Annotated in this window: 63 protein-coding genes and 1 pseudogene (1 of these 64 cut by a window edge); 23 read left to right on the plus strand and 41 right to left on the minus strand. The window is 51.8% G+C overall.

The window, feature by feature from the left end:
• Window positions 1-529: 529 nt before the first annotated feature.
• The 7 genes from RAL91_RS18780 to RAL91_RS18810 form a co-directional block, all read right to left on the minus strand.
• Window positions 530-1,246: a hypothetical protein gene (locus RAL91_RS18780; protein ID WP_306257781.1), complete on the minus strand. Its 717-nt coding sequence runs from the start codon at window positions 1,244-1,246 to the stop codon at window positions 530-532.
• 93 nt (window positions 1,247-1,339) lie between these two features.
• A complete protein-coding gene (locus RAL91_RS18785) occupies window positions 1,340-3,229 on the minus strand; it encodes a hypothetical protein (protein ID WP_306257782.1) in 1,890 nt (629 codons plus the stop codon).
• 357 nt (window positions 3,230-3,586) lie between these two features.
• Window positions 3,587-4,069 (minus strand): hypothetical protein, encoded by a 483-nt coding sequence (locus RAL91_RS18790; RefSeq protein WP_306257783.1) that lies wholly within the window; start codon window positions 4,067-4,069, stop codon window positions 3,587-3,589.
• A gap of 78 nt (window positions 4,070-4,147) precedes the next feature.
• A complete protein-coding gene (locus RAL91_RS18795) occupies window positions 4,148-4,648 on the minus strand; it encodes a hypothetical protein (RefSeq protein ID WP_306257784.1) in 501 nt (166 codons plus the stop codon).
• Window positions 4,649-5,682: 1,034 nt separating this feature from the next.
• A complete protein-coding gene (locus RAL91_RS18800; RefSeq protein ID WP_306257785.1) occupies window positions 5,683-7,011 on the minus strand; it encodes a hypothetical protein in 1,329 nt (442 codons plus the stop codon).
• Entirely contained in the window at window positions 6,986-7,519 is a 534-nt protein-coding gene (locus tag RAL91_RS18805; RefSeq protein WP_306257786.1) for a hypothetical protein, read from the minus strand. Before RAL91_RS18805 ends, RAL91_RS18800 begins: the two co-directional genes overlap by 26 nt.
• Window positions 7,520-7,746: 227 nt before the next feature.
• Entirely contained in the window at window positions 7,747-8,361 is a 615-nt protein-coding gene (locus RAL91_RS18810) for a hypothetical protein (protein WP_306257787.1), read from the minus strand.
• A 602-nt stretch (window positions 8,362-8,963) separates the two neighbouring features.
• Between RAL91_RS18810 and RAL91_RS18815 the strand changes: the two genes are divergently transcribed.
• Entirely contained in the window at window positions 8,964-9,239 is a 276-nt protein-coding gene (locus RAL91_RS18815; protein ID WP_306257788.1) for a hypothetical protein, read from the plus strand.
• A 241-nt stretch (window positions 9,240-9,480) separates the two neighbouring features.
• Here RAL91_RS18815 and RAL91_RS18820 read toward each other — a convergent pair whose 3' ends face one another.
• Genes RAL91_RS18820 through RAL91_RS18835 form a run of 4 tightly spaced genes read right to left on the minus strand, consistent with a single transcriptional unit; the run spans window position 9,481 to window position 12,694 of the window.
• The gene (locus RAL91_RS18820; RefSeq protein ID WP_306263005.1) at window positions 9,481-9,834 is read right to left on the minus strand and encodes a DUF1304 domain-containing protein; all 354 of its coding nucleotides are present in this window, start codon (window positions 9,832-9,834) and stop codon (window positions 9,481-9,483) included.
• A gap of 51 nt (window positions 9,835-9,885) precedes the next feature.
• The gene (locus tag RAL91_RS18825; protein ID WP_306257789.1) at window positions 9,886-10,422 is read right to left on the minus strand and encodes a class I SAM-dependent methyltransferase; all 537 of its coding nucleotides are present in this window, start codon (window positions 10,420-10,422) and stop codon (window positions 9,886-9,888) included.
• Window positions 10,423-10,439: 17 nt separating this feature from the next.
• A complete protein-coding gene (locus RAL91_RS18830) occupies window positions 10,440-11,501 on the minus strand; it encodes an FAD-binding oxidoreductase (protein WP_306257790.1) in 1,062 nt (353 codons plus the stop codon).
• Window positions 11,501-12,694, minus strand: a complete 1,194-nt coding sequence (locus RAL91_RS18835; RefSeq protein ID WP_306257791.1) for an MFS transporter — start codon at window positions 12,692-12,694, stop codon at window positions 11,501-11,503. Before RAL91_RS18835 ends, RAL91_RS18830 begins: the two co-directional genes overlap by 1 nt.
• Before the next feature lie 492 nt (window positions 12,695-13,186).
• Between RAL91_RS18835 and RAL91_RS18840 the strand changes: the two genes are divergently transcribed.
• The gene (locus tag RAL91_RS18840) at window positions 13,187-14,200 is read left to right on the plus strand and encodes an MliC family protein (protein ID WP_306257792.1); all 1,014 of its coding nucleotides are present in this window, start codon (window positions 13,187-13,189) and stop codon (window positions 14,198-14,200) included.
• A 165-nt stretch (window positions 14,201-14,365) separates the two neighbouring features.
• Here RAL91_RS18840 and RAL91_RS18845 read toward each other — a convergent pair whose 3' ends face one another.
• The 5 genes from RAL91_RS18845 to RAL91_RS18865 all read right to left on the minus strand — a co-directional run bounded on the left by RAL91_RS18845 (window position 14,366) and on the right by RAL91_RS18865 (window position 20,866).
• Complete coding sequence (locus RAL91_RS18845; protein ID WP_306257793.1) at window positions 14,366-15,463, minus strand: DUF1513 domain-containing protein; 1,098 nt, start codon at window positions 15,461-15,463, stop codon at window positions 14,366-14,368.
• Window positions 15,463-16,509 (minus strand): imelysin family protein, encoded by a 1,047-nt coding sequence (locus RAL91_RS18850; RefSeq protein WP_306257794.1) that lies wholly within the window; start codon window positions 16,507-16,509, stop codon window positions 15,463-15,465. The genes RAL91_RS18845 and RAL91_RS18850 overlap by 1 nt, the downstream gene beginning before the upstream one ends.
• A gap of 64 nt (window positions 16,510-16,573) precedes the next feature.
• Window positions 16,574-18,124 (minus strand): di-heme oxidoredictase family protein, encoded by a 1,551-nt coding sequence (locus RAL91_RS18855; RefSeq protein ID WP_306257795.1) that lies wholly within the window; start codon window positions 18,122-18,124, stop codon window positions 16,574-16,576.
• Between the two features lie 32 nt (window positions 18,125-18,156).
• The gene (locus RAL91_RS18860) at window positions 18,157-19,446 is read right to left on the minus strand and encodes an imelysin family protein (protein WP_306257796.1); all 1,290 of its coding nucleotides are present in this window, start codon (window positions 19,444-19,446) and stop codon (window positions 18,157-18,159) included.
• Between the two features lie 391 nt (window positions 19,447-19,837).
• A complete protein-coding gene (locus RAL91_RS18865; RefSeq protein ID WP_306257797.1) occupies window positions 19,838-20,866 on the minus strand; it encodes a hypothetical protein in 1,029 nt (342 codons plus the stop codon).
• A 713-nt stretch (window positions 20,867-21,579) separates the two neighbouring features.
• Between RAL91_RS18865 and yghU the strand changes: the two genes are divergently transcribed.
• Window positions 21,580-22,455, plus strand: a complete 876-nt coding sequence (gene yghU / locus RAL91_RS18870) for a glutathione-dependent disulfide-bond oxidoreductase (protein WP_306257798.1) — start codon at window positions 21,580-21,582, stop codon at window positions 22,453-22,455.
• A gap of 108 nt (window positions 22,456-22,563) precedes the next feature.
• On the opposite strand, the gene RAL91_RS18875 is transcribed toward yghU, so the two are convergent.
• The 4 genes from RAL91_RS18875 to RAL91_RS18890 form a co-directional block, all read right to left on the minus strand.
• A complete protein-coding gene (locus tag RAL91_RS18875) occupies window positions 22,564-24,192 on the minus strand; it encodes a BCCT family transporter (protein WP_306257799.1) in 1,629 nt (542 codons plus the stop codon).
• A gap of 178 nt (window positions 24,193-24,370) precedes the next feature.
• On the minus strand, window positions 24,371-25,543 hold the full coding sequence (locus RAL91_RS18880) for an MFS transporter (RefSeq protein WP_306257800.1): 1,173 nt from the start codon (window positions 25,541-25,543) through the stop codon (window positions 24,371-24,373).
• On the minus strand, window positions 25,536-26,270 hold the full coding sequence (locus RAL91_RS18885; protein ID WP_306257801.1) for a DeoR/GlpR family DNA-binding transcription regulator: 735 nt from the start codon (window positions 26,268-26,270) through the stop codon (window positions 25,536-25,538). Before RAL91_RS18885 ends, RAL91_RS18880 begins: the two co-directional genes overlap by 8 nt.
• Window positions 26,271-26,450: 180 nt before the next feature.
• Window positions 26,451-26,750 (minus strand): helix-turn-helix transcriptional regulator, encoded by a 300-nt coding sequence (locus RAL91_RS18890; protein ID WP_306257802.1) that lies wholly within the window; start codon window positions 26,748-26,750, stop codon window positions 26,451-26,453.
• Window positions 26,751-26,827: 77 nt separating this feature from the next.
• Between RAL91_RS18890 and RAL91_RS18895 the strand changes: the two genes are divergently transcribed.
• The 7 genes from RAL91_RS18895 (at window position 26,828) to RAL91_RS18925 (ending at window position 31,470) form a co-directional block, all read left to right on the plus strand.
• Window positions 26,828-27,049, plus strand: coding sequence for a DUF2892 domain-containing protein (locus tag RAL91_RS18895; protein ID WP_306257803.1), 222 nt, complete (start codon window positions 26,828-26,830; stop codon window positions 27,047-27,049).
• Between the two features lie 19 nt (window positions 27,050-27,068).
• A complete protein-coding gene (locus tag RAL91_RS18900) occupies window positions 27,069-27,491 on the plus strand; it encodes a YeeE/YedE family protein (RefSeq protein ID WP_306257804.1) in 423 nt (140 codons plus the stop codon).
• A gap of 1 nt (window position 27,492) precedes the next feature.
• Window positions 27,493-27,933: a DUF6691 family protein gene (locus RAL91_RS18905; protein ID WP_306257805.1), complete on the plus strand. Its 441-nt coding sequence runs from the start codon at window positions 27,493-27,495 to the stop codon at window positions 27,931-27,933.
• Between the two features lie 97 nt (window positions 27,934-28,030).
• Window positions 28,031-28,915 carry an MBL fold metallo-hydrolase gene (locus RAL91_RS18910; RefSeq protein WP_306257806.1) on the plus strand — a complete coding sequence of 295 codons (885 nt, stop codon included), beginning with the start codon at window positions 28,031-28,033 and terminating at the stop codon, window positions 28,913-28,915.
• Between the two features lie 91 nt (window positions 28,916-29,006).
• Complete coding sequence (locus RAL91_RS18915) at window positions 29,007-29,357, plus strand: TIGR01244 family sulfur transferase (protein ID WP_306257807.1); 351 nt, start codon at window positions 29,007-29,009, stop codon at window positions 29,355-29,357.
• A 20-nt stretch (window positions 29,358-29,377) separates the two neighbouring features.
• Window positions 29,378-31,141, plus strand: a complete 1,764-nt coding sequence (locus tag RAL91_RS18920) for a SulP family inorganic anion transporter (protein WP_306257808.1) — start codon at window positions 29,378-29,380, stop codon at window positions 31,139-31,141.
• Window positions 31,142-31,215: 74 nt separating this feature from the next.
• Window positions 31,216-31,470, plus strand: coding sequence for a GlsB/YeaQ/YmgE family stress response membrane protein (locus RAL91_RS18925; protein WP_306257809.1), 255 nt, complete (start codon window positions 31,216-31,218; stop codon window positions 31,468-31,470).
• 90 nt (window positions 31,471-31,560) lie between these two features.
• On the opposite strand, the gene RAL91_RS18930 is transcribed toward RAL91_RS18925, so the two are convergent.
• Window positions 31,561-32,706: an alpha-hydroxy acid oxidase gene (locus RAL91_RS18930; protein WP_306257810.1), complete on the minus strand. Its 1,146-nt coding sequence runs from the start codon at window positions 32,704-32,706 to the stop codon at window positions 31,561-31,563.
• A gap of 279 nt (window positions 32,707-32,985) precedes the next feature.
• Between RAL91_RS18930 and RAL91_RS18935 the strand changes: the two genes are divergently transcribed.
• Window positions 32,986-34,122 carry an aminotransferase class V-fold PLP-dependent enzyme gene (locus tag RAL91_RS18935; protein WP_306257811.1) on the plus strand — a complete coding sequence of 379 codons (1,137 nt, stop codon included), beginning with the start codon at window positions 32,986-32,988 and terminating at the stop codon, window positions 34,120-34,122.
• A 23-nt stretch (window positions 34,123-34,145) separates the two neighbouring features.
• Here the strand turns inward: RAL91_RS18935 and RAL91_RS18940 are convergent, their stop codons facing one another.
• From RAL91_RS18940 to RAL91_RS18955, 4 genes are all read right to left on the minus strand, one after another.
• Window positions 34,146-35,402 (minus strand): RNA polymerase sigma factor, encoded by a 1,257-nt coding sequence (locus tag RAL91_RS18940; protein ID WP_306257812.1) that lies wholly within the window; start codon window positions 35,400-35,402, stop codon window positions 34,146-34,148.
• Window positions 35,403-35,582: 180 nt separating this feature from the next.
• Window positions 35,583-35,936 carry a YciI family protein gene (locus RAL91_RS18945; RefSeq protein ID WP_306257813.1) on the minus strand — a complete coding sequence of 118 codons (354 nt, stop codon included), beginning with the start codon at window positions 35,934-35,936 and terminating at the stop codon, window positions 35,583-35,585.
• A 156-nt stretch (window positions 35,937-36,092) separates the two neighbouring features.
• Window positions 36,093-36,767: a GntR family transcriptional regulator gene (locus tag RAL91_RS18950; RefSeq protein ID WP_306257814.1), complete on the minus strand. Its 675-nt coding sequence runs from the start codon at window positions 36,765-36,767 to the stop codon at window positions 36,093-36,095.
• 4 nt (window positions 36,768-36,771) lie between these two features.
• Window positions 36,772-37,725, minus strand: a complete 954-nt coding sequence (locus RAL91_RS18955; protein WP_306257815.1) for an aminotransferase class IV — start codon at window positions 37,723-37,725, stop codon at window positions 36,772-36,774.
• A 222-nt stretch (window positions 37,726-37,947) separates the two neighbouring features.
• Between RAL91_RS18955 and RAL91_RS18960 the strand changes: the two genes are divergently transcribed.
• Complete coding sequence (locus RAL91_RS18960) at window positions 37,948-38,196, plus strand: DUF6455 family protein (protein ID WP_306257816.1); 249 nt, start codon at window positions 37,948-37,950, stop codon at window positions 38,194-38,196.
• Window positions 38,197-38,226: 30 nt separating this feature from the next.
• Here the strand turns inward: RAL91_RS18960 and RAL91_RS18965 are convergent, their stop codons facing one another.
• Both RAL91_RS18965 and RAL91_RS18970 read right to left on the minus strand, forming a co-directional pair.
• Window positions 38,227-38,964, minus strand: coding sequence for a GNAT family N-acetyltransferase (locus tag RAL91_RS18965; RefSeq protein WP_306257817.1), 738 nt, complete (start codon window positions 38,962-38,964; stop codon window positions 38,227-38,229).
• Between the two features lie 5 nt (window positions 38,965-38,969).
• Window positions 38,970-39,707 (minus strand): sulfite exporter TauE/SafE family protein, encoded by a 738-nt coding sequence (locus RAL91_RS18970; RefSeq protein WP_306257818.1) that lies wholly within the window; start codon window positions 39,705-39,707, stop codon window positions 38,970-38,972.
• 270 nt (window positions 39,708-39,977) lie between these two features.
• Here RAL91_RS18970 and RAL91_RS18975 point away from each other — a divergent pair, with 270 nt between their 5' ends.
• From RAL91_RS18975 to RAL91_RS18995, 5 genes are read left to right on the plus strand one after another with little or no spacing between them, the layout of a single operon-like run.
• A complete protein-coding gene (locus RAL91_RS18975) occupies window positions 39,978-40,940 on the plus strand; it encodes a tripartite tricarboxylate transporter substrate binding protein (RefSeq protein ID WP_306257819.1) in 963 nt (320 codons plus the stop codon).
• On the plus strand, window positions 40,940-41,380 hold the full coding sequence (locus tag RAL91_RS18980; RefSeq protein ID WP_306257820.1) for a tripartite tricarboxylate transporter TctB family protein: 441 nt from the start codon (window positions 40,940-40,942) through the stop codon (window positions 41,378-41,380). The genes RAL91_RS18975 and RAL91_RS18980 overlap by 1 nt, the downstream gene beginning before the upstream one ends.
• A gap of 6 nt (window positions 41,381-41,386) precedes the next feature.
• Window positions 41,387-42,892, plus strand: coding sequence for a tripartite tricarboxylate transporter permease (locus RAL91_RS18985; RefSeq protein ID WP_306257821.1), 1,506 nt, complete (start codon window positions 41,387-41,389; stop codon window positions 42,890-42,892).
• 4 nt (window positions 42,893-42,896) lie between these two features.
• Complete coding sequence (locus RAL91_RS18990; RefSeq protein ID WP_306257822.1) at window positions 42,897-44,264, plus strand: acyclic terpene utilization AtuA family protein; 1,368 nt, start codon at window positions 42,897-42,899, stop codon at window positions 44,262-44,264.
• The gene (locus tag RAL91_RS18995; protein ID WP_306257823.1) at window positions 44,257-44,556 is read left to right on the plus strand and encodes a DUF4387 family protein; all 300 of its coding nucleotides are present in this window, start codon (window positions 44,257-44,259) and stop codon (window positions 44,554-44,556) included. Before RAL91_RS18990 ends, RAL91_RS18995 begins: the two co-directional genes overlap by 8 nt.
• A 17-nt stretch (window positions 44,557-44,573) precedes the next feature.
• On the opposite strand, the gene RAL91_RS19000 is transcribed toward RAL91_RS18995, so the two are convergent.
• Entirely contained in the window at window positions 44,574-44,948 is a 375-nt protein-coding gene (locus tag RAL91_RS19000; RefSeq protein ID WP_306257824.1) for a hypothetical protein, read from the minus strand.
• 127 nt (window positions 44,949-45,075) lie between these two features.
• Window positions 45,076-45,525 carry a YHS domain-containing (seleno)protein gene (locus RAL91_RS19005; protein ID WP_306257825.1) on the minus strand — a complete coding sequence of 150 codons (450 nt, stop codon included), beginning with the start codon at window positions 45,523-45,525 and terminating at the stop codon, window positions 45,076-45,078.
• 167 nt (window positions 45,526-45,692) lie between these two features.
• Here RAL91_RS19005 and RAL91_RS19010 point away from each other — a divergent pair, with 167 nt between their 5' ends.
• From RAL91_RS19010 to RAL91_RS19020, 3 genes are all read left to right on the plus strand, one after another.
• Entirely contained in the window at window positions 45,693-46,262 is a 570-nt protein-coding gene (locus RAL91_RS19010) for a bifunctional transcriptional activator/DNA repair enzyme AdaA (protein WP_306263007.1), read from the plus strand.
• Window positions 46,259-46,768 carry a methylated-DNA--[protein]-cysteine S-methyltransferase gene (locus RAL91_RS19015; RefSeq protein WP_306257826.1) on the plus strand — a complete coding sequence of 170 codons (510 nt, stop codon included), beginning with the start codon at window positions 46,259-46,261 and terminating at the stop codon, window positions 46,766-46,768. The genes RAL91_RS19010 and RAL91_RS19015 overlap by 4 nt, the downstream gene beginning before the upstream one ends.
• Window positions 46,769-46,903: 135 nt before the next feature.
• Complete coding sequence (locus RAL91_RS19020; RefSeq protein ID WP_306257827.1) at window positions 46,904-47,329, plus strand: hypothetical protein; 426 nt, start codon at window positions 46,904-46,906, stop codon at window positions 47,327-47,329.
• A gap of 19 nt (window positions 47,330-47,348) precedes the next feature.
• Here RAL91_RS19020 and RAL91_RS19025 read toward each other — a convergent pair whose 3' ends face one another.
• The 11 genes and pseudogenes from RAL91_RS19025 to RAL91_RS19070 all read right to left on the minus strand — a co-directional run bounded on the left by RAL91_RS19025 (window position 47,349) and on the right by RAL91_RS19070 (window position 53,061).
• A complete protein-coding gene (locus RAL91_RS19025) occupies window positions 47,349-48,266 on the minus strand; it encodes a diacylglycerol kinase family protein (RefSeq protein ID WP_306257828.1) in 918 nt (305 codons plus the stop codon).
• A 182-nt stretch (window positions 48,267-48,448) separates the two neighbouring features.
• A complete protein-coding gene (gene arsH, locus RAL91_RS19030; RefSeq protein WP_306257829.1) occupies window positions 48,449-49,165 on the minus strand; it encodes an arsenical resistance protein ArsH in 717 nt (238 codons plus the stop codon).
• The gene (gene arsC, locus RAL91_RS19035; protein WP_306257830.1) at window positions 49,162-49,566 is read right to left on the minus strand and encodes an arsenate reductase (glutaredoxin); all 405 of its coding nucleotides are present in this window, start codon (window positions 49,564-49,566) and stop codon (window positions 49,162-49,164) included. Before arsC ends, arsH begins: the two co-directional genes overlap by 4 nt.
• Window positions 49,563-50,249 carry an MIP/aquaporin family protein gene (locus RAL91_RS19040; RefSeq protein ID WP_306257831.1) on the minus strand — a complete coding sequence of 229 codons (687 nt, stop codon included), beginning with the start codon at window positions 50,247-50,249 and terminating at the stop codon, window positions 49,563-49,565. Before RAL91_RS19040 ends, arsC begins: the two co-directional genes overlap by 4 nt.
• Window positions 50,246-50,743 (minus strand): arsenate reductase ArsC, encoded by a 498-nt coding sequence (locus RAL91_RS19045; protein WP_306257832.1) that lies wholly within the window; start codon window positions 50,741-50,743, stop codon window positions 50,246-50,248. Before RAL91_RS19045 ends, RAL91_RS19040 begins: the two co-directional genes overlap by 4 nt.
• A gap of 9 nt (window positions 50,744-50,752) precedes the next feature.
• The gene (locus RAL91_RS19050) at window positions 50,753-51,085 is read right to left on the minus strand and encodes a helix-turn-helix transcriptional regulator (RefSeq protein WP_306257833.1); all 333 of its coding nucleotides are present in this window, start codon (window positions 51,083-51,085) and stop codon (window positions 50,753-50,755) included.
• A gap of 108 nt (window positions 51,086-51,193) precedes the next feature.
• Window positions 51,194-51,286 carry a hypothetical protein gene (locus RAL91_RS25135; RefSeq protein WP_371932439.1) on the minus strand — a complete coding sequence of 31 codons (93 nt, stop codon included), beginning with the start codon at window positions 51,284-51,286 and terminating at the stop codon, window positions 51,194-51,196.
• A pseudogene (locus RAL91_RS19055) lies at window positions 51,283-51,492 on the minus strand (hypothetical protein); the annotation flags it as partial. The pseudogene RAL91_RS19055 and the gene RAL91_RS25135, both read right to left, overlap by 4 nt.
• Before the next feature lie 200 nt (window positions 51,493-51,692).
• Window positions 51,693-52,259, minus strand: coding sequence for a hypothetical protein (locus RAL91_RS19060; protein WP_306257834.1), 567 nt, complete (start codon window positions 52,257-52,259; stop codon window positions 51,693-51,695).
• A gap of 86 nt (window positions 52,260-52,345) precedes the next feature.
• The gene (locus RAL91_RS19065) at window positions 52,346-52,888 is read right to left on the minus strand and encodes a hypothetical protein (RefSeq protein ID WP_306257835.1); all 543 of its coding nucleotides are present in this window, start codon (window positions 52,886-52,888) and stop codon (window positions 52,346-52,348) included.
• Entirely contained in the window at window positions 52,885-53,061 is a 177-nt protein-coding gene (locus RAL91_RS19070) for a hypothetical protein (protein ID WP_306257836.1), read from the minus strand. Before RAL91_RS19070 ends, RAL91_RS19065 begins: the two co-directional genes overlap by 4 nt.
• A gap of 415 nt (window positions 53,062-53,476) precedes the next feature.
• On the opposite strand from RAL91_RS19070, the gene RAL91_RS19075 reads away from it, so the two are divergent.
• Together RAL91_RS19075 and RAL91_RS19080 are read left to right on the plus strand one after the other, a co-directional pair.
• A complete protein-coding gene (locus RAL91_RS19075) occupies window positions 53,477-54,121 on the plus strand; it encodes a S24/S26 family peptidase (protein ID WP_306257837.1) in 645 nt (214 codons plus the stop codon).
• A 137-nt stretch (window positions 54,122-54,258) separates the two neighbouring features.
• Window positions 54,259-54,591 (plus strand): hypothetical protein, encoded by a 333-nt coding sequence (locus tag RAL91_RS19080; protein ID WP_306257838.1) that lies wholly within the window; start codon window positions 54,259-54,261, stop codon window positions 54,589-54,591.
• A 34-nt stretch (window positions 54,592-54,625) separates the two neighbouring features.
• Here RAL91_RS19080 and RAL91_RS19085 read toward each other — a convergent pair whose 3' ends face one another.
• On the minus strand, window positions 54,626-55,219 hold the full coding sequence (locus RAL91_RS19085) for a glycerophosphodiester phosphodiesterase family protein (RefSeq protein WP_306257839.1): 594 nt from the start codon (window positions 55,217-55,219) through the stop codon (window positions 54,626-54,628).
• A 48-nt stretch (window positions 55,220-55,267) separates the two neighbouring features.
• On the opposite strand from RAL91_RS19085, the gene RAL91_RS19090 reads away from it, so the two are divergent.
• Window positions 55,268-55,364, plus strand: the 5' end (the start) of a protein-coding gene (locus tag RAL91_RS19090; protein WP_306257840.1) for a hypothetical protein. Its footprint extends 128 nt past the window's final position; the window shows 97 of its 225 coding nt (coding positions 1-97); its start codon is at window positions 55,268-55,270; its stop codon lies beyond the right edge, outside the window.

Consider the following 55,364-nt stretch of genomic DNA (forward strand, 5'->3'; position numbering starts at 1 on the left):
CCTGCTGACGCAACGTATATCTCGCAGCCAATCCAAATCGCAAACATCGGCAAGATCCATAACGCTGCCAAATAAAAATGTAACGTAATCACCCAATAGGGAGCTAGATAGTCAGCAATATTCACGCCAAGAACAAAACAGGGTTCAAAGGCATTACGATAATAATTGCATCCCCATGCCTCAGCTAAAGGCGTAGTTATAATCTCAATCAAAACAACTATTGCGGGCCAAAATACAAATAGTGATATTAATATCCTGAATTTTACGAAAATAACTCACATTTTTATGATTTTCACATCTGGAACGAAGAATTAATTCAGATACAGCGTCCAGATCACACCACCTGAAATCAGAAACAGCAACTTAAGCCACGACGGAGCATTCAAAAGCATAGTTTGTTCACCGACGGAAAAAGGCCCCACACCAACCAGATCTTACGCCATCTGGCGCACCAGAAAATTATAAATTGTCGGCGCAAGAAGACGACAGTGTGACACATCCATGCAAATCTCTGAGCATAAACCCTACGCTAGTCTAAAACCGGTTCAAGGCCAATCACCACATCGCCAAACAACCCGTTCCGCGCAGCTTTAAAACGCGATGTCTGCATCACCTCGTCAACCATCTGTGCGCGCAGATTTGCAGGCAGAGGAGCCGCTTCTGCAACCTCCAAAAGTCGCTGCACATGTGTGTCAAAGCTCTCAGGTAGAACTTCATTCAGCATTTGGTCGCGTCGGGCTTCCACCACCTGGACGCCATAATCAATCCCCTGATCGCGCTCACGCATTGCCGCCTTTTGCTCAAACAAATCAACATCTTTTGCAAGCCGTTCCTGAAACAGAACCTGCTCGTTCTCGGGAATTTGGTCCAGCAATGTACGCGCGCCCACGTCAAGCACATCATTTTTGAAGCTTTCGAAAATCCCATGGCCATTTGCCGGCGCAGCACTCGTCACTTCGTCCAATGCATTGTCCATTTGCGCATTAAACTGTTGTTGTTGTTGGTAGGCTTCTGTTTTCCCTCGCTTACGCTCCAGCTCTGCTTGCCGTTTCGCAAGATCTCCAGCCTCGCCTTTTGCGTCTTGTTCGGCTCTCTGTGTCGTGATCTTCAACGCAGTTTGCCCTGCCTCCTCAACAGCCCGGCCAAACTCTCCAAGTCGCTGCAAACGCGATGTATCAACGGAAAGCTGTTGTGCGGAGCCTGTATCCAATCCCCGCTGCGCGCGGTAATCCGGTAATCTTGCCATATCAAATCCTGTGAAAAAGTGGTTCTAAAATCTGGTTGATTGCGAATAGCCACCTGCCGACTAATCCACACGTTAGAGCGCCGCAAATACGCTTTATTGGGAGATGCCCTGCCCTGAAGGCAGCGCCCCATTGCTGGCAGTTCGTGCCAGACTGTAGGCAATCACATCATCCGTGCGTGGCCCAAAGCTTTGCTGCAGCTGGGTGTAATGCTGTTTCAGCTCCGCCTCACGTGCCCGCCGGTCAGTTGGGGTGCCATTGCCAGCCTGAGGCACTTCAAACCGCGCCGCCACCTGGCTTGCCCAGCGCGGCGGGATCATTTCAATAGCAGGTTCTGCAATGCCAATCTCCCGCTGCGCTGCTTCATGATAGAATAAAACCGCATCCATCTCCTCTGCATCCACCGCCTCATTGGCATCAAAGGCTGCATCAAACTGTGCTTTGCGGTTGCTCAAATCAGATGACAGTAACACAGCCTCAGACGGCTTGGTGCGGCGCATGTCCAAAATGTCTCTGGCACGCTCTGCCGCTGCCGCCAGCACCTTCGGCGTCATCAATTCAGCCAGCTTCTCATGAGGCGCTTCCAGCTTTGTTGTGCCGTCAGCAATGCCGAACAACTCAGCATCCTGCAGCAAGTGCAATCCTGCCGTTGCATTGGAAATGAAGCCCGCTTCCAGCCGGTCATCCACAAAGGCCTGATAGGCCTCCTCCCCAAGCAAATCCCGCACAGTTTTGGGGTGTCCATACCGGTCCCACACAGTCGAGACTTTCCCGACTTTGATATCCTCCAGATCCTGCGCCATTTTCCGCTGTACATCAAAGCGCGCCAGCCGCTCAGCTTCTGCCTTGTCCGCCTCTTTGCGCCCATTGTAGCCAACCATCTCAGCCGCAAGGATCAACCGCCCATCATCAGGCATATCCTTCAGATAACCTTCTGTAATCGGGTTCAGCTTTGGCCGTGGGCGCGGAACTGGTGGCATCTCCGACAATCGTTCATTGTTTGTTCCATTAATGATTTCAACACTTCGGTTGAGTCGTTCAAGCCCTTTTCTCACCCCGTCCGGCAACAAACCACTATCAAGACCTAGAGCTGCTTCCATTTCAGTATCCCGGCTACCAGTGGTAACAAGTGTATGCGCTCTATCGACCCGGTCAAATGCTGTTTTTCCGTGTAATCCGTCTCTTCTTTTGTCAGCCTCCTCGACCAGGGGTTGGCCGTAAAATGAACCGCTCTTTGACACTCGAAAGTTGCCATCGCCAACTTTATTATTGAAACCATACATGTCACTATTTTGAGAGGAACTCCGCTGGGAAGGAACCTCGTAAACGCCATATGGGTGTGTTGGCGTTTGTGGAATCGCGTCTATTCCAATTTTATTCGGAAGTGACCACTTTTCATACTGCCAGGCTTTCATCTTCATAACCTGCTTCATAAAATAGGGCGTGGTTTTGGTCTTATAGTTTTGATAGGTACGATCATGGGCCATGGAGTTATAGAGAGAGTAAATGTCTTCTGGATAGGGTTCATCCAACCTCTTCCTGATTTCCGACAAAAGCTTTGCGGTAAGGCGGATATTATCCCCCTTGTTGCGGATATCAGTTCCTGGGATTAGGTCTTCCCATTTTTCTAGGATGTTGCCCGGTAAAATAGTGTCTGAACCTGAGAGATTAATTCTGTCATACCACCCCCTACTCATCTCTGTATATATAATGGCACGTACCAAATCCGGCTCAATCCCAAATTCACGGGCTGCGGCTGAAATCAGACCATCATTTTCTCTAACAAATTTTCCAGCTCCAAAGTTGTCCTGCAAACTCAGATAAACTGGAATTCCGAACGGGTTTACATCAAGTCTGTTCTCGAATATTCCATTTCTAAATTCTTCGACCTCTGCAATTTCCTGATGCTGAAACTTAAATTTGTCGTTGGTGCTGTTCAGGATGGACCCAACACGTTCAGCCGCGATAACGAGATATTTTGACATTACTAATCTTTCAGCTTTTGTTGTTGAAGATTGTGCTGGATACAAAGTCACAAGCACATACCAAGCATCCGGCGGTTGCTTCGGTTTCCATTTGCGCCTTACAAGACTTGGAACAAGCGCAGCTGACCTCGCCAATCGGCTGGTCGAGAAAAATGTATTCTTACTTTACGTGGATGGAATCCAACTTAGCTAATGATTGGAAATAATCAGAAAGTTAGCCGAGCGTTAAATTCTTATCGCTAACATTAGTTCCGCTGTGACGTGCGACAAGGGAAATGCGGTGACCAACAGTGCAAAAATCAGGACAGACAAAAGGAACAAATACCCTAATTGAGAGGCCATTTGTTGCTTTTGTGCCTACCAGCATCTGAAGTCCAATCCTACAGAAAAACCTCCAGAATCAATCCTTACAAGCATGAGACTATCTACAATATCCAGATAGACATCAGCATTTGACCCATCATCCGGCTTACGCGCTGCGGCGAAAACATGGTTTTGGGCGACCAGTTTCCAATTCAATAATTGCTCCGCATTAAAGCCGCCAAAAGTCTCATACAACCGCGTCCCCGAATAAAAGCAATACTCCCCACTTCCAATGTTAGCACTGATATAACGCCCTTCCGCAATGAGCCTACTATTGGTGTTTTCCGCCAATTCATCGAAAACATGCAACTGTCGGGCAAATTTCCACAGCCGGAACTCATTCAAAACCATCGTGTACACAACCGGAACAGTTGGTAGCAACGCAATCACAAGGACAACAATCAATATCCGGGACAACACTCGTAACCAGCGAAATGACCTTTTGTCAGTTTTTTGGAGCTTAACTGCTTCGCTCATTTTTGGTCACTTCCACACATAGATATTATGACACCAAGTTTGGCTTTCCATCGAGAGGCTAAACACCCATATTGGCGGTTAAATCTGGCCAATATACGGCTGACAATGCAGTCCTGCCGTTGCATTGGAAATGAGGCCCGCTTCCAACCGGTCATCCACAAAACTCTGATAGGCCTCCTCCCCAAGCAAATCCGGCACCGCTTTGGGGTGTCCATACCGGTCCCACACAGTCGAGACTTTCCCGGCCTTAACATCCTCCAGATCCTGCGCCATTTTCCGCTGCACATCAAAGCGTGCCATCCGCTCAGCTTCTGCCTTGTCCGCTTCCTTGCGCCCATTAAAGCCAACCATCTCAACTGCCAGGATCAACCGCCCATCATCCGGCATATCTTTTAGATAGCCTTCCGTAATCGGGTTCAGCTTTGGCCGTGGGCGCGGAATTGGAGGCTCAACGGGCGATTGTTCATTGTTTGTTCTATTCTCCAGGCGAGCAGAAATCATCTTTGAACGATGAGCAATAGCTGCTCCAATACCAGGCAACACCTCAAAAATATCATTGGGTGCCAGTCCTTCGATCAATTCTCCGGCCCTTTCATTGTCAAAGTAAACCAGTCCCCAGAAGAGATTGGTCCGGCGTCTACAAAACGCGATAAGACAGAGCCGTCACCACTAATTGTCTTCTCGAGTTCCAGCAGTGCTTTGGCAAAGTCTACCTTGAACTATATACTCAGATCCGCCATCTAACGCCTCCACAAAATGCTGTACGTTGGACCCAAATGCCCGTCAAAATCATAAATTTTTGCGATACCAACACAACCGCAATTCGGCGCTTCACACGCTTCAATCTCTTCATGTCCTTAACCGTGGAATAAGGAGATTTCCTCAAATTCCATTCCGCTCATTTCGACGTCCAGAATCTGCCAACCACCTACATTCAGAAAGTAGCCAATAAAATGGGTTATTATCTCCGGGCCTACATCAATTGATGCGTCATGAACCCAATTTGGAAGAAACCCATAGCCCCCAATTGCATGATCTGCTCAGTTTCAAAATTGTAAGAAATAAACGTCGGTCCATAAACTGATCGGAGTAAAAATCCATCTTCAGTTTTAGACATACTTCGTATTGGATAGGTTCCTCCCAGGTCGGACGAAATCTCCACAGAGACTGCAATTTCCTCAAGTGGGTTATCGAGACCGAAAAAGAGTGGATTTTTGCAGAATGCGTCCTCATTACTGTATGCCGCCTTCGAATAAACAAGGGAAACTGCAAACAACATTATAAGTAGAGAAAATTTTTTCGATATTTGTTTCATTGTTTGGGATACATCTATTTCAAAATCATGTATAACTCGGTTCAATATTTGTAGAACTTATTCTGATTTATGCCATTGTTATAAATTTTGTTTTCTATTTTCTTCATCCAATTACACAATTAGAGATAACTTCTTTGAAACGCACCTCACGTCATGGTCATTCCGGAACATACTAAAATACTACAGAAATAACTTCCGATCAGACATTTCATTTTTGAAAATACCAATACTTCATTGTGCTGATATTCATGAACAATAATTATGTTCATTTTTCGCTCTCTGAAATTGCCAGTTCTATTCAAAACCCGCCTAGCGGGTCATTCAGAGGGGCATGCGAATTCTGCTCCGCATAATCTGCGGATGAAACCATCACCGGGGAAACGCGTTCGGCAAATGTCAGTGCCAGCGCGTCCCCCAGATCCGGCGACGGAATACCGCGTTTCTTCATGTCATCTTTCTTCTCAAGCTGAATGCGGTTATTCGCGTCGTAACTGTATTCAGGGCCCAGCAGGTCAAATTCCAGTTCCGGGTTGGCGGCAATCATGCCCCGGTCCTTCAACCAATCGCGCATGCGGCCCCAGCATTCAGCGCGTTTGTTGTAATAGCGCGTCTGCTCGGTGGCCCGGCCACCGGCATTCACATCCACGGCCCGCAGGCCCAATTGCCGCAAACGATCCACCACGCCGCCACCAACGCCCACCCCATCGACAAAAATCCGGTCAGGGCGCGCCCTGTCTGCAATTTCAGCCACTTTCGAAGCCGTCTGCATGGTATCCAGCCCCTGCCAGGTGATGATTTTCATCAGCTTGTCGCCATGGCGAATGGCCAGTGCAGAGCGGTCATCGCCAAAACGAGCCACATCCAGACCAAAAATCATAGGCCGCTGCGGGTCGTCCATAATCCGGCCTAGCGCCTGCTGCAAATGCTCATAGGTGATAAATTGCACCGCTTCTGCGGCTTCAAACGAGCAGTAATATTCCTGCTGTACCTTGTCTTCCGACATGCCGGACAGGCGTTCTTCCTGCATATGCTCTTTGGTCAGCACCTGCGTATCCTCCACCGTCAAACGTTCAAAAAACCAGGCCGGGTTTTTCTGTGCCATCACCGCCATCTGGAAAGCGTGGTTGCGCCCGCGCGGTGTGGTGTTGAACCAGGCCCAGCCGCCATTTTCCATCAGGATCGGACGAATGAAATCCCACGATTGCGGGTTGGTCAGCGCCCATTCGGAAAACACCACCCCAACCGGGTTGGCCCCCACCAGCGCATCGTAATTATCCGCTCCCGCCAATTGCCAGACCGAGCCGTTTTTAAACTCGATCAGCATTTCATCACTCAGCTTGCGCGCCCGCAACGCTTCGGGAAACGCCTGATCAATCATGCGGCGGCCCTGCCGGTCCACATTGTTCCACACCACCTTGCGCGCCTGGCGCTGCGAGGGCAGCAAATGCCAGTAAACACCGGGACGGCGAAACATCTCCTTGGCGGCATAGTTCAACCCGGCGGAATCCTTACCGGCACGCCGATGCCAAAGCGACATCGCCCGCTTCCCGCCCCCATCCAGATACGACATGACCGGTATCTGGTAAGCGCGCGGCGTCCAGTCATTGGGAAGGCGTATCTGGGTCATGGCTCATCTTTGCAAAATCTATAATGGCAACAGTCACACTGCTCGCCTCACTCTTGGTCGCCGGCGTCCTGCTGTCCGTCATCAGCCCCAGCAATTTGGCCTTGCCCATCGTGGCGGAAACAGCGGTATTCGCGCCCTTCTCGTCGCCCATCGCCTTCACACGGGCTTTTTCCAACTCACAGGTCAGCGCACGAATATCGGCATCCGACACGCCGTGCCCAGCCGAGGCAGCGCTCGCCACCGCAGCCCTGGCCACCCCCGCCCCATTTTCTGCAGCGGCAACCTCCTGCAACTCCATAATCCGCAAAATCACATCCTGATTGCCCAGCACAGCGCTGGCCTCATGCCAGACCACCGCATCCGAAACCGCATCCGGCACATCAAACGCCGCCCGATACGCCTCCAGCGCCCGATAGGACGCCACATAAGCCACAACAAAGGCCGCCTGCGCCTCTGTCAGCACAAGCCCACGCTCAAACAGCATGCCATTAGGCTGTGTTTCGCTCATAACAGGCCTGCTTATGTGTGATTTTTGGGAGATCGCGATTGGACATTTTAATACGCCAAAGTGAATGGATGTATCAAAATGCCAAATATAGTCTGGATGAACCGGGATTTATTCGAAAGTGGTTCGGAAAGCAGAAAAGCCAATCAAGTGTCAATTTTTTAAAAGTAACGTTAAATAGATCTGCCAATACTGGCCCCAAAAATCTGGGGCCAGTGATTGTGTTTGCTTTAGTTCACCAGGCTCGCGCGGCCTCGGCTGCAACGAATGGCACTATCGCTGTGCCAGGTTTTGTAGCGCGATGTTTTTGGAACGCCCTGTGCCATACCATTGTCGTTTGGCACGTTTCTGGCATTTGCTGGCAATGCACATTCTCTACGCACATCCTTGGAGCCAAGAACAAACGTATAGATCTGCGCATTCCGCACCATCGCCTGAGGCCTGCCAATGTTAGAAGACTGGCGGCAAAGCGCATCATAGGCGATAGTTTTGGCATTCTGCAGATTGAAGTTTAAGGCACGACCAGCAGAATTGGATCGCAATGGCGCTCCCGAACGGCAGTTGCGTGGCAGTTGCCCACCTCGAACAGCCGCATTCATGCAGCCCATTGCAGCGTCAGCCGCATGGAACCGAGCAAAGCCACGATTGTTGTTGGTGTTGCCGGCTCTGCCCTGAAACACAACATTTCCATTCGGAATTGTTATTGAGCTGATGCCCTCCGCTTTTACGCGAACCTCATACTTGCACTGCCTGTCGGCAGCATCTGCACTGGTAATTGCCGCAGTCGCGACGCTCGTAGTTGCCGCAAATAATACGGCGAGTTTTGCAAGACGTGAAATAAACAAATTTTTCTCCTTCCCAAGTGTTGCCCTTGGGGAAGTAAGCATCATCAGTTTAATTTTTGCTGAAAGCGATATTCAGGTCTGGTTCACCTTTCTTAACCCGATAAGTTAACAAGGACTTATGTAGTTGGAGCTTCAATGTCACGTTGGTCCGAAGTGAGAGCTCAAACTGCTTCACTCTCTGTTTACGGCCCGATCTGTAAAGATTTTCAAAGCCAGCATCGGCCAACTGACACCAAGCAGTTACGATGCATTCCAACCCAGAGCATTCATCTCGCACAATCAACGAATAGAACAGCTAACAGCCTCACATCGCCCGATGATCTATTTCTTGCATAAGCCGGTTCCGGCAACAAGGCACTGGAAACAAACACGAGCAGCTTTTTCCCAATTTGTTCGGAACCAAAACCTGCCTTGCCTGCAGCTCAGAAAATCCTGAATGCAAACTGAACAATGGTTTCAAAAACCATTCAGCCTGCCTGTTCTATTCATCTGTTCATCGGCGGCCAATTCAGGATCGCCAGAATCGCCAGGATCAATAACAACAGGCTGCAGCGCGCTTCAAAAGCAAAATGCCAGACAGCCCTTCACTTAGGAAACGTACCATGAAACATCTTTTTGCTCTCGCCATCATCGGATCAGTCAGCCTCACAAGCGCTGCAAACGCCAGCCCCCTGTCAGACTGCTACGATCTCGTCATCGACTCCTGTAACAAGGGCAGCCACCCCGTCCCTTGTGCCAGTAGCGGCATGGATCAGTGCGATGAAGTTCACACTGCAGTCATCATGACAACGCCAAAATTCAAACTGAAGCAGACCCGCAAAAGCGCTGAAATGGCTGTCATCGCCATCCAGCCAGCTAAGAAGCCTGCTCGCAAATAACCCTCCAAAACGCAGTACCCAATGCTGCCGCACCAATGCCCGGGATGGTTCTGCCATCCCGGGCATTCTGGTATCGTTTTGAACAAACGAGAAAACAGAAATGTGTATTGAAAACCAAAGCTTGTTGGCCAATCACCAACTCTGCTGATGCTCTATTTATTGCAGCTGCAGCGAGCTGCCGCAATAAATATCAAACCGGTGCAGCAGCTTTTTCCGGATTTTAACGCGCGGCTCTGTTAGCTCAAAGAAACAAGGAAACCATTGCCAATACGGCCGGAATTGTCTGCACATACAGCGTTTTTTTCGTAACGCTGATCGCGCCATAAAGCCCGGCAACAGCAACGCACAGCAGAAAAAACAACGCAATCATCACCTGCCATTCGGCATCGGCAATCATCAGCGACCAGATCAGACCTGCCGCCAGAAATCCATTGTAGAGCCCCTGATTGGCAGCCATTGCTTTGGTTTGCCCAAACAGCTCTTTCGGCAGGCTGGAAAACACCTTCGGCCCCCGGCTTTCCCAGGCAAACATCTCGATCCACACAATATAAAGATGGATAAGGGCAACCACACCAATAAGCACTTCGGACAAAATTGTCATAATGACCCCTGCAATTTGGTTTCAGTCGGTTAGGCCCAGCACGTCTCAGCGCCGACGCTCCACCACAAGCAAATCCGGCGCTGGCTTGCGTGAATTGATCCGTTGATACCGGTTCACCGCAAAATCATCCTCCAGATTCTGCGCAAAGGCCAGCACATTCCGCGCCTCTTCCGCACCGCCAGTATGGCCGGGATACAGCACAATCGTCATCAGGCCACCAACACTCAGCAACGCTAAAGCCTGCTGCACCGCCGCCAATGTGGTTTCAGCGCCGGTCATGACTGTCTTGTCGGCACCCGGCAGATATCCCAGATTAAACATGACAGCAGCCAGTTTGACAGTCTGGCCATCCAGATGCGCCGCCAGCGTCTCATGCCCTGCATGCACAAGCCTGACATGAGTTCGCTCACCCAAACGGGCCACGGTGTATTCCAGTGCAGCCTTTTGTACATCAAACCCGATCACCCGCCCGGACGGCCCAACCTGATCTGCCAAAAACAAGGTGTCATGCCCGTTCCCAACGGTTGCATCGACAACAACATCGCCCTCTTTCAGCCTTTGCCCCAGCAACAACTGAGCCATACAAGTCGCCCGCAGCATCAGGCTGGGTCTCCCGGCTTTGCATATTGCTGCACATCAAAGTCCGCAGGCACCGGACTTCCCGTCACCAGACAGTCGCAAAAAAGATGGGCAAACCAGGGCCCATGCAATGATCCTTTGGAACCAAGCGCGTTGAAAAAACCCAATTGCGAATGGGTGGGATGAAACCCGATCAAAGCTTTGCTTTCCCGCACAATGGGCCGCACAGCCGCCTCATGATTGATGACCTTGTAGGGCACATGAAAGAAGGATTTCAGCTTTTCTTCCAGCACCAAACCGGCAGCAGCGTCAGGCACGTCATCCAACTGCGCCCAATCATAGCTCGCCCCAAGGCGAAACACGAAAGGGTCCTCGGTCGGGGCAAGCCACATACCACGATGCAGGCTGTAAGCGGGAACGGGGGCAGCAAACCGCAACGTCAGAATGTCACCCTTGGCCGCATTAAAAGGCACGAACCCGAAATACGGGTTGGCCGCAGCCCCATAGCCCTCGCACGAGACGACATAACGCGTTGTATGCCCCAAAACGCTCACCGCATCTGCATCAAATGCCACATCTCGGTGCCAATCCACAGCGGTCTGCTCAACGGCTAGCAAACCCCTCGCAGCATCCAGAAATGCCGCCACATCCAACTGAGCCGCTTTCATGGAAAAGCCGCCAGCGGATATATCCGCAACATTTTCTGGCAACAACGCATCCACAGCCTCATCGGCCAGATGCGCACAAAATTGCGGATCAGCACGCCGCTTTTCAAAAACCGCCTGCTCCGCCTCTTTAGTGAACAACCGCACGGCCTTGCGGTCATGGAAAAAGCGGCGGTGAGACTTGTCCTCAATCTGTCTATAAAAGCTGCGCGCATAGGGCAGAAAATCATCCGCCCGCCAACTTACAGTCAATCGCTGACCGGTGATAGGCGTCATCAATCCGGCTGCTATTTTGGAGGCCGTTACCGCCTTTCCTGCATCCAGCACCAGCACGCGCTGCCCTGCCGCCTGCAGATGCAGCGCCAGATTTGTGCCGGCCAACCCCTGCCCGACAATGACCACATCAAATGCGGCCATCAGCTTGCAACTTTCTGAAGAACGTCATCGCTGCGCCGTGTGGCCAACAGCACCGCAAAAGCCGCAATAGTTCCACGAGAGGCCAGTTGAATCGCCGTCCTGAAATCATAAAAATGGGCGATCAATCCCATGGATGAACTTGCAATCAGCCCACCCAAAAACAGGCCGTTCATATAGAGTGACGTCGCCCTTGCCATCCGCCCGGCGGCAAAACTTTGCACAAAGGTAATGCCCACTCCGGCAAAGATTCCGTAATACAGCCCTTCCAGAGCAGATCCGACAATCATGGTGGTAAGGTTGGAAACGGAAGACCGCACCCAAAACGCCACAAGCCCCAGAACTGCAGCACCCAAAAGCACGTGACGCGCGCCAAAGCGAATGATCAAAACAGGCGCACTCAAAATGGCGATAATCTCCACAAAAGTCTTCACCGAAAAGGAAAGTCCTGGCGCAAAAGTCGGCAGGCCAACTTCCTGAATGTAAAACAAGGGCAGCGCATTGCTGCACAGAATATGTGCCAGCGAAAAACAGAAACACGCAGTGGCCGCATACCAGAGCGGTCGGTTAAAAGCCTCCGGTTTGGCGTCGGTAGCAACACCCGATGCGACACGAGGTTCCACAGCAAAATCCGCTGGCATCACAAAATACCACAGAATAAGCCACAACGCTGCCATCCCCAAAGCCACCTTGAAAACAGCAACATGCCCGAATTGCCCTGCCACAAAAAATGCCAGGGCCGGAGAAATCATCCACCCAAGAGATGTCATGGACCGCAAATAGGAATTATAGCGCACAATGTTCAGGCCTTCGCGCTCGGCATAGAGCCGACCGAAACTGTACATCGTGGAAAGCGCGGCTGATGCCACGCCAAAACACAGAAAAGCGACGCTCACAAGAACCCAGTAGGATTGCACAATCAATATAGAACAATTGGCAATGACAAACGCCACAATGCAGACCAGCACAAGTGGTGCAACACGCCGCCCCTGGTCAATCCATTCGCCAAATCGACGGTTTACAATCAACGCCACGACCAGCGTCATGGCAGAGTAAACGCTGATCATCCAGGGGTCTTTTCCAAGCCCCTCGACAATATAGACACCCATGAACGGAACAATGGCTGATGTGGACATGACGCCAACCAGCAACAGCACAAGCGTCCACACGGCCCTATGATTCTGAATCGCCATCATAAAGCGTGACGTATCAGAAATTGCAGTGAAACGTCAGCCCTGTCGGGGCATTTTACAACGCAGTAGACGCCTTAACGCTGTCTGCAAAAGTCAGATGCAGCCTGCCAGACAGCACCATTTCTGATCTGGTTTTCAAAACAGGTTACCGTGCCAAGGCCAGCAGGGGTGCGCCCGCAAAGCCGAGCGGCATTTTCCGGCACCCACCCCGTTTGGTAACCATTGGCACTACCACAAGTCTGGATGCGATCATCCCGGATACGATCGTCATTGTACGATTTTCGGCGAAACCATCATTTTACCCCTGCACCATACTCACCTGCCTGCAATTCGCTCAACGGAATGAGTTCCTTACTCCTTATGAAATGTTAGGCCATTTCTGAACGTAACATGAACGCGCCCTTCGCCTTTGGTTCAGGTGCTTAACCTTAACAACCTTTCAAAAGCGACAGTCAGGTTGAGTGGCAAACAGCCACCAAAGTTTGAGGGGATAACATGAAAAACTTCATCACAATCATCATGAAACAGAGCCGTCATTTGCTGGCCTCGTTTCTCTTTCTTGGCCTGGGAGCCAGCAGCGCCAGTGCCGCGTCATTGGCAGGCCAATGGCTTCAAACCGGATCCAATGCAGGCTATTGTGGTGACTGCAGCGTGACCATTGAGCGCACCTCCAGCTTTTCACCAATGCTTCAAATCACAGCAAACAACGGGTGGAGCGCCCAAGTGACACTATCCGGCTACGGAACTGAAACTGCCAACGGCTTCGGTCGTTGGGATCGCGCGGTCGCAGGACAATACGCCGGACGTGCTTTCCAGATCAGCCTTCAGACGACGGGAAGCATTCTGAAACTGAATATGCAGCATATGGATCCGGGTTTGTCTGGCGCGGTGACTGCCACTTTCAGCAAACGCCAGCAAGCAGCCACCAACAATAATCCGCAGCCTGACATCAACTATCCGTATCAGGCTTCGTCCTGGGGCGGAATTGTCCGCACAGGGCCTGGAATGCACTTCGACCGCACCGCCAGCCTGTTTGAAAAAGAAGCCATCACAATCATTGCCCGCACCAGCGAGAAGATGAATGGCTACCCTTGGATGCAAGTGAAATACAGGAATAACCAATATGGCTACCAGTGGGGCGGTATCATTTGCGCCACAGACCGCCTGCGTTCTGAACTACACGAGTTATGTTCCGCGCCGCAGCAACTGCAGAATGAACAGCAGTCAACAACTTTGCCACGCGATACCGCCCGTTACCAATGTAATGATGGAACCGTCATGGACGTTCGTCTGGACAATCGCGCCGCCGAGACACTTGCTGTTGTCGAGCGCGATGGCATTTCGGATTATCTGGTGCAAATCGTTTCCGCATCAGGTTCTCTCTATTCCAATGGCATCATTGATCTGCATACCAAGGCGGCCTCTGCCCTTTTGAGCGAAAATGCTGACACGCTTCAATGCCATGTCATCGACGATTTGGCTGACTTCACCTTTTCATCGAACCGTTAATCTTTTCGACTAAATCGAGCGTTTTAACAGCGTGTTATGTTTGACAACACACTGGCAAAACGCTTCAGTCCAGTTCAATCGACAGCTGCAACTGGCGCCCAACCCCAACGGTCAGGGTGGCGGATAGCCGGCGGAACAACACACCGGCAGCAGCAATGGCCCAAATCAGATGGATTTCGTGCTAAGGTGATTGTCCCAGCCAAGCTCTGAGGTACGGTCTCCAACAACGCCGCTGCCAGTGGAAAAGCAAAAACGGCTCTCATGGCCCTCGACACCACAAACGTCGGTCATGTGTCTCGTCTCCAGGATGCTACCGCTTTTGGCATCTAACACATGGGCAACGTGTCCACGTGGCGAGGAAATGGCAATCTGACCAGTGGTCCTGTTGGCCGCAATGGATCCCACATAACCGCGAAGGCTCGCCAGAACCGCGTCCGACAGTTCAACAGTCGAAAAAGCACCGCTGGCAAAAGAAACCCGCCCAACCAGCGGAACCAACTGCGTTTGATCACCTTCGTTCTGACAGGCAAACCAGACAGTATCTTCATCAAGCATGGTCAGATGCCTGATCGACAATTGATGAAGCTCTGCAGGCAGCCTGTATTGCGCTTTCAGATCACCTGTGGACAGGTCAATGAAACTCAGATTTGGCTGCATCGTTGGTATGTTCAGCTTGGTACGGAAAAATTCGGGATGCGTCTCAATACCGCCATTGGCCACCACAAGGGTGCGGCCATCTGGCAGGAGGTTCATGTCGTGTGGTCCCAGACCATGAGACTCCAACTCACCGTTCCGTTCAAACCCGGCAGACACATCATAAATTCCGATCGTGCCACGTGGAGCTTCATAGTCATTCTCGGTCGCATAGAGCCATCGCCCATCAGCTGAGAACACACCATGACCGTAAAAATGCCTGCCTTCCGGAGCGTGAAAGACAGTCGGAGCGCTCCTGGAGTTAACCCGAATGACCGCTCCAAACACTCCCGGTCGCCGCGCAAATGCCACCATCAAGCTGTTATCAGGGCTCCAGACTACATCATGCCCACGGGCGGGCAAATCATATCGATGAACGACATCACCACTTGCAGTAAGAGTAGCAACGCCAAAACCTCCATTCTGCGATCTGTAGGCCGACGCAAAAACCGCATCTGAAGTATTCACGGCCATCGCCGCCTTCGGTGACAGCGCAGCCAGAAATATGCCACCAGTGGATTGCAGGAAAGAGCGCCGGTCAATCAGCCTTGTTGAGCCAACATCATCCATCAATCGCCGTCCAGCGATGAAAAACCGGATGACAGTCCAAATATGGGTTTGATCATATCGCGCGTAATCGTGAGCATGCTGTCGACAACAAGTCTCACATAGGTCAACCGGTTATAAGTCTCTTTTTCGGACAGCATAATAGGAAGCGGCTTATCCAGATTAGCCACAGCGCGCTTTGCATTTCCCAGTTCAAAATTGAGACTTGAAATAATGCGTCGATCATCCCCCTCAACCCGTCGCTCAAGTTGGGCAGATTTCATGACGGCTTCAAACCCATCAAAATTGGCTTTCAAAGACGGTATTGTATTTCCAGAGCGCCAAAACAAAGCAGATTTTGGCCTTGCACTGGCCATGTCATCTCGCAAAACCGGTTCAAGACGTTGATGAGACACGATTTCAAGCCCGTCTTCCAAGATTTCCAGCACGGCCGAAAACTGCTCGGCTTCATCACGAAACAGAGCGTTTATCGGTGATGGGTTCAACCAGATATGGGAAATACTGGTGTCACCTTCCGCCTGCCACAGATTGCTCAGCTCTCCGGTCAGCTGCGCCACAGCGCTCGCTATTGCCGTTGCATAAACACAGCGATGGCTGTCTGCAGCGGCCATCTCAATCTCGGCATCATCAGAGAAAAGCGTATATTCCAAAGCCAGAAGGCCTTGAACCGCAACGCTTTTTTGCACAAGAAATTCCGGGTCCAGAACAGTTTTGTCAGCCAACCGGATGATATCACGAACCTGCTTCAGCCCCCGTCCGCGCCTGTCGGGCCAGAACAGCATCCGTTCAAGCCGGCTGTCTGCGCCAAGTGGTCCAAGCCTGATGAACTCAACCCGCCCCCAACGCGCCAAAAGTCCGTCAAAGGCTTCATGAACGTTTGAATATCCAGCTTCTGTCGGTGCTTCACAATAGGTGTTTATTTGCTGAGACATGGTTGCGGCACTCCGCTCCAGATCAGCAAAACCGGGCCGGATCACATTGGTGATCAAATCGGAAACCATATCTTTGGCATTCAGCTGCTCAATGTCTTTCCCAATTGCAATTGGCAACGGCGCTATCAACAGACAAACCGACAGAGCAAAATATCTTACAAAACAGCTGGCAAAAATCATCTCAAAGACTTTCCAAAAAGGCAATCAGCGCATCACGATCTGTTGTTTCCATCTCGGCAAAGGTGTCGCGTGCGGCTTCCGCCTCTCCGCCATGCCACAGGACGGCTTCTGTCAGATTGCGCGCCCGTCCATCATGCAGAAAAAACGTGTGGCCATTGACCATCTCGGTCAGGCCAATACCCCAAAGTGGCGGTGTGCGCCATTCACGGCCATTGGCCACGCCCACCGGCTGACCGTCTGCCAGTCCATCGCCCATATCGTGCAACAGGAAGTCTGAATAAGGCCAGATCAATTGGAAGGCATGAGAAGGATGCCTGGCATTCCGCGAGGTCACGAATTTGGGTGTATGACAGGAAACGCAGCCTGCACTGTAAAACAATTCCTTGCCTTTCAAAACCTGCTCCTCTTCAACCTGCCGTCGCGCTGGCACCGCCAGGTTTTCAGAGTAAAAGGTCACAAGGTCCAGCACGGGATCAGGCGCTTCGGTGTCACCAAGTCGGGCCTGAACACCCGTGGTGTAAGACCAGCACTCAGACTGGTTTTGCGTACAGTCTCCAAAGTGACGCGGCTCATCCGGGGACGAAATCCCGATATCGCCTGCAAAGGCAGAGGCACTCTGCTGACGCACGGTGGCATTTTCGGCCTTCCAGCCAAATCGGCCAGTCAATATCTGCCCGCTGCTCTTGTCACGCGCCAACGCCACACGTCCCGATATGCCATCCCGGTCAACGTCATGTGGGTCGGCACCTGCACGAATGTCCGCAGCTTCAATAGCTTCAATCAGACCCATACCGATCATTGGTGGCGCTATTCTGGGCGAAAGAGTGGTATCGGGATGAAGCGGTCCATAGGCAAGGTTGACCACTGAATAGACCGGCTCTCTCAGGCTGACGACGCTACCATCACCCAACACGAATCCGCGCTCGGTATAGGAAATCACCATATTTCCTTCAGCCCGAAGGCCAGGCACGGCCAGATCCTGCAATTGGCCACCATAGGTTGGGTCCTGAAGACTGCCGACAAAAAAAGCGCCGGAGTTGCGTTCCTCATCCGTAACTTCAGCGGGTCGTGCGAGCCGCAAAAACATCGATGTAGCATCCGTGTCGCCTTCCGGCGGATGCCCCCGTCCATCCTTCAAATGGCAGCTTTGGCATGCTCTGGCGTTAAACAGCGGGCCCAAACCATCAGATGCTTGTGTCGTTGCCGGTGATGACACCCACAATTTTCGAAACAACGCGTTGCCAAGCTTAAAATTCTGCTCATCCTCAAAGCTGATCGTCGCGGTAAAGTGAGAAAATGCATCCCCGTTGACAGACTTCAACGACGTTCCCGCGCCACCCTGGTTAACTTCAAAGACTTCCCCTTTTGAAAAATCAGTCGTCGGCGCAGAAACGGCAATGACCCGCTCCAGATCAAGCTCCGACAAATCGGTACGTTTGACGGTCTCTGCGGAACCGCCCTCCGCAAACAGGCCTGTCTGCAGGAATAACAAACAAGCAAGACCGGCGAGAAAACTCGCCGGTCCAACAAAACGATCAAATGCAGTCCACATCAGAATCACAAAATCCGCTTCGGGTAAAAATACTACTGAAATACCGCCGTCGGGCTATCAAGGCTGTCTGAACCTTCGATCTCGAGTGGGTTCAATTCAAGCGCAGCAACTGCACGCTCAATTGATCTTGTCTGATCGATGAGCCCGTCAATCGCAGCCTGAACAACCGCATTGCCCTCGGTATTTCCTTCGGCAATCATCTGGTCATAGGCTTCGGTCGCGTCTGCCCGTTTAGCCATGTCCTGCATACGCTCAATCGTAAATGCCAGTTTTGCCAGCAACTCACCGTCCACCGCATCGTCTTTCCCTGCAACGATCTGGGAAAGCGAGGGACCGCTCAGCGTTGTTCCATCAATGCGGGTGTAAGAGCCGATATAGACGTTCTGAATGCCAACGGCGTCATAGAGATGCGAATTGTGGGTGTTATCGGAAAAGCAATCATGCTCTTCCTCCGGGTCACCAAGCAAAAGGCCCAGCTTCATGCGCTCACCTGCAAGTTCCCCATAAGACAGTGAACCCATGCCGGTCAGAATAGTTGAAAGAGCAGCGGCCGGGTCTTCCATAATGGCCGCGCGTGCTGCGCCATCCTCGGCCCAGTTGCCTGTCATTTCTTCAAGATCTGCAATCAAAAGATCGGATGCAGCGCCCAGATAGGCCGCGCGTCGGTCACAATTGCCATTTGTACAATCATCGTCTTTTGCAAAGTCACCCCAGGGACGATTGCCAGCGCCAGGGCCTGTCCCGTTCAAATCCTGGCCCCAAAGCAAAAACTCAATAGCGTGATAGCCAGTTGCAACATTGGCTTCCACCTCACCTGCCTCATGCAATGTGGAGGACAGGAACGCAGGGGTAATATCACTGGCGTCCACACTCTCACCATTTACAACAACTGCAGCATTCGCAATGACATTGGCCGCGTAAAGTGTGTTCTCGTCGTTTTCATTGCCATAGGAGGCGTCAACATAGTCTATGAGCCCCTCATCAAGAGGCCATGCATTCACCCGGCCTTCCCAATCATCCACAATGGCATTACCAAACCGGTAGACTTCACTCTGCTGATAAGGAACCCGCGCCGCCAGCCAGGCTTCTTTGGCAGCTTGCTGCGTTTCAGCTGAAGGGGATGACACCAGCGCATCAATCGCCTTGCCCAGTGTCCTGGCAGTCGTAAGCGAATCTTCATACTTGGCTTGTGCAATATCAGCATAATGCTTGGCGACAGCATCAGCGGATGTTTCAGCGGCTGCGGGTATTGCAACCAGAGCCGTTGTTAGAAGCAAAACGCCTCCCATTCCGACGCGGCAGGCATTGCGGGTCAATTTCATTTTCGTCTCCTGTAATGAATTGCTGTAACGCGACAAAGGAAATCGTTTCGCTGCCAACATGCGTGTTGAGCGTTGCAAAAACTTCGCATAATTCAGAAACCGTTAATGATAACGGTTTTGATTTCTGCAGGTCGGGATTTCTGAAATATGTCACGGGACCGTGCTGGGTGAATTAAACTTGAGTGTGTTTGTCACCTTATCCATTGTTTTAAACATGTGTCAAATACTCAAGTTTAAATTCAACGACATTTCGACGGAATATCAGTGGGCGCAACCCAGCCGGAATCACTCAGATCGACGAGAGCGGATCCGATATCAGGACTTTCCAGGAGTTATCTGAGCAAATTAGTTTGAGAAAACGTCAGGTCGATTAACCGAAATCCGTCTGGTTTTAAGACCCGTTCATGGCTTGGGCACGAAACAGCGCATCCATTTTTTTATAGGTACTTCGATTGTCAAAGAAGTGAGTGTGAGCCCATCCAAAGCCAATTGCCATGACGCCTTTTCGGTTCATTGTATCGGTTGTGTAGGGCTGCTTGGCCAACATGCCACGCATCGCGATCAACAGCAGCAATTGGTTGTCACTGGTTGACACCTCGCCACGATCAAAGGCTTTGCGCCAATGCTCTGCATTCTGCTTTCCATCCTCGACATGTTTTGGATGAACCTGATCCCATTCCACTTGAATCCATGAAGTTGCGGCTCGATTGTAAGTCCGTTTCCACCGGTAAGATTCATTGGTTTCAGACACCAGCGCCATAAGGCTGTCCGCATATTTCAGGCCGTTTTGGGTGCGCAAGTCGAAGAAGACGGCAAACTCGTTAAACTGCGGGCCAGCGCCATCACCGCGTTGAAGTTCGGCCCATTTCAATGCCTTGTCATAAGCCTGTGTTGCAATCGCTTCCAGTCCAACTATCTGGGCATCACGGATGGTGTCATGAAGCAGGAAAGCCTTTATTTCCTTGACGAGAGTCTTGTCTGCAAAGCGGACACCATTTCGCTTGTGATCGTTGCAGGCACCTGCTGAATAATTTGGCTTCTGCCAGCCTCTGGCCTGAGAAACGGCCTCTTTAATTTCTCCGTTTTTTCCAAGCGAAATCATTTTGGCCCAGTCGTCACCATAAGTGGGCATCAGCTCCGCGCTGATCGCTTCGATGTCAGAAGCTTCAATATCCTGCAGCAACTCGAAAAAAGAGCCCGTTCCCAATGGCCAGTTCAAATAACCCAATGAGAGGCCCTGACAGTCAAAATCGCCCGTGACCGCAGAGAACTTCTCGTTCTTATCCGTACCACCGCTTTCAAACGAGCCGGAAATCTCTGAAATTGCCTCAATCCATGGCTGCGGCAGCTTGGGCTGCGCGCCGGCAATTGAAGGGCCAAGCACCAGCGAGGCAAGTAAAATGACGAAACGAATTAACATATAACGGACCACAAAGAACTGCTGAATGCACAAGCATTTAGCCAAAAAAGATTCAATTTCAACACATCGTGTTAAAACAGGTTAATTTCGTTCAGCCGTCTAACTACACATCCGGGAGCAAAATGCGTAGTCCAATTCGAGGCAAACCCCTGGGGCCGCAAAAATCCATCAGGACTGAAGCAAGCCAATCACAGAGCCATTGCCAATACAGCTTTGAACGAGTTTGTTTAAGTTGCCACAACACAAATCATATGCTGTTGCCCAACCGCAGAAGAGCGTTTGAACCGGAACCTAGGCAGTAATGTGGCACTGCAACATAGCAGCAGGATGGTGAAACTATGTTCGTTCTGCGGAAGTTTGTGTCCTCACAAAGGCGCACGGATCTCTAGGTGACAAATTTCTATCTGCCGTTGATATTTTCTTGATGACACCACAATCACCCTTGTCCCACAAACCTGTTCAAGACGCCGATAAGTGGCGTCGCTTCCCAACGCTTAGAAGCAACAGACTTGGCATTCACGAGAAACGCACCATATACGTTTCGCAGACCATGTTCAGATATGCCCGTAAACTATATCAATCCAATCAAAATCTCTGCCAGATCAAAGCGCGAGAGCATTTCGCAACCCATTAATTCCCTTAATTCAGCACGGTCGCTCCGATAAGGCAGTCTCATATTCCAATACCCTCCCCTCCAATCCGGAATCAAATCAATGACAGATAAAACTGACTACACACCGCCTAAAGTCTGGAAATGGGAAACCGAAAATGGCGGCGAGTTTGCAAAAACAAACCGTCCCATTGCCGGACCAACACATGATAAAATTCTGCCCGTTGGAAAGCATCCGTTGCAACTCTATTCGCTGGCCACACCCAACGGTGTGAAAGTTAATATCATGCTGGAAGAGCTTCTGGCATTGGGACATGAAGGTGCCGAATATGATGCGCATCTCATTCGCATCGGCGAAGGTGATCAGTTTGGAAGCGGATTTGTAGAGATCAACCCGAATTCCAAAATTCCAGCGCTTATGGATCACAGCACAGCGGAACCCACGCGGGTTTTCGAGTCCGGCTCCATCCTCCTGTACCTGGCTGAGAAATTTGGGGAATTTCTTCCGACAGATCACGCACAGAAAACTGAATGCCTGTCCTGGCTGTTCTGGCAGATGGGCAGTGCGCCCTATCTTGGCGGCGGTTTTGGCCACTTCTATGTCTATGCACCAGTGAAGATCGAGTATTGTATCGATCGCTTCACAATGGAAGTGAAGCGCCAATTGGATGTGCTGGACCGTCATCTGGCCGACAACCAATATATGTGCGGCGATACCTACACCATCGCCGACATGGCTATCTGGCCTTGGTATGGGGCATTGGTTCAAGACATTGTTTACGAAGCATCAGAATTTCTCGATGCCGCGTCCTACAAGCACGTCAACAGATGGGCCGACCAGATCGCAGACCGGGCAGCCGTTAAACGTGGCAGAATGGTAAATCGAACATTCGGTCCGCTCAATGAACAACTTCACGAGCGCCACGACGCCAGTGACTTTGAAAACAAGACCCAGGACAAACTCGAAACGGCAACGTAGCCATAACGGTCAAAGCGTTTCGATAGCTTGGACCAACCGCGACTTTGCGTTGGTAACCTTGGAAATTTAAAGCCTCCCGCAGGATCACTCCCTGCGGGAGGCTTTCTTTTATTTCGACAATTTGCGGCTTTGATTCAGCCCAATCAGCAGGCTGACACACATGGCCAGCAGCACAATTGTGAATGGGAAGCCCGTACTCACGGCCATCGCCTGAAGTGCGGTCAGCGCCCCTGCCCCGCCAACCAGCAGCAATGTAGCAGCAACGACGCCCTCAAAGGTACACCAGAACACACGTTGTGAGACAGGCGCATCTGTCTTTCCTCCTGCCGTAATCGTATCGATCACAAGCGAACCGGAATCCGATGACGTTACAAAGAACACCAGAACCAGAATAATACCCAGAAATGATGTGATACCCGACAGCGGCAAAGGCTTCAGCATTTCAAACAGCTTCAGTTCCAACGCAGCATCCTTCACAGGAGCGGCGGCATCGGCCACGACCTGAGAAATTGCTGTTCCACCGAATGCACCCATCCAGAAAACGCTTATGACAGATGGAATGACAATCACGCAGAAGATGAACTCACGCACAGTACGACCACGGGATACGCGGGCGATAAACATGCCGACAAATGGTGACCAGGAAATCCACCAGGCCCAGTAGAAGGAAGTCCAGCCCTGAGAAAAGTTCACATCTTCACGCCCGAATGGCATCGACAAAGGAATGAAGTTGGTCACATAGGCGGCGCCACCGGAAAAAATGGTTGCAAAAATATCAGCCGTAGGTCCCACCAGCAGAATAAACACCAGCAGCAGCGCGGCAAGCCCGATATTGACCTCGGACAGTATTTTCACGCCGCCATCAAGACCGCGTATAACGGAAATAAGCGCCAATCCGGTAATCGCTGCAATGAGGATCACCTTCGCACCATTGCCGGTTCCCCAGCCAAACAGATAATTCAGTCCGGCAAGCGCCTGCTCTGTTCCAAAGCCCAGAGAAGTGGCCAGGCCGAACAAAGTCGCGAAGACAGCCAGAATATCAATAGTGTGGCCCCACCAGCCCCAGATCCTCTCACCCAGCAGCGGATAGAATGCGGATCGCAATGTCAGAGGCAATCCGCGATTATAGGTGAAGAACGCAAGAGACAAGGCCACAACAGCATAGATTGCCCATGGATGGAGCGCCCAGTGAAATATGCTTGCGGCCATGCCAAGATTACGCGCTGCTTCCACATCACCGGCAGCTGCTCCCAGAGGTGCCCAATCGGTTCGCGCACCAGCCTCTCCGGCAACGCCGCCCATTGACGATGCAAAATGGGACATGGGTTCAGAGACGCCAAAGAACATCAACCCGATGCCCATTCCGGCAGCAAACAGCATGGCAAACCAGCCCACATAGCCATAATCCGGTTTGGCGTCATCTCCACCAAGGCGAATAGAGCCCAACGGGGAAATCAAAAGGTAAACGCATAGAAGTACAAAAATGTTGGCCGCACTCAGAAAGAACCAGTCAAAGGTGGAGGTGAGAAAAGGGCGAAGCCAACCAAAAAATTCGGTGGCCCCGTCCTGAAACATCAAAGTGACCAGCACAAAGACAACAATAGATAGGCCGGAAATTAAGAAAACGGGATTGTGAATATCCAACCCAAAAGGTGAAATATTGTGTTGTCCCAGCTCAAAATCTGTTTCCACAGGGTGAGGAGCCACCTCATCCTGTTTCACTGTCTCTTGTGTCATAGTTCGACCCCTCAAAATTGAATTTTTTCGCTTAACCAATGGCCGACATCAGCCACATTAGTCTTGGGTGAGGACAGGACGTTAACATGGTTACTTAATGCTTCAAAAAGAAACTGCGCCCCGCACATGTCTGATTGCGACATATTCGTGACATTTGAACTGAAAAACGACACGGAATTCAGGCTTCTGCTGCTGAACTGTCCAAAATTTTCGCAAGCACAACAATCGCCAGCGCCAGACCGCACAAGATCAAAAATGCAAAACGAATAGATGTCGCCTCCGCCGCAAAACCAATCAGGGGTGGGCCAAGCAACATGCCGCCATATCCAAGCGTTGCAACGCTTGCAATGGCTTGGCCTTGCCCATGACGAGAATCATTCGCGGCTCGGCTGAAGGCCAGTGGCATGACAACCGCATACCCGATACCCATCAGGGCGAATCCCAGCAAAACAGGCAGATATTCAGCAGAGATTACAGCCAGTGCAGAACCTGATGCCGCGACAAGTCCGGCCAACCGGGCGGCCGAAACCGGACCCAGAGCCACAATAATCCGATCACCGACCAGCCGCGTTAAGACCATGGCCAAGGAAAACAATGTATATCCAAGGGCCGCATTGGCGTCATTTGCCCTTGCCACCTCAACCAGAAATATTGCGCTCCAATCAGCCATGGCGCCTTCCCCGATTGAAGCGCAAAAGGCGATAAACCCAACAAAAAACAAGGGCCCTTTTGGCAAGGAAAAAACCGGGCTGGCTTTAATTGAGTCCGTTTTTTCCGATATCCAGCCAATAGAGGAAAACCAGAATGTCACTGCGCCAAACAGACCCGCTGCCAAAATGAAATGAAACTGCATCGATAGATTTGCCGAGGCAGCAACATAGCCGCTCGCAGCTCCCAACCCGGCACCAAAGCTGAACATGGCGTGAAAAGACGACATCAGGGGCCGCCCGCTTTTGCGCTCCACTTCCGCAGCCCACACATTCATCGCAACATCCATGGCTCCATGGGCCATACCAAACAGAAACAATGCAACGCCCAGCAGCCAGACATTCGGCATCAGGGCTATGACGATGAGAGACAGAATGTAAGCCAACGCGATATGGCGTGTGATAGCGGCGCTGCCAAGACGATCTGCTGCACGCCCGGCAAGCGGGAAAGACACAATCGCACCGGCGGCCATCAGCAGTAGAAGAACACCCAATTGGCCAGGCGCCAGATCATGCCGCGTTGCAACAGCGGGAATGCGGGAAGCCCAAATGCCAAACAGGGCTCCATTCAGGATGAACATAGCGGAGACAGCACGCCAAGGTGTGCGCCAAATCCGCTTTTTGGTTGTTAGCGCGTCAGACATGCAGCAATTCCAACCCGTCCGTTTCAAACGCGCGAACCACCTCAATGCTTGCATCAGTGACCAAAACATCAATGGTCTGACAATCAGCGACACGATGACGTGCTCTTCGGCCAAGCTTTTCTGAAGTTGTCACAACACAGACCTTGGCTGACGACGCACAAATCTGTTTTTTGACAAACGCCTCATCAAAATCATCCGCTCCCAAACCGAATTCAGCATCCAGCGCACATGCGCCCAAAAAGCAAAGATCAGCTGAAACATGACTGACAGCCTGCACGGTCTCTGCTCCGACAGCCAAACCACCCGCGACACTCAACCGGCCGCCAATCAACACAGTTGGAATGGCATTGGCCAATGTCGCCAAGGCAACGGCAGGTGACGGTGTGACGACCAGACTGTTTGGCATCATCGGCAGGTTTTGGGCCAGGCATATCAAGGTCGAGCCGCCGTCCAGCAACAGAACCATGCCATCAGCGGCCAGACCGGCAGCACGCTTCGCCAGTGCATCACGCGGCCGGTTCTGTGTTTCAAGTCGAGAAAAAACCGGATTTGGGCGTACAAGAAGCGGTACCGCTCCGCCGCGAACCCGTTGCACATAGCCGGCTTCTTCAAGGGTCAAAATGTCCCGCCGGATCGTATCAAGCGACACATCCAATTCCAATGCCAACGCACTCGCAATCAATGTATCGCCCGCTGCCACGCGGTTTCTCAATATCGTTTGTCGCATTTCGGGATTGTTCAATTCGGGAGGATTCACAACTACGCACCTGCGGTATACTGCAATATTGTGCATTAATATGCATGATCCTGCATTTTAGCGCAAGATGCCCAATGAATGGCAACAATCCTTTCAATCGCTCAACCCGATCAGACACAATTGTCTCATATGCTTCAGCGGTGGGGCGATCTAAGAGCAATAAAGCTTGTGCAGTGTTTTAAGGACTTCGCCAACTTCCCTGCCTTTGAGGGAGTAGTAAATTGTCTGTGCATCCCTGCGGGTTTGTACAATTCCTGCTGCGCGCAGCTTCTTCAAATGATGCGACATCGCCGGTTGCGACATATCAACAAGATCCGCGAGCGCCAGAACACTCTGCTCACCTTCCAGCAAAATACAAAGAATGCGGAGCCGCGTCGGTTGCGACAGCATCCCCATCAACTCGGAGGCTTCTCGTATTTTTGGCTCCAATGCGCCAACTGAATTATCCATAGAAATTTTCACTCTTGAATATATGAAGTCACTTATATAAATGTATATTGATATAACAACAAGCAAGGATGAATATCATGTTCAAAACTGCAAATGTCGGCTCTGTGGATCGCGTTATTAGGCTGGTTATCGGAGCTGTCTTCATCAGTCTGCCTTTTATCTCCTCATCACCACTTTGGTCTGGAGCACTCATGATCTGGTTGCTGCCGATCATCGGCATAATTTTGATCGCAACAGCATTCTTCCGCATCTGTCCACTCTACAAGATCCTCGGCGTCAAGACCTGCAAAGCCGTCTGACGGCAAAAGAAAGTATTTTATGACCGAATTTACTCCATGGGCATCGCTCGGTGGCGGTGTCCTCATCGGAATTGCCGCCATTCTGTTGATGGCACTCCATGGCCGTATTGCCGGAATGACGGGAATTTTGTCCGGTGTCATTCCGCCCCTTGGCACAGATTGGAGCTGGCGCCTTGCTTTTCTGGCAGGTGCCATTGCAGCCCCCCCGGTCTATCTGTTGCTCGGAGGAACCGTATCATTTGCTGTTCCTGTCAGCACGGTTGCGCTCATTATTGGCGGGCTGATCGTTGGCGCCGGTGTCTTTTTTGGCTCCGGATGCACAAGCGGACACGGTGTTTGCGGCATGGCCCGTCTGTCTCCCCGCTCCATCGTGGCAACCTGTGTGTTCATGCTTGCCACCTTCATCACCGTTTTCATCACCCGTCATATATTGGGACTGTAGCATGACACGTCTGTTATCTTCATTCGTTATCGGCGCAATATTTGGTCTCGGAATTGCAATTTCCGGCATGGCAAATCCGGCAAAGGTCCTCAATTTTTTTGATCTGTTCGGAACCTGGGATCCAAGCCTCATCTTGGTTATGGGGGGCGCGCTCATTACCACCGCCATTGGCTACCGCATTGTATTTGCCACACAGCAAAAACCCGTAATGGGACCAAGCTTTGTGGTGCCTAAAAACAGAGCCATTGATTCCCGTTTGATTGCAGGTTCGGCGACTTTTGGTGTTGGCTGGGGTCTTGCCGGGTTTTGTCCTGGAGGCGCTATCCCTGCTCTTGGTCTGGGATACTCCGAAACGTTGATTTTTGTAGCCGCAATGATCATCGGAATCATTGGCGCAAGGCAGGCCAACAAACGCTTTCAGGAAAATGCCATAATCGCCTGACGTCGCAATCCCTGCCCCGCCCAGCCAAAACAACAGATCGACCCGTTGAACAAGAAAAATCAAATATTATATTCAAAAATATGAATAGGAGAATGTGATGAGCGAATACGCCCTAAATCTGACAGTTCAGCCAGAAGTTACCGCATTTTTTGACGAGGCCACAAACACAATCAGCTATGTTGTCAAAGATCCGGCCAGCAATTCCTGTGCGGTCATCGATTCAGTCATGGACATCGACTATGCCGCTGGACGGCTTGCCTATGACCATGCAGATCGCATCAATGCCTTTATCTCTGATAACGGGCTGGCACTGGAATGGATCATTGAGACACACGTCCATGCAGACCACTTGTCCGCTGCCCCCTATATCCAGGAAAAACTGGGTGGAAAGATCGGCATCGGTGACAAAATTCTGATCGTTCAGGACACATTTGGCAAGGTCTTCAACGAAGGCACCGAGTTCCGACGCGACGGGTCCCAGTTTGATGCGTTATTCAAGGATGGTGACACCTACAGCATTGGCTCAATGCAAGCCCTTGCGATTCATACACCCGGCCACACACCTGCATGCATGGTTCACGTCATGGGGAATGTTGCCTTTGTCGGTGACACATTGTTTATGCCGGATGCCGGGTCCGCTCGTGCAGACTTCCCGGGCGGAGATGCCGGAACGCTTTATGACAGTATCCAGAAGGTTCTCACCCTGCCAGATGAGATGCGGTTGTTCATGTGCCACGATTATGGGCCCAATGGTCGCGATATCCGCTGGGAAACCAGTGTTGGCGAGGAAAAACAGCACAATATTCACGTTGGCAACGGCAAATCCCGTGAAGAATTTGTCAAGTTTCGAAGTGAACGTGATGCCACACTCGGCATGCCGACGCTCATTCTACCATCGCTTCAGGTCAATATGCGCGCAGGCGAAGTGCCACGCGATGATGACGGAAACCCAATGCTGAAAGTGCCAATCAATCAGCTGTGAAGCACCTAAGTGCGGACATCTTGCAAAGGTAAGGCTGTCCGCACCCGCGATCGGTTTACACGCGGCTTTAAACACAAGGGAATCTATCGAGATGACTTATACAACAATCAATGATGATCTTTCGGTCAGTTCGCAGATCTATACCGACGATATCGAACAGATAATCAAAAGTGGCTTTCGGTCCATCATCTGCAACAGGCCGGATGGGGAAACACCGGATCAACCGGATTTCGTCACAATCGCATCACACGCGAAACAGGCCGGATTGGAAGCCCTCTACATCCCTGTCACACCCGGCGAGATGCAGGAAAAACAAGCAGTTCAATTTGCGGCGGCCTTGCGCACACTTCCCGGCCCCATTCTGGCATACTGCCGCAGCGGTGCCCGTTCTTCTGCAATATGGAAACGGCAGAAAGAACTGGCTGAAAACAACTCCAATTAACGGCGCAGTGGCACCATACCATGTTCACACAGTCTTTCCGGAAATTGGCCAAGGTTGCGCCTCGCTATCTACCAATACTGACATGGAGCAAGTCCTATAATCGGGATATTTTCAGCAGTGACATGATGGCCGCGCTGATCGTAACAATCATGCTGATCCCGCAATCACTTGCCTATGCCTTGTTGGCAGGACTTCCAGCACAAATGGGCATCTATGCGTCCATGTTGCCGATCATTCTATACGCAATTTTTGGGACAAGTGGCACATTGGCTGTGGGGCCCGTCGCAGTCATCTCACTCATGACTGCCGCTGCAATCGGAAAAATCGCTGACCCCGGATCAGCGGAATTTGTCGTAGCCGCTCTTACGCTGGCATTCCTGTCTGGCGCTCTGCTTATGATTCTGGGCATTCTGCGGTTGGGGTTTCTCGCCAACTTTCTATCCCATCCGGTGATTTCCGGTTTCATAACCGCGTCCGGTATTTTGATTGCTACCAGCCAACTCAAACATATTCTTGGCGTGACGGCAAAGGGGCATAATCTGCCAGCGCTTCTGGCTTCGCTAGCACAAAACATCCAGTATACGAACCTCTATACCGCCGCACTCGGTATCGGGGCACTGATGCTGCTATTCTGGGCCAGAAGCGGCTTGAAACCGCTGCTCTGCCGGTGCGGCATGCCTTCTGGAGCAGCAGATATCGCCGCCAAGACGGGACCCGTCGCTGCCGTTATTGGCACCATCCTGCTTGCATGGTCACTTGATCTGGGCACCAAAGGCGTTGCGCTGGTGGGCGAAGTGCCACAAGGCCTGCCTCCCCTCACGCTTCCCTCCTTCTCAACTGCACTTTGGCGCGATCTCATCGGTTCGGCTGTTATCATCTCTGTCATCGGCTTCGTTGAATCAATCTCTGTGGCCCAGACCCTTGCTGCTAAAAAACGGCAACGCATAGACCCCGATCAGGAATTGATCGGCCTTGGGGCCGCCAATATGGGAGCGGCATTTACAGGCGGATTTCCAGTGACAGGTGGTTTTTCAAGGTCTGTCGTCAATTATGATGCTGGTGCCCGCACACCTGCAGCAGGTGCCTATACTGCGCTCGGACTTGCCTTGGCTGCACTGTTTCTCACACCGTTCATCGCTTTTCTGCCAAAGGCCACTTTGGCCGCCACCATTATCGTTGCCGTCTTGTCGCTGGTGGATTTTTCAATTCTGAAGAAAACCTGGCAATACTCCAAAGCGGACTTTTCGGCGGTCTTCACCACGCTGCTGGTAACTCTTTTATTTGGTGTGGAATGGGGTGTCATTGCGGGGGTTGTGATTTCGCTCCTGATCCATCTCCACAATTCCTCCCGCCCTCACATCGCAATTGTTGGGCAAGTCCCGCACACCCAGCACTACCGCAACATTCTGCGCCATAAGGTTATTACCCAAGAGACCATTCTATCGCTCCGGGTCGATGAAAGTCTCTATTTTGCCAATGCACGGTTTCTTGAAGATGTGATTTCACGAGAAGTGGCGGAAAGACCATCCATCAAACATCTCGTTCTATTATGCGCAGCAGTAAATCACATTGATATGAGTGCTCTTGAATCCCTTGAAGCCATCAATGAGCGCCTTCGCGATATGAAAGTAAAACTGCATCTCAGCGAGGTTAAAGGCCCAGTCATGGATCGATTGACTGGAACTGATTTTATAGAGCAACTCACGGGCAAGATATTTCTCAGCCACCATCAAGCCATAAACGAATTGTCCGGGCAGCCCGACAGCACCATCCAAACCCCTTGACAGTTTTCGCCCACACCTTCCTAGTCGCATCGCCCGTTTACTGAAACGAGCAATGATTCTGAAAGGAAAACGACATGGGAATTGAGAGCCTTCTTATATTTCTGCTTATCGGTGCAATTGCTGGCTGGCTGGCTGGCCTGATTGTCTCAGGATTCGGCTTCGGTCTGCTCGGTAACATCATCGTCGGCATTATCGGTGCCTTCGTTGCCGGCTTTGTCCTTCCAGCGCTGGGAATTCAGATCGGTGGTGGCATTCTGGGATCGATTATCCACGCGACAATAGGCGCGGTTTTGCTCCTGTTTGTCGTCAAGATTGTCAAAAAAGCCTGATAACACAAACTGATAACACAACAACCGCAAAGGTCTTTCACACCCCGACTATGGTGTGAAAGACCCTCTCAATCTGCCTGTTTAACAGCCTCAGCGGAACCGAAGATTGCCTGCATTCAGTTCGGAAACAGACTTGCACCCCATAAGCCGCATACCACGCTCAATCTCGGCACGCATCAACTCCAGCGCCCGTTCCACACCCGGCTGGCCTGCAGCTGCCAAGGGATAAAGATAGAACCGACCCCCCCCAACAGCCTTGGCGCCAAGTGACAGAGCTTTCAGAACATGGGTGCCACGCTGCACGCCACTGTCCATAATGACATCAATCTGGTCTCCCACGGCATCCACGATTTCCGCCAGTTGATCGAAGGGCGCGCGCGAGCCATCCAACTGACGCCCACCGTGATTGGACAGCACAATGCCCGTACAGCCAATCTCAACCGCGCGTTTGGCATCAGAGACGCTCATCACGCCCTTAAGGCAGAACTGGCCGTCCCATTCCTCAACCATTTTGGCGACATCGTCCCAGGTCATGGATGGGTCCAGCATTTCCGTAAAATAGCGCCCGATCGACAACGCCCCATCGCTCATATCCACATGATCATCAAGTTGCGGCAAAGCGAACTTCTCATGGGTGACATAATTGATACCCCACACCGGCTTCATGGCAAACTGAACCATGCCACCCAATGTCAGACGAAATGGAATTGAAAAGCCGGTGCGCAGATCACGCTCCCGGTTGCCGCCAGTAATGGAATCCACGGTCAGCATCATCACTTCCACACCGGCCTCTTTGGCACTCTGCATCATGGCCCGGTTGAGGCCACGATCCTTGTGGAAGTAAAACTGGTAGCATTGCGGGTTGCTGTGCTTCTTGCGCACTTCAGCAAGACTAACGGTCCCCAGGGATGACACCCCGAACATCGTGCCGTATTTTTCCGCCGCAGCGGCAACAGCCCGCTCTCCATCATGATGGAACAGGCGCTGTAACGCCGTCGGCGAGCAATAAATCGGCATGTCCAGCTTTTGCCCCATGACGGTAACGGACATGTCTACATCCTGCACACCGGACAGAACATTCGGGACCAGATCGCAATCTTCAAATGATTCCGTATTACGCTGGTAGGTCGTCTCATCATCAGCCGCACCGTCAATATAATTGAAGATAGGGCCAGGCAGACGTCTTTGAGCAAGTTCGCGAAAATCATGAAAATTGTGGCAGTGTTTCAGGCGCATAAAGACTCGCAATATCTGGAATTTCGCCGCCATCGTAACCAACTGGTCACTGGTTGCAACGGCTCAATCCGCAAGAGCAGATTACAGCGGCTCGTTTCTGCGTCAGCCAGCCATTATTTGGTTAAAAACATGACAGCGCTCGCACCGAATAAACACCGGACAAGTTCCGCAAACCATTGCGCTGCTGGCCAACAAATCTTACTGATGCCCTGTAAACAGACCGGGCTCCGGCTAATGGCCCAGTTGTTCCAGCCAAATTCTGATGTAAGGATACGCACCATGACAAATTCTCCGTCCTCAGTGGATCCTGATGGCCTGATGGAATTCTCTGTCGTTTTTACAGACCGCTCCCTCAACCACATGTCGCAGACATTTCAAAAAGTCATGAATGACATCTCCTCAATGTTGAAGGAGGTTTATAATGCTGACGCTGCGGTTGTTGTTCCAGGCGGCGGCACCTTCGCTATGGAAGCGGTTGCCCGGCAATTCGCAAGCGGCAAGAAAGCAATGGTCCTGCGCAATGGCTGGTTCTCATATCGCTGGACGCAGATTTTTGAAGCAGGCGACATCCCTTCAGAACAGAGTGTTCTGAAAGCACGCCAGAGCGGGAATGATCGTCCAGCCCCGTTTGCACCGCATCCAATTGAGGATGTGGTCAAAGCCATCCATCAGGAAAAACCCGATATTGTCTTCGCACCCCATGTGGAAACATCATCAGGTATTTTGCTGCCAGATGACTACATAAAATCAGTTACAGAAGCGGCCCACTCTGTAGGTGCATTGTTTGCACTCGATTGTATTGCGTCCGGTGCCTTGTGGGTGGACATGAAAGCCTGCGGCGTTGATGTTCTCATAAGTGCGCCCCAAAAAGGTTGGAGTTCATCGCCATCTTCTGGCCTCGTCATGCTCAGCCAGCGGGCTTTGGATGTTCTGCCAGAAACCAAAAGCTCAAGCTTTGCGGTTGATCTCGCCAAATGGCACCAGATCATGCAGGCCTATGAAAATGGTGGCCACGCCTATCACTCCACCATGCCCACCGATGCGCTGACAGGATTTCGCAACACAATGCTGGAAAGTCACGACTACGGCTTTGAAAAACTGCGCCAAGACCAGATCAGCCTTGGCCAGGGCGTTCGCAAACTACTGGCAGACCATGGCTACAAAAGTGTCGCAGCGCCTGGTTTCGAGGCCCCGGGCGTGGTGGTCAGCTACACCAGCGACCCGGATATCCAGAACGGCAAGAAATTTGCTGCCCAAGGCATGCAGATTGCAGCAGGCGTCCCGCTGATGTGCGATGAACCATCCGACTTTTCAACATTCCGCCTTGGCTTGTTTGGGCTCGACAAAATGCATGATGTGGAAACGGCCGTTGGAAAAATCGAAACCGCTCTGAAACAAATCGAGGCAAAGGGTTGAAACTCAGCCCTTGGAACAATGAGCTATTCACGCGTTTCAAGGTGGACAACCTTGTCTTGTAGAAACTCTTTTTCGAACGTGTTATTCGATAAATTGATCGCAGTCTGGAAACACGCCTTGGCCGCCATTTGATCGCCCGCACGGCTCAGCACATCTGCTTTAGCCGCAAAAAAGGGCTGGTACTGGTCCAATTGCCCATCAACAGCAACGGCGTCCAGCATGTCCAATGCAGCTTTGGTTGAGCTTGCATACGAAACAGCTACGGCCAGATTGATATAGACCACGGGTGACGGTTGCATGGCATACAGCATTTGATAAAGCGCTTCGATTTGTGGCCAATCAGTCGCGTCCCATGAAGGGCTTTGTGCATGCAGAGCACTGATGGCTGCTTGCACCTGATAAGGTCCAACACGCTGTTTTGGAAGTATGTCTTCCAGCAGCATGGCCCCTTCCTGAATTTTTGAAGCATCCCAGCGCTTCCTGTTTTGCAGCTCCAACGGCACCAGTCCACCAGTGGCATTACTGCGCGAAAAGCGACGGGAATCATGCAGCAGCATCAGTGCCAGCAAACCACCAACTTCAGGTTCATCCGGCAACAATTCTCGGATGATACGCGCCAGCCGAATGGCCTCTTCGGTCAAGTCTGACCGGATAACGGTCTCACCGGCACCGCAGGAATAACCCGCATTGAAGATCAGGTAAATCACACCAAGAACAGATGAAAGGCGTTCAGGAAGGACCAATTGATCGGGAACCTGATACGGGATTCCCGCAAGCGCTATTTTCTTCTTCGCGCGCACAAGACGCTGCGCCATCGCATCCGGCCTGTCCAGAAATGCGGCGGCAATTTCGTCGGTCGTCAGTCCGCCAAGCGTTCGCAAGGTCAAGGCAACGCGCGTCTTTTCCTCAAGTGCGGGATGGCAGCATGTGAAAATCATTTCCAGACGTTTATCGGGAATGATTTCCGGTTGATAGGCATCCTCGGCCTTATGCTCCAGATCAAGCAGATAAGAGATATCGGCCTGCTTGGACGTAAAGTTTTTGTCACGACGCAACCTGTCTATGGCTTTTCGTCTGGCGGTGGTGATGAGCCAGGCTGCGGGACTGGCAGGAAGTCCGTTCTTCTGCCAATGCTGCATCGCCGATAGTATGGCGTCCTGCAAGCTGTCTTCTGCCAGTTGAAAGTCACCCAGCGTTTTCACCAGGGCAGCCAGAATGCGCCCCCACTCCTCGCGGACTGTTTTGTCTATGGCCTGCTGAAGCGTATGAGAGGGCAGCATATTTTGCTCGGATCATGGGTACACAGGTGCGGTCATCCTCTTACCTTAGAGAATTATCACATAGGCTGTCATCAGTGCCTTCAAACAGTCAGAATTGATGCTTGCAATATTGGGGACCCGCTTTGCGCCAAGATCAGTTGAAGCACAAAGCGGGCGGCCGATAAGTCCGAATGGATCCGATTAATTGTCCCAGACCACCAAAGGCCGTACCTCAATACGCCCATATGCCGCCGTCGGGATCATCGCAGCATAGTTCAGAGCGTCGTCCAGATCGGTGCACTCCAGCAGATAATAGCCGCCTAATTGTTCTTTGGTCTCTGCAAATGGCCCATCCATTGTGTCGGTCTTGCCATTGCGAATAGACAGTGTTGTGGCTGTGGTAATGGCCTGCAAGGCATCACCGGCAACAAATTTACCGTCGGTTTTCACCTTTTCGGTGAAATCCATATAGCCCTGCATGAACGGGCCGAATTCCGGTGTGCCGGGCTGAGGACCAGAACCTTCGGCGGAGTAAATAAGAAGCATGTATTGCATTGGATCATTTCCCTGATTTGAAACAGAAGCACTGCACCCCTGTATAAACCAGACGAACGGCTCAGACAAAAATCGACATCAAATCAGGAAAAATTCAACCGTGCCGGTTTTTTCGCTACACAAATCACCAAAAAAAGCGGTGTGACCAACCGGTTTTCATCCGGTCGGCAAATGCATTTTTGTGGTTTCCAACCCTTGGCGCATATGCGTATCCAGATGGTCCTGCATCGCATCCAGACTGTTCCCAAGAGCACATTTCACATAGACCTCGTGGCCTTGGCGCAACGGACCCACTCGATTATGGGCTTTCTGATGTAGCGTGAAGTAAAATTGCAAATTGGGTTTCATCTGGCACCAGGTTTTTTGCAGCAAGGCGTGCCCTGCCAACTCATAGCACCAATCATGCAAATGAAGCTCCAGCTCAATTGCACGCTCCGTATCTTCATTGCGATCTATTTCAGACAGAAGGTCTGCGTGACGCTGCTCCAGATCAGCACGCGCTTTCGGGTCGCGTTTCGCCCAGCATTGCTGGAAGGCAAACTGCTCCAAGGCAGTCCGTAGTGAATAAAGCTCTTCCAGATCCTGTCTGGTAACACTGCGCACAAACAGGCCCTTATATGGAAGGCTTTCCACCAGACCACTGTCGACAAGGTCACGAATGGCTTCACGCAAGGGTGCACGGCTGACACCCAATTGGTCAGCCAACCGGGTTTCCGTCAATCGCTCGCCAGGTTGCACATTTCCATTCACGATCAACTGGCGCAGATGTCGGACAATCTGCCCACGTCGCGTTTCATCAACAATCGGTTTCAGCTTAACAAGGGTCGCCATAAAGCTAACGCGTCTGCTCAGCCACCAATTGCTTGTACAAATCCCGAATGCGGCGGGTCATTGGGCCGGCACCTTCAGGTGCTTCATCACCACCAATCCGTTTTCCATCGATCTCGCGCACAGGCGTTTGCGCACCAAAGGTGCCTGTTAGAAAGGCTTCATCGGCGCTGTATGCTTCATAGAGCGAATAGTTCTTTTCAAAAACAGGAATTTCATTGGCTCGGCACAGATCAATCACTTTCTGCCGCGTGACACCATTCATGCAATAATCGCCCGTCGAGGTCCAAACCTCACCTTTCCGCACAATAAAGAAGTTGCAGGCATTGGTGGTATTCACAAACCCGTGCGGGTCCAGCATCAATCCTTCATCTGCACCGGCCTGTTCCGCCTGCAAACAGGCAATCACGCAATTCAGCTTGGAATGCGAGTTGAATTTGGCATCTTGAGAATTCGGCAGACCGCGAACCTGCGGCACACTGGCCAACCGGATACCACGGTTTTGCAACCGATCCACCGGCTTTGAATGCTCAATGATAATGACTAGCGTTGGACCGGACCGGGATAATTTGGGGTGCTGGAACGGCTTTGCTTTCAGGCCACGTGTCACCATCAACCGGCAATGGGCGTCAGTGTGCATATCGTTTGCAGCCGCTGTACGGCGCAGCGCATCAGCAACGCCATCTCGGTCGAGCCCAATGTCGATTGAAACAGCTTTGCAGCTGTTGAACAGACGATCCATATGCTCTTCGAAAAACGCCCAGGTGCCGTCATAAAGCCGCATGCCTTCCCACATTCCGTCCCCAAGCATGAAGCCGGCGTCATAGACCGATACCTTCGCCTCATTACGATGGACGATCTCACCATTGACGTAAATCATGATGTCCTGATTGCGCACATCATCTTCGGCTTCATGTGTGGTTGTCGAACTCTTGTCGGCTGTTGGGGAGGCAGTTGTCATGGCTTGGTTCCATTAAGGGTGCGATAAATCACAACCATGATTGTCGATTGTCGACAATCAGTCAATACGCAGATGGACCTTCATATTTATCAAGTGAAATCAGATATTTACAGAAAATTTACCTTACTCAAAATAGAGCCCATTCCAGTTTGATCGAGATCAAGGTGCATGCACCACCGATCCATAAACTACAAGCTCACAAGAGGCGGGTAGGATTAAGTCATGGGTTTCTTTCAAAAGACTGGCGATCAACTTGAATTGCTGGAGCAGATGATCGAACGGACCAGCGGAGGTTCTGGCCTTGATATGCTGACCGCGAGCGATCAGGATGTCCGCTCTGCCATGTTCGCCTGCCTGGGGTGTAAAAACACAGGGGCTTGCAAAAAATGGATGGCGGGAGATCACACCGGCGAAGCACCACCAGCCTTCTGCCCGAATTCAGAGCGGCTGGCACGTCTTTCCAAAAGCTAGGCTCAAAGCCTGCCCTGCGCTAACGCGCCCTTAATCGACCCCGCGCAAATTCGAAATCAAGTCCGCAAGCTTCTGCTTTTGCTGACCATTTGGGTCAAAATTCTGAGGATCAAGCCAGGCAACAAAGGCTTCCTTGATGAAAGGCCATTCCCGATCCAGTATCGAAAACCAGGCTGTATCCCGGTTGCGTCCCTTATAGACCAAGGCCTGACGGAAAATCCCTTCATAACTGAAACCATACCGTTCAGCCGCTTTGCGTGAAGCTGCGTTCAAACTGTCGCATTTCCATTCATAACGACGATAGGCAAGGATCTCAAAAGCGTGCGCCATCATCAAAAACATGGCCTCAGTTGCCAGCGACGTACGCTGTAAAAGCGGCGAATAGGCAATCGTGCCCACCTCGATGGAACCCGCATCCGGCGCAATACGCATATAGCTGGCAATGCCCACCGCTTTCGCACTCGCCTGTTCAACGACCGCATAAAACAATGGATCACGCCCCTTGCTGGCCGTAGCAATCCAGTCTTTCAACTTAGCTTTGGTCGCGAAAGGACCGGAGGACATATAGGTCCAGAGCCGTCCCTCGGCATCAAGCGCAAAGGCATCTGCAAGATCATCGCCATGCTGCCCGACATCCAGCTGCTCCAGGCGGCACAACCGCCCTTCCAGCAATTCCCCGGTCGGAAATTTGCTTCCACTCCACGCGGGAACCGCCTCACCCACTGGTTGGCCAAATTCATTGTTTCGCGGATGCACATCTTCGCTCATCAGGTTCAGCCTCCAAAAGCGACTTCAGCATAGAGTTTCACAGCAATCAGCGCCAACAGTGCCAATATCAGCTTGTCGAAAACGCTACGCGGAACATAGCGTGCAATGAAAGCTCCAATTGGCATGCAGCCAATCATCGGAATAAGTGCAATGCAACTGATCCAGAAGCGCTCAGTTGTCATGAGCCCAAGTCCGACCAGAAACGGCAATTGCACAAGGGCCATGGATACAAAGAAGAACGAGACCGTCGCGATAAACTGTTCTCGTTCTGGCTTCATCGCATTCAAAAATGTCAGCGAAACCGGGGCCGAAATGCCCAGTGATCCCTGCAAGACGCCAGCAACTGTTCCCACAGGCACAACAATCCGCACAGCAGTTGCGTATTCCAGAACCCATTCAGGTCTGGCCAGTCGGAAAGCAATATAAAGCGTGACCGCAACCGCTATCATCACGGTCAACAAATCGGTTGGCAGATAGGCCAGCATGAAGGTGCCAACGATCGCGCCCATGAGTCCAGTCGCAGCAAAGCGATAGGTCAACGCTGGTGGTAATTGGTCTTTTCGATAGCTCCAGGCCTGCCACATATTCGACAACAGATTTGGAATTACAAAAATTGTGACCGCAGTTGGCACGTCATAGAACAACGCAATGATGGGTATAGCAACGATGGGTGCCCCGGCTCCGGTCGCCCCCTTTAAAATACCGCCCAGCGCAAAACTCAGAAAAATATAGAAGAATTCCATGGCTACTCGTAACGCCCAACTAAAAGTTCGACAACTGTAAAACACCACCCGATTAACAGCGACCGACCATTTGTAAATTGCGCCAATCTGAAATCGTGTTCAGGCGCTGTTATGCATCTCGATTTACCTCGTTCAAAGAACAGGAAGATAAGCGCGGCGCTTGCTTGTTACCGGTAAAGTCATTTCAAAATGCTGCTTGAAGTCCTGAAAATCTGCTGTCATGGTTCCGGTTCAACAAAACAAATGTTTTGTCGAAAATGGGAGAAAACAATGAAACTAATCAAAAAAACAGCTTTGGGCGCAGTCCTCAGTCTTGGGATGTTCTCAACAGCATATGCAGCAGAATGCATCGCTCCGGCTAATCCCGGCGGTGGTTGGGACTTCACATGCCGTCAGATCGGCAAGATCATGTACGACATCAAGGCCGTTGATTCACCTATTCAGGTTACCAACATGGCCGGTGCCGGTGGCGGTCTTGCCTACAGCACTGTGGTCAATGAGCGCAATACCGATGAAGACCTCATCATTGCTGCGTCCTCAGCCACAACAACCCGCCTTGCGCAGAATGCCTATGGCGGCGCAACCGCTGATCAGGTCCGCTTTGTCGGCGCAATTGGTGCTGACCCCGGCGTGATTGCTGTTGGTGCAGATTCTGAGTTCACAAGCCTCAGCCAACTTGTTGATGCTATCAAAGCAGATCCAGGCTCCGTGGCTTTTGCCGGTGGGTCCGCAGTGGGTGGTTTCGACCATCTGAAACCTTTGATGATCCTGCAACGTGCCGGGTTCACAGACATTACCAAAGTCAAATATATCGGCGTTGATGGTGGTGCAGACGCCATCACTCAGACAATCGGTGGCTTTACACAGGCTATGACTGGCGACATGTCGGAAATCGTTGGCTTTCTGAAATCCGGTGATATCCGGGTTCTGGCAGTCCTGACGGAAGACCGCATTCCAGGCTTCGACGACATTCCAACTGCCAAAGAGCAGGGTTTTGACGTCGTGGCAGTGAACTGGCGCGGTCTCTACATTCCAAAGGGCGTCAGCGACGAGGTCTTTGATATCTGGGCTGATCGTCTGGCCAAAGTTGCAGCATCCGATGAGTGGAAGCAGGCAATGGTCGATAATGGTCTGGCACCATTCACCAAAGTTGGTGGAGACTTCCAGAGCTATGTGGACGGCCTGGTTGCTGAAATTCAACAACTGTCGAAAGACATTGGGGTTATTCAGTAATGGCTTCTGACCGGATTTTTGGTCTGGTCATGTTCGGAGTGGCGCTCGCATATGTTGCGAGCGCCTTTCAAATTCAGTCCAGTTTTCTATCTGATCCTGTCGGCTCGAAATCATTCCCGATTCTGATCGGTGTCGTCGTCATGATCAGCTCTCTTGTACTGATCGTGAAACCCGACCCGGACCCCGACTGGCCCAAATCGCGCACCTTCCTTGTGTTGCTTGTCGCGATCATAACCCTCATTGGCTATGCTTACGCGCTCAAACCATTGGGCTTCATTCTGCCAACTTTCGTCGCAGCCTCCATCCTCAGCTATCAGATCGGGCCCCGCGTCGGACCTGCCCTGATAACCGGAGCCGGCCTCTCTGTTGGCCTCTTCATCGTATTTAAATATGCTCTGGGCCTGGGATTGATCCCCTTCCCTACGGGCATGATCGGGTAAAGTCTCATGGAAACATTTAGCAATCTGGCACTGGGTTTCAGTGTTGCCCTGACGCCCTTTACCCTGATGCTGGCCATCATTGGCTGTTTTCTTGGAACCATAATCGGCGCTTTGCCCGGTCTTGGTCCATCCAACGGCGTCGCAATTCTCATTCCCATTACCTTTACCCTTGGGCTGGATGCGACTTCTGCATTGGTCCTCATGACCAGCGTTTATTATGGCGCCATGTATGGCGGCCGTATTTCCTCCATCCTGCTGAATATTCCCGGTGATGAGCCGGCGCTTATGACCACTCTGGATGGCTACCCGATGGCCAAACAGGGCAAGGCAGCTGACGCCCTTGTTCTATCCGGCGTTTCCTCTTTTGTTGGTGCTTTTCTGGCTACCATCGGGCTCATCATTCTGGCCCCTCTGCTTGCACGTGTGGCTTATCTGTTTGGTCCTGCCGAGTATTTTGCGCTCTATCTTCTGGCGTTTTGTACGCTTGGCGGCATGGCGTCCAACAATCAGGCGAAGTCAGCCATTGCAGCTTGTCTTGGCCTTGGCATTGCCATGATCGGCCTCGACAACACCTCTGGAATGCCGCGTTTCACCTATGGCAATCTGCACCTGATGGATGGCGTGGATTTCCTGGTTGCCATCGTTGGCTTGTTCGCCATTGCCGAAGTGTTTTTCTTCATCGAAAGCCATGGCAAGAACACAGCTCTTGGCGTGCGTCTTGAGAGGGTCACCATTCCGTTCAAAATGATCAGGGACAGTTTCTGGACCATGATCCGCTCCACATTCATTGGCTTTTTTGCAGGGGTTCTCCCCGGTGCCGGGGCATCCCTTGGCAGCTTCATGGCCTATATGGCGCAAAAGGCGATCGCGAAAGATCCTGAGACTTACGGCAAAGGCAATCCACGAGGCGTTGCAGCGCCGGAAGCTGGCAACAATGCTGCGGCAGGTGGCGCCCTTGTGCCCATGCTGACCCTTGGTGTTCCCGGCTCCGGCACAACGGCCGTGCTATTGGCATTGTTGATGACACTCAACATCACGCCCGGCCCGACACTCTTTGCCGACCGCCCCGAAGTTGTCTGGGGCCTGATTGCCTCACTGCTCATTGCCAATATTGTGCTGCTTGTCATGAATGTGCCGCTTGTGAAAATCTTTGTCTATGTCCTGCAAGTCCCACCCTGGGTGCTTTTGCCGGGCGTAACGATGATATCCTTCGTCGGCATCTACTCCTTGTCCGGCAGCTACTTCGATCTGCTTCTCATGGTCGGCTTTGGTGTGCTGGGTTATTTCCTGCGCAAACTGGATATCCCCACCGTTCCGGTAATTCTTGGCATTTTGCTCGGCAATCAGATGGAGGATTCCCTCCGCCGTGCAATGGTGCTGTCCGATGGTGACTGGGCCTTCCTGTTCTCAACACCCATAGCCATTGGTCTTTGGATTGCAGCCATTGGTGGCTTCGTTGCGCCAATGTTCCTGCGCAAAGTGTTGAAGAAACCCCAAGCGATTACGGATTGATCTCATGACAAGAGTTTTGATTCCTTCCGGCGCTTTAGGTCTTGGTTGCGATCAACTGGCCATGGACCGTGCCATTGCTGCCAAACCCGATATCATCGCAATTGATGGTGGCTCCACCGACTCCGGCCCTTCCTATCTGGGCCGGGGCGTTTCCAAATATTCCCGCGCTTCAACCAGACTGGAATGGAAAGGTCTGATGCAGGCGCGGGCCAAAGCGGGCGTTCCGCTGGTCATAGGCACTGCCGGCACATGCGGGTCCGACAGTGCTGTAGACTGGTTGCTGGATATCACTAGAGATATCGCGGAGGAACTCGATCAAACCTTGAAAATCGCTGTTCTGCGTTCGTCTCAGGCCCCGGATTACATCGCCGACGCTCTGACTGGCGGGAAATTAAGTCCCCTCAGTCCGGCACCGGACATCTCTGAAGAAGCCATAAAGCAATTCACCAACATTGTAGCACTGGCTGGGGCTGAACAGATTCAGGCCGCGATTAGCACCGGAGCTGATATCATTATAGCTGGTCGCACAACCGACACAGCCATCATCGCAGCGCTGCCCCTCATGCAAGGGTGCCACGCCGGTGCTGCCTGGCACGGGGCTAAAATCGGCGAATGCGGCGCGCTCTGCGCAACCAACCCGCAATCTGGCGTCGTGCTGATCGACTTTGATGAAAGCGGCTTTACCATCACACCAACCGCCGATGGTGCCAATGCCAGTCCACACACAGTATCCGCTCATATGCTCTATGAGAATGCGGATCCATTCATTCTCCATGAGCCCGGCGGTCATCTGGACGTCACCGACGCGCAATATGAAGCCATCGATAGCAAAAGCGTTCGTGCAACCGGCGCCAGATGGGTGCCGTCAGAGCAATACACCGTCAAACTGGAAGGCGCACGCATTGCTGGCTATCAGGTCATGGCCTTTGCCTTGCTCCGCGACAGACGCTATGTCGACCATGCACAACAATGGGCAGATGACATCACCCAAAAGGCACGGTCCAAAGCCATAGATCGTTTGGGCATATCGGGTGATGAATTCTCAATCGAACTGCGTCTCATCGGCAAAAACGCAACGTTCGGCGCTTTGGAGCCAGACAACTCCAACCACCGCCCAACCGAGATTGGCGTCATGGGGTTTGTCACAGCAAACAGCCTGGAACAGGCCCAGGAAATCGGCAAAATCCTCAATCCCTATCTGCTGCACCACCCGCTGACCCAGGAAGAAGAACAGCCAACCTTCGCCTTCCAGTTCTCGCCTGCGGAAGTGCCCGTTGGACCTGTGTATGAATTCTGCCTCAACCACGTCATGGAACTGAAAGACCCGATGGAAGCCTTCAAATTGGAAACAATTGAGGTCGGCCATGGCTGAGCTGGGGCAATTGGTAGAAAAGGTTCGCTCCAAAAATGCCGGACCATTCAAACTTACAATCGATATTTTCTGCGGTTCAAAAGATGCTTATGACACCGTCAGAGCAAGCTTGCCGACGCAGCGGATTGCCACTTTGCTGCAGGCAGATCCAGAAAAACTACAGCGGTTTGAGATCCCATCTCTGAATGTCGTAAAATTCAGTCTCGACCGCCCGCAGGTCCAGGGTTCAATCCATGACCGTGACATGCACGGCGCAAGTTGGGCCGCACTGATTGCTGAAATGAAAATCTAATTAACGCGTTCGACTTGCTACTGCGCAGGCGCAACCGGTTCCGTCACGGTTGGGGGCTTTGCCGGAATACCAGTATCATTTGAAACTGGATGCCCCCACCACGCATATCCTATAATTCCCAGAATAACGAGCAGCAGCAACAGGGCCAGAATAAATGGCAAACGCACCAGCCAACGCGCAAGTGAGGAGGCTCTGAATTCAAATGACAGCGCAAGAGCAAAAACGGAAACCAGACCGGCTGCAAATTGCCATCCAAGAAACTCACTTATGCGATTAAGGCCTCTCGTGAAGCCAAAATCTGTCGGCGCTGTGATCGAAAACGTCACAAAGGACCACAAATATAGCCCGGCCCAAAGAGCCAGCAAAATATACGTAAGCGTGCGTTTGCTCATGGTCAGCCCCCATCGCAGAGCTAGCAGCTATTCCGCCACCGCTCCAATTCAACCAAGGGGATAATAGCTAAAGAAACCGGCGTTGCAAATTGACGCAACGCGCTTTGCAGGTTGTTCGGCAATATTTCTACTGAGTGACGTCGAGCGTATCCCAGTAAGCTTGCGCTTTACGGATGGTTCCAGATGGGTCCTTGCTAAAACGCATCGCCCCTGTTGCCGTGTGAAACAAATACAGTTTTTTATTGTGAATGCGCCAGTGCTGGGGTTTGCCCTCAACCACATGCTGTTGCGACAAACCGCCAGTGCAATAGGCACCAAACTGGGGCGCAAAAGCTTCCGGGTTTGCGCGAAACTGTGCAGCTTCAGCGGCTGATCCAAATCGCCACGTAGCACCCTTCCAGCTTACAACATGGTTGCCGCGACCTGCTTCAGGGCCACCTTTTTGGAAATAGGACGTGGTATCTGTGCCGCGAATGGCAAGATGCCCTGCCCCCGTTGAATTGATCGGATCAAGCGCGGATGCTGAACCGCTCAAGACAAGAATGGCGCCAAGGCCAAATAGGAAACGTCGTAACATAATAAGTACCTGCCATTTTAAGCGAGTGTTTAATCCTGTTTACATGGCCCGCATCCAAAATGCATGTCACAGATAGGTGATCAGTGCCTGCCGCCACATCGCCGGAATCGGACATCATCATCACTTGCCCTATCGACCAGAAACCGGCCATTGGCTATTCTGTATCCATGATTGATGTTGAAACATGCGAAGCCGCACGCTACCGCCGTGATCCGGCATTTGACGGCTTGTTCTTCACTGCAGTGAAGACCACCGGCATTTATTGCCGTCCGGTCTGTCCGGTAAAACAACCACTGTCAAAAAACGTGGTTTACTACCCGTCAGCACCGGCGGCAGAACGCGCCGGCTTCCGCCCTTGTCTGCGTTGCCGACCGGAAACCGCGCCTTTTTGCCCGGCCTGGAAGGGAACCAAATCCACTGTGGAACGCGCATTGAAGCTCATTTCAGAAGGTGCGCTTGATACTGGCAGCATAGCGGACCTTGCAGATCGGCTGGGTATGGGGGCGCGGCATTTATCCCGCCTCTTCAAACAACATGTCGGGGCAAGCCCCACACAATGCGCCCGGACATTCCGGCTGCAAAAGGCCAAGCGGCTCCTGAACAACACGGACCTTTTAATGCCCGACATAGCAACCCAATCCGGCTTCAGCAGCCTCCGCCGGTTCAACGCAGCCTTCTCAGAATTATACGGCCGCCCGCCGACCGATATTCGCCGTCGCAGAGAATATGCATCATGATAATCCAAGAAAACCTTGTCTGGTGCCACATCCAAAGCCCGGTCGGGGAGTTGGTTGTTGCTGGAAATGAAAACCACCTGCACCATATCGGTTTTCCAAACGGAAGCCGCACAACAGAAATTCATCCCGGTTGGACCCATGATCCAACCCCCTTTGCGGCCCTGCGCGAACAATTAAAGGCCTATTTCGCAGGTGAATTGATTACGTTTGATCTGCAACTTCGCCCATCCGGAACCGATTTCCAAAAAGCGGTCTGGCAAGCTTTGATGGACATTCCATATGGGGAAACAACGTCTTATGGTGCACTGGCTTTAACAATTGGACGCCCTAAAGCCAGCCGCGCAGTCGGCGCGGCCAATGGCGCAAATCCCATTCCAATCATAATTCCATGCCACAGGGTCATTGGCGCTGACCGGTCCCTTACCGGTTTTGGCGGAGGCGTCGAAACAAAAGCGTTTTTACTGCAACTGGAAGGTTTTTCGGATGCAGAGCCACTGCTGCTTTAGGCCCAGAAAACACGCTCACATTTGACCGATGATCATGCTATACTACATCCATAGATTGCAAAATTCAGAGTTTATCTAGAAGCGCATCCCATGCTTTCAGCAGGAAGCCGCAGCGCAATATAAGGGAGCTTGATTTTGAAAACCCCATGGCATCTTTGGGTAATCGGAGTGGTCACCCTCCTCTGGAATGCGGTTGGCGCATTTGACTATGTCATGACTCAAACCGGCAACGCAGACTACATGGCCCAGTTTACTCCTGAACAGGTAGCTTACTTCGCAGGATTTCCAACGTGGGTAAACTCCAGTTGGGCCATCGCCGTCTGGTTTGCTGTCGCTGGGTCATTCCTGCTGTTGCTGCGACATCGGGTTGCGGCACCTGTTTTGGGCCTGTCATTGATTGCGATGATTGTAACTGCCACCCACAATTTCGTCATGGGCGATGTACAGATGCAGGATGTCGTCGGACAAGGCGCCATTTACTTCACAATTGTTCTGTTTGCCATCGCCCTGCTTTTGTGGGTCTACAGTCTCAAAATGCGTTCAAACGGCGTACTTCGCTAGAGCGGCAAGTGCAGCAAACCTACGCGTCTTTCAGGGTTTCCGGCTGTGGCACCCACACTTTCAGATCATCATCGTGAATTTCAAACTGGACTGTGTCTGGCAGCTCAACAAGTTCACCGTCTCGAAGGGCCTGCGCGCTCCCTCTTTTCTTTGGAAACCGAAGCGTAAGTTTTCGCACTTCCTCGATCAAAACTTTATCATTCTCAGCCCATCTCCCAATAATCAGATCAAGGATCAGCCTCACGGCCTCAATCGGCTTGACCCTTGGTGTACGATACACACCAAGCACATGCCCATCATAGTGGTCAGCAAAGAGATCATGACCGGTTCCAATCATGTTATTGGAGACCGATAATGCAGCAATTCTAACTGTATCAGCGCCTCTATCATCACGCGTCAATTCGACGAGCATCGAAGGCGGGTTGGTCATCACACTGAACATCGCCCGCAGAGTTGCCCAGATTTTACCAATCCGCGAGCTATAATCCATTTTGTTGCGCAGCCGAACGGCACGCGGATGGAACCCCACAGCATATTGATTGATGAATGGCGCACCATTGGCTGTAGCAATATCAGCGGTATCTGCACGGCCTTGGGCAAGTGCAGAGACCGCTTCAAACAGATCATCCGGCATATTCAGCGTTCTGGCATAAAGGTTCATGGTGCCACCCGGCAGCACGCCCAAAAAGCGACCGCTCTCCCAAGCCAGCTCAGCCATTGCAGATACGGTTCCATCGCCTCCGGCCGCAATCAGCAATTCTGTCTTCGAAGTCCGTACAAGATCTAACGCAGAATTCATGCCCACCCGATCAATCCGAACCATCTCTATGGTATGACCGGAATTTTCAAATTCAGATGAGACATGTGCTTCAAAGGCCGATAAATCAGCGGTCTTGAGTGTACCGCTATCGCCATTAATGAGGATTAGGCAATCCAACAGATCTTCTCCTGCTTCATCTCGTGAGGCTGCTGTCGAGCAACTCTATGCGATCACAAACTAACTTGCCCTGGCAGATCGGCAATCCGTTACACACTGCATTTATTGTTGAGCAACAGTTTAGCACAGATGCTTCGGCCTCTGTCTAGAAACTGTCAGACCGCACTCTTTCGCAACCAGGCTTACATGGCCTTCTGATTGACTCTCGCCGACAGAGTTTCAACACTCTCAACACGTTCAGAATAACGATCTGTAAGATAGGCAGACCGTCCGCGCGTGAGCAAAGTGAATTTCATCAATTCTTCCATGACATCCACCATACGATTGTAATATGGAGACGCTTTCATCCGGCCATCATCGTCAAATTCCAGAAAGGCTTTCGGGACAGAAGACTGGTTCGGAATAGTGATCATACGCATCCACCGCCCTAAAATACGAAGCTGATTGACTGTATTAAAGCTCTGGGAACCGCCACACACCTGCATCACAGCCAGTGTTCGCCCCTGTGTCGGCCGAATGCCGCCTATGGGTGCCAGCGGCAACCAGTCAATCTGAGTTTTCATAAGACCAGTGATTGTGCCGTGGCGCTCCGGTGAGCACCAAACCTGAGCTTCGGACCAAAGCGACAATTCCCGCAACTCCTGAACCTTTTCGGCCTCCTGTGACATCTCGTCAACAAGCGGCAGACCGGTCGGGTCAAACACTCGAACATCAGCTCCAAGGTGGCTCAGCACCCGAGCGGCTTCCTCAGTCAAAAGCCGGGAGTAAGACCGCTGTCGCAAAGAGCCATACAGCAACAATATGCGTGGTTTGTGATTTGGCCCGCCAGGCAGAACCAGCATGTCGTGATCTAGGGGACGCAGACACTCTTTATCAATCTTCAGAAAATCATCCGTCATGGAGCGACGATCACCTCGCCATCTTCTTTGGTATGGCTTGTACCTGATGGAACATCCAATAAGTCGAACACCCGTTCGGAAGGACGACAAAGCGCAACACCCTTGGCAGTGCAGACAATGGGTCTGTTGACCAACACAGGATGCTTCAGCATAGCTTCAAGAATGATATCTTCAGAGACCGTTTCATCAGTCAGACCCAGTTCTTCCGCAGGTGACTTGGAAACACGCAGAGCAGTGCGTGGAGTCAATCCGGATGCAGCGAACAAGCCTTGCAATTGCGCGCGCGTCCAACCCGTTTTCAGATACTCAACGACAATTGGCTCCTCCGCAAAGGCGCGAATAATCTCCAGCACATTGCGTGACGTTCCGCATTGCGGATTATGGTGGATGACAATGCTCATACAAGCTCTGCCCTCTCATTGGACGGGGTTAGTTGAAAGCGGCAAAACGCCCAGGCCAGAACGGCACCCAGCAATTGCGCCACAATAAACCACGGCACATCTGTCGGCCGGATACCGGCAAAGGTGTCAGAAAATCCACGGGCGATTGTCACTGCCGGGTTGGCAAAGGAGGTCGAGGCGGTGAACCAGTATGCAGCTGTAATGTAGAGACCAACGGCCATGGCGACAGCGCTTTCCCTGGCTTTCAATGTGGCCAATATGGTCACCACCAGACCAAATGCTGCAACACTTTCTGCAAACCATTGCGGCCCACCGGTACGCACAGTTTGGGAAAACTGCCACATGACTTCATCAAACATCAGATGCGCCGCCCAGACACCGACTAGCCCACCCGCAACTTGAACCAGCACATAAGCAATACTATCCCGAACGGAAATTGCGCGCTTCAGCGCAAACACCAGCGTGACCGCGGGGTTGAAATGAGCGCCTGAGATTGGTCCAAGCATTGTGATCAGCACAACAAGAATGGCACCAGTGGGAATGGTGTTTCCCAGCAGGGCAATCGCCACATTTCCGTCAGCCAGACGCTCCGCCATAATACCGGAACCAATCACGGTAGCGAGCAGGAAGGCCGTCCCGACAAATTCCGCAGATAATTTCTGCGCCGCAGAATATGCGTTCACGTTTGCCGTCCAATGTCATCAAGTTTCGGTTGCAGCGACATACGATCAATGCTCGCCAACGGAAGGGCGGTAAAAATCAAAATGCGTGTATTCAGCATTCGGTAAGCCTCTGAAAAAGCGAGAGACACCTCACTGTCAGTCCCTTCCACCGCAGCAGGGTCAGGAATACCCCAATGGGCTGAAAGCGGCTGGCCCGGCCATACGGGACAGGCCTCACTGGCCGCATCATCACAAACCGTAAACACGAAATCCATTTTAGGTGCATCAGCACGGGCAAACTCGTCACAGTTCTTGGACCGCGCAAATCCGGTATCGAAGCCCAGCCTGGCCAACAGAGCAATTGATTCTGGATGAACCTCGCCTTTGGGAAAGGATCCGGCAGAGTAGGCTTTGAAGCGCCCAGCCCCCACTTTGTTCATAATCGCTTCTGCAAGAATTGAGCGGGAAGAATTACCAGTGCACAAAAAGAGCACATTAAAAGCAGTTGATTGCATGGATTTCCCTCAACAAGCACAGGCAATTTCGTCAATTACCGGCTGGCACAAATCAGGTCGGCCTCCACAGCAATCCTCCATCAGAAAGCCCAGTAGACCGCGCATGGCATCAAAATCTGCATAATAGCGAATTGTCCTGCCCTGCCGTTCATTGCGCACCAACCCGGAATTCAAAAGAACCGCCAGATTGGCCGACATGGTGTTTTGACGCACATCCAGTCTCTCACCAATCTCACCGGACAACATGCCCTGTGCCCCGGCTTTCACCAGAAGACGAAACACATCGAGCCGGGTTGGCTGGCTGAGAGCAGCAAAAGAAATTATCGCGTCTGAGTTATCCATATATCATGATTAATTGATATATTTATGACAGACAAGTGTTTTCTGCCAGAAAGCCTTTGGCGTCTCGGCAAAGCACCACATGTCCCCCGCCCCTTCGGGCGAAGCGCGTTAATTTTTGATGGAAAGGAAAGTTCGCCAGCCCCCAGACTTTGAGATATCGCGCGCACCCGCTGTCCGCTGGCTTCGCAGATAAAACCTCACAAAGCGTCCATCGTCCAGTTTGACAGACCCCAACCCAAGAGGAGATGGAAGGCAAGCACTGCGATCATCAGCGTCAGACCAGGAAAAACCGCCAGCCACCACTCACCGGACACAATGACATTCGCACCTTCAGCAACCATAATGCCCCATTCCGCAGTCAGCGGACGCACACCGAGGCCAATGAAGGAAAGGCCTGCTGTTTTCAAATCCCGATAGGCCTGGATACCGAGCGTCAGGACTCCATTGCATGTCGTCCGGTGTCCCAGAAAGATGTGCCGGAAGTCAACTTCTGCTTGGACAAATGAAAGGCAGGGCGCTGCCAGTGATCTCATCCAGATTTGCCGATCAACTTCTCCTTGCTCTGTAACGGGGGCGCCGGAACTCACAGAGTAAGATGAGCGATAATCTAACGCAGCTCAACCATTCGCTCTGGAAACTCCAACGCGATTGCGTCCAAGGCGTCCCTAAGGTAGCGCACCATATGGCTTGGCCAGGAGCCCAGTTCGGAATCCTCAACACAAGCCATATGAATTGTATTGCTGGCGCTGGCATAAGGATGTCCGTTCTTCGATGCAGCAGCCCGCATTGCGCGTTGCAGACGGGTATAGTCGGTTTCCGCTGCTGTAACCGTTTCTGGGCGCATTTCAATATGGCTTAACCCAACGACCCGAAACAGATCAAAGGCCTGCGGGGTTGGGCGTTGATAGCCTTTCATCCGGTAGTAGAATGTAATGATATCTGCCGCCACAAGCCCTGACTGAAACTGCAATTGGCTCAATTCCCCTTTCAACATCGCACGGCCCAGCGCAAATCCCCATTCAGGCCGCAAGGCATTTGTCTTGCTTGGGCCGTGCATACGCTTTCGGGCTTCCAGAGCAACATGGCGGATACGGTCAGACTGCCCTGCCCGTGACGGCTGTCCATTCGGTTGCCGCTTGATATTGACAATGCGCTTGCGACCGGAGCGTTTCATCGACTTGGTTCTCATAAGGTGACCTTTGGTGACGGGATTAATTGGATATGTGCTGTGCGGACACAGCCGAACTGAAGCGCCATTTGTTAAAACAATCCCTTGTCCAGCCGCGCCTGATGCGTGCAGATTCCGCGGGATACCAATGCGTGGTTTTCTGTCCGCAAGAACCTGGAAATCCGTGTCACGACACTGGGTGTCTGATGCCAGGCGCGCCAGCAAAACTCATGCTTTGCCAACTTCACATAACGACTGCCTTTAACCTGACAGATTTCATCTTCTTCCAACCCATAGCGCACACAGATTTCCGTCATGATTTCAGAAAGGCTTTGGGCGGTTGCAGGGTCACCGGCGAATTGTTTCGGGGCAACTTTGGGGTGGCTTGAAATACTCACCGGGAACAGGATGGCCTTCATCTTCGGCCCTGGTTCACGATGGTAAACGCGTTTCGCCCTGATTTGCTTGGCTTTGGGTTTTTCCCTTGGTTTACAATTGCTTGGGCTTTGCGCGTTGGCCTCAAATTCAGTTTTTCGGACTTTGCGGGCATATGGCATTCCCCCCATACGCAAAAGCCTCTGTTTGTGGGCAATCTGCAATTGACGTGCATAACCCGCATCTGAACCGCCAATCATTGCACACCATCCCGGCCCGCAACACGAAGCCGCGCCAAAATATTGTAAACCAGCGCCTCCGGACAGCATAAAACATCTGCAATCTCGGCACTGTCCAGGCCAAAGGCCCAATAACAAAGAACGTTGTCTGTGAATGCGCGCGACGCGCAATGCTGCTCAACTGAAAGAACCATTTGAGCCTTCCTCTTTTCTGCGAACCTTGCCGCCTGTGTGGTTGATAAGGCCGGTGCGGGAAAAGCAAAAAACCCGCACCGGCCGCGTGGCCTGGCCTTGGAGGAAAGGGCCAGGCCGGGAGGCGCTCTAGCGCTCGGGAATTCTATCCCTGCCACAAGACCCAATGCAGCGGATGGCACTGCCAAAAGCACGGCATCCGCGCCACCGGAAAAGGTTAATTGGGGGGCTTTGCGCGGCGCTCTCCCTGCTCATGAATGCAAAGACACAGCTTGCGTACCTACCCCTGGCGGAAACAAAGCCCTCGACATGGGCGGCAAAGTGATTTAGGTGTGTCATAAGCATCCTATAGTCCAATTCCTATTATTAATAGGTATTTTCCTATAGATCACAAGTCAACCGCTGTGAAGAAAAAATATGGATAAAATCAGAAAACGCCTCTCTCGGGAAATTGAGCTGCGCCAGATGGACATGAAGCAATTGTCCCTGGCTCTTGGCAAAAACCATGCCTATGTGCAGCAATTCCTCACCAGAGGAATTCCGGCTCGCTTGAAAGAACAGGATCGGCGCAAGCTCTCCGAGTTACTGGACATTCCCGAAAACGAACTGGGCGGGCCAAAACCGGCATCTAGTTCTGCGCACGCGACACCTCAATTCAGGACCATTACTGAATATGATATCCGCGCATCAGCAGGCGACGGCGCCCTCACCTCAGAAGAAAATGTCCGCTCACAATGGCCTTTTGATCCCTCTTACTTATCTGATTTTCTTGGATTATCGACAAACGACCTTGCCATAATCGAAGTGCGCGGCGATAGCATGGAGCCCACCCTGTCCAGTGGAGACCGGGTCATGGTTCACCTTGCCGACAAACAGATATCTCAACCTGGCATTTTCATCATTTACGATGGTGGTGGAACAGTTATCAAACGGGTGGAGAAAATACCGGGGCAAGACAAGCTTGTGCTGATCTCTGACAACCCACTTCACACACGCTATGAAATTTCCGGGGACGACGTACAGATCGTCGGACGCGTTGTCTGGGCCGCGAAGAGGCTGTAACCCCACCCCACGGGAATGCATCGAAGCCCCGCGAGCAAACCAGTAAAATATGGAAATACCTATAATAGGATTAATCCTATTTACTGAAAATAGTTTTTCTCCTATCATGCTGTGTCGAAGCAGCTAGGAGGTTGAAAATGGGAATGCCTGACGCAATTGGTCACCTGGATCGAGTGTCCTTTGAAGACACAATGGTCCCTGATCTTGGAACCATGCTTTGGTTTGAGGCCGATTTCAGTGTCGAAGCCGATAGCGGGTCATACGCCTTTTTCGTACAGCGGATTTACACACAACAGGCTTCTCCTGAAGGGGCGGAAGGCTACTTCCCTGTCCCGACCAACACCGCAGCACAAATTATTCTGGAACTGGAGTTGCGCAGTTACCTGGAAACCAACCAGGGGGTTCGAGAACTGCTTTGCGAATTGGCTGACGGAGCAGGCCTGGAACACTGGCTCCATGTTGCGGCTTAAGCCGTTGCAGCCGTTATGTCTCGCAATACGGAGCTCATGAAAACAAATCCGGCCTGTCAGACAGCACACTTTGTGCACCACGCTCCAGGAAATAGCGGGCCTCAACCGGATCATTTACAGTGGCTATGGCAAATTCGATGCCGTCAGCACACAGCCGCTCCATATCCTGTTCGCCGACAAAACCGGCTTGCAAGTGGAGGATCTGGTAATCTGCGTCTTCAAGCCGCGCCTTTGAGTCCCGGGGCATTGCAGCCGTTGCAAGCCCTCTCGGTACATTTGGCAATTGCTTTGCTGCCAGACGCATACAACGTTCCGAGAAGCCGGAAAGAAAGAGCGCATTTTCGCCAATTGGACAGTGCTTTTTCACCACAGCACAAGTGGCCTCGACGAGAGGTTCTTCCAAACCGCTGATCTCTATTAATTCTAATTGAAGGTTCAGCCCCTCTTCCAGGATTGTGCTCAGATATTTCTCCAGTGTGACCGTATGAGCGCCCTCATAATCCACTGAAAACCAACTCCCGCTGTCCAAACTCATAATATCAGCGAGTTTGCTATGGATGACCAGGCCACTACCATTTGTAGTCCAGTCTTTGCAGGTCATGGCGGCAGCCATCAAAGCGCTTGTCACGCACAATGGAATCCCGCAGGAACGGGTCTCATTGGTGTTGATGTCGCAATGTCTGGCTACCGTTCAAACGGGCGTGATTGTTATGTCTGCCCACCGCCAATTTCGCAATCGTCCGTTCTGGCCCTCACACCATTGTTCGAAAACG

Origin of the sequence: Pararhizobium sp. IMCC21322 (assembly GCF_030758295.1) — a bacterium.
Taxonomy (GTDB): Bacteria; Pseudomonadota; Alphaproteobacteria; order Rhizobiales.

What these genes read in the sequence shown, in the direction of transcription:
- RAL91_RS18840 (WP_306257792.1), top strand. Translation starts at nt 13,187, where the DNA reads ATGAAAAACTTCATCACAATCATCATGAAACAGAGCCGTCATTTGCTG.
- RAL91_RS18955 (WP_306257815.1), bottom strand. Translation starts at nt 37,725, where the DNA reads ATGACAACTGCCTCCCCAACAGCCGACAAGAGTTCGACAACCACACAT.
- RAL91_RS18935 (WP_306257811.1), top strand. Translation starts at nt 32,986, where the DNA reads ATGACAAATTCTCCGTCCTCAGTGGATCCTGATGGCCTGATGGAATTC.
- RAL91_RS18880 (WP_306257800.1), bottom strand. Translation starts at nt 25,543, where the DNA reads ATGTCTGACGCGCTAACAACCAAAAAGCGGATTTGGCGCACACCTTGG.
- RAL91_RS18905 (WP_306257805.1), top strand. Translation starts at nt 27,493, where the DNA reads ATGACACGTCTGTTATCTTCATTCGTTATCGGCGCAATATTTGGTCTC.
- RAL91_RS18960 (WP_306257816.1), top strand. Translation starts at nt 37,948, where the DNA reads ATGGGTTTCTTTCAAAAGACTGGCGATCAACTTGAATTGCTGGAGCAG.
- arsC (WP_306257830.1), bottom strand. Translation starts at nt 49,566, where the DNA reads ATGAGCATTGTCATCCACCATAATCCGCAATGCGGAACGTCACGCAAT.
- RAL91_RS18800 (WP_306257785.1), bottom strand. Translation starts at nt 7,011, where the DNA reads ATGACCCAGATACGCCTTCCCAATGACTGGACGCCGCGCGCTTACCAG.
- RAL91_RS18825 (WP_306257789.1), bottom strand. Translation starts at nt 10,422, where the DNA reads ATGGCTCAGTTGTTGCTGGGGCAAAGGCTGAAAGAGGGCGATGTTGTT.
- RAL91_RS18790 (WP_306257783.1), bottom strand. Translation starts at nt 4,069, where the DNA reads ATGAGCGAAGCAGTTAAGCTCCAAAAAACTGACAAAAGGTCATTTCGC.
- RAL91_RS18920 (WP_306257808.1), top strand. Translation starts at nt 29,378, where the DNA reads ATGTTCACACAGTCTTTCCGGAAATTGGCCAAGGTTGCGCCTCGCTAT.
- RAL91_RS18830 (WP_306257790.1), bottom strand. Translation starts at nt 11,501, where the DNA reads ATGGCCGCATTTGATGTGGTCATTGTCGGGCAGGGGTTGGCCGGCACA.
- RAL91_RS18915 (WP_306257807.1), top strand. Translation starts at nt 29,007, where the DNA reads ATGACTTATACAACAATCAATGATGATCTTTCGGTCAGTTCGCAGATC.
- RAL91_RS18965 (WP_306257817.1), bottom strand. Translation starts at nt 38,964, where the DNA reads ATGAGCGAAGATGTGCATCCGCGAAACAATGAATTTGGCCAACCAGTG.
- RAL91_RS19070 (WP_306257836.1), bottom strand. Translation starts at nt 53,061, where the DNA reads ATGGTTCTTTCAGTTGAGCAGCATTGCGCGTCGCGCGCATTCACAGAC.
- RAL91_RS18970 (WP_306257818.1), bottom strand. Translation starts at nt 39,707, where the DNA reads ATGGAATTCTTCTATATTTTTCTGAGTTTTGCGCTGGGCGGTATTTTA.
- RAL91_RS18860 (WP_306257796.1), bottom strand. Translation starts at nt 19,446, where the DNA reads ATGAAATTGACCCGCAATGCCTGCCGCGTCGGAATGGGAGGCGTTTTG.
- RAL91_RS18950 (WP_306257814.1), bottom strand. Translation starts at nt 36,767, where the DNA reads ATGGCGACCCTTGTTAAGCTGAAACCGATTGTTGATGAAACGCGACGT.
- yghU (WP_306257798.1), top strand. Translation starts at nt 21,580, where the DNA reads ATGACAGATAAAACTGACTACACACCGCCTAAAGTCTGGAAATGGGAA.
- RAL91_RS18985 (WP_306257821.1), top strand. Translation starts at nt 41,387, where the DNA reads ATGGAAACATTTAGCAATCTGGCACTGGGTTTCAGTGTTGCCCTGACG.
- RAL91_RS18925 (WP_306257809.1), top strand. Translation starts at nt 31,216, where the DNA reads ATGGGAATTGAGAGCCTTCTTATATTTCTGCTTATCGGTGCAATTGCT.
- RAL91_RS18815 (WP_306257788.1), top strand. Translation starts at nt 8,964, where the DNA reads ATGAAACATCTTTTTGCTCTCGCCATCATCGGATCAGTCAGCCTCACA.
- RAL91_RS18890 (WP_306257802.1), bottom strand. Translation starts at nt 26,750, where the DNA reads ATGGATAATTCAGTTGGCGCATTGGAGCCAAAAATACGAGAAGCCTCC.
- RAL91_RS18940 (WP_306257812.1), bottom strand. Translation starts at nt 35,402, where the DNA reads ATGCTGCCCTCTCATACGCTTCAGCAGGCCATAGACAAAACAGTCCGC.
- RAL91_RS18845 (WP_306257793.1), bottom strand. Translation starts at nt 15,463, where the DNA reads ATGGATGATGTTGGCTCAACAAGGCTGATTGACCGGCGCTCTTTCCTG.
- RAL91_RS18930 (WP_306257810.1), bottom strand. Translation starts at nt 32,706, where the DNA reads ATGCGCCTGAAACACTGCCACAATTTTCATGATTTTCGCGAACTTGCT.
- RAL91_RS18835 (WP_306257791.1), bottom strand. Translation starts at nt 12,694, where the DNA reads ATGATGGCGATTCAGAATCATAGGGCCGTGTGGACGCTTGTGCTGTTG.
- RAL91_RS18975 (WP_306257819.1), top strand. Translation starts at nt 39,978, where the DNA reads ATGAAACTAATCAAAAAAACAGCTTTGGGCGCAGTCCTCAGTCTTGGG.
- RAL91_RS19000 (WP_306257824.1), bottom strand. Translation starts at nt 44,948, where the DNA reads ATGAGCAAACGCACGCTTACGTATATTTTGCTGGCTCTTTGGGCCGGG.
- RAL91_RS18805 (WP_306257786.1), bottom strand. Translation starts at nt 7,519, where the DNA reads ATGAGCGAAACACAGCCTAATGGCATGCTGTTTGAGCGTGGGCTTGTG.
- RAL91_RS18865 (WP_306257797.1), bottom strand. Translation starts at nt 20,866, where the DNA reads ATGTTAATTCGTTTCGTCATTTTACTTGCCTCGCTGGTGCTTGGCCCT.
- RAL91_RS19010 (WP_306263007.1), top strand. Translation starts at nt 45,693, where the DNA reads ATGATTGATGTTGAAACATGCGAAGCCGCACGCTACCGCCGTGATCCG.
- arsH (WP_306257829.1), bottom strand. Translation starts at nt 49,165, where the DNA reads ATGACGGATGATTTTCTGAAGATTGATAAAGAGTGTCTGCGTCCCCTA.
- RAL91_RS19050 (WP_306257833.1), bottom strand. Translation starts at nt 51,085, where the DNA reads ATGGATAACTCAGACGCGATAATTTCTTTTGCTGCTCTCAGCCAGCCA.
- RAL91_RS18910 (WP_306257806.1), top strand. Translation starts at nt 28,031, where the DNA reads ATGAGCGAATACGCCCTAAATCTGACAGTTCAGCCAGAAGTTACCGCA.
- RAL91_RS19065 (WP_306257835.1), bottom strand. Translation starts at nt 52,888, where the DNA reads ATGATTGGCGGTTCAGATGCGGGTTATGCACGTCAATTGCAGATTGCC.
- RAL91_RS18990 (WP_306257822.1), top strand. Translation starts at nt 42,897, where the DNA reads ATGACAAGAGTTTTGATTCCTTCCGGCGCTTTAGGTCTTGGTTGCGAT.
- RAL91_RS19060 (WP_306257834.1), bottom strand. Translation starts at nt 52,259, where the DNA reads ATGAAACGCTCCGGTCGCAAGCGCATTGTCAATATCAAGCGGCAACCG.
- RAL91_RS18995 (WP_306257823.1), top strand. Translation starts at nt 44,257, where the DNA reads ATGGCTGAGCTGGGGCAATTGGTAGAAAAGGTTCGCTCCAAAAATGCC.
- RAL91_RS19005 (WP_306257825.1), bottom strand. Translation starts at nt 45,525, where the DNA reads ATGTTACGACGTTTCCTATTTGGCCTTGGCGCCATTCTTGTCTTGAGC.
- RAL91_RS18855 (WP_306257795.1), bottom strand. Translation starts at nt 18,124, where the DNA reads ATGTGGACTGCATTTGATCGTTTTGTTGGACCGGCGAGTTTTCTCGCC.
- RAL91_RS18885 (WP_306257801.1), bottom strand. Translation starts at nt 26,270, where the DNA reads ATGCGACAAACGATATTGAGAAACCGCGTGGCAGCGGGCGATACATTG.
- RAL91_RS18875 (WP_306257799.1), bottom strand. Translation starts at nt 24,192, where the DNA reads ATGACACAAGAGACAGTGAAACAGGATGAGGTGGCTCCTCACCCTGTG.
- RAL91_RS18980 (WP_306257820.1), top strand. Translation starts at nt 40,940, where the DNA reads ATGGCTTCTGACCGGATTTTTGGTCTGGTCATGTTCGGAGTGGCGCTC.
- RAL91_RS18895 (WP_306257803.1), top strand. Translation starts at nt 26,828, where the DNA reads ATGTTCAAAACTGCAAATGTCGGCTCTGTGGATCGCGTTATTAGGCTG.
- RAL91_RS18945 (WP_306257813.1), bottom strand. Translation starts at nt 35,936, where the DNA reads ATGCAATACATGCTTCTTATTTACTCCGCCGAAGGTTCTGGTCCTCAG.
- RAL91_RS19080 (WP_306257838.1), top strand. Translation starts at nt 54,259, where the DNA reads ATGGGAATGCCTGACGCAATTGGTCACCTGGATCGAGTGTCCTTTGAA.
- RAL91_RS19075 (WP_306257837.1), top strand. Translation starts at nt 53,477, where the DNA reads ATGGATAAAATCAGAAAACGCCTCTCTCGGGAAATTGAGCTGCGCCAG.
- RAL91_RS19045 (WP_306257832.1), bottom strand. Translation starts at nt 50,743, where the DNA reads ATGCAATCAACTGCTTTTAATGTGCTCTTTTTGTGCACTGGTAATTCT.
- RAL91_RS18780 (WP_306257781.1), bottom strand. Translation starts at nt 1,246, where the DNA reads ATGGCAAGATTACCGGATTACCGCGCGCAGCGGGGATTGGATACAGGC.
- RAL91_RS18785 (WP_306257782.1), bottom strand. Translation starts at nt 3,229, where the DNA reads ATGTCAAAATATCTCGTTATCGCGGCTGAACGTGTTGGGTCCATCCTG.
- RAL91_RS18900 (WP_306257804.1), top strand. Translation starts at nt 27,069, where the DNA reads ATGACCGAATTTACTCCATGGGCATCGCTCGGTGGCGGTGTCCTCATC.
- RAL91_RS19015 (WP_306257826.1), top strand. Translation starts at nt 46,259, where the DNA reads ATGATAATCCAAGAAAACCTTGTCTGGTGCCACATCCAAAGCCCGGTC.